The 52,431-nt window shown below is 66.4% G+C and carries 60 protein-coding genes and 1 other RNA gene (2 of these 61 running past the window's edge); 42 read left to right on the top strand and 19 right to left on the bottom strand.

Annotation, left to right across the window (positions count from 1 at the left end; translation table 11 throughout):
- On the top strand, window positions 1–263 hold the end of the coding sequence (locus ACFDR9_RS01885; RefSeq protein WP_017879258.1) for a PilT/PilU family type 4a pilus ATPase. It extends 925 nt beyond the left edge of the window; 263 of the gene's 1,188 nt are visible here — the last part of the coding sequence; its start codon lies off the left edge, out of view; it ends in the stop codon at window positions 261–263.
- A 38-nt stretch (window positions 264–301) separates the two neighbouring features.
- Window positions 302–778, top strand: coding sequence for an adenylyltransferase/cytidyltransferase family protein (locus ACFDR9_RS01880; protein ID WP_017879257.1), 477 nt, complete (start codon window positions 302–304; stop codon window positions 776–778).
- 149 nt (window positions 779–927) lie between these two features.
- Here the strand turns inward: ACFDR9_RS01880 and trmL are convergent, their stop codons facing one another.
- Window positions 928–1,398: a tRNA (uridine(34)/cytosine(34)/5-carboxymethylaminomethyluridine(34)-2'-O)-methyltransferase TrmL gene (gene trmL, locus ACFDR9_RS01875; protein ID WP_026133499.1), complete on the bottom strand. Its 471-nt coding sequence runs from the start codon at window positions 1,396–1,398 to the stop codon at window positions 928–930.
- Between the two features lie 24 nt (window positions 1,399–1,422).
- On the bottom strand, window positions 1,423–2,172 hold the full coding sequence (locus tag ACFDR9_RS01870) for a ComF family protein (protein ID WP_409029865.1): 750 nt from the start codon (window positions 2,170–2,172) through the stop codon (window positions 1,423–1,425).
- Between the two features lie 58 nt (window positions 2,173–2,230).
- On the opposite strand from ACFDR9_RS01870, the gene ACFDR9_RS01865 reads away from it, so the two are divergent.
- The 7 genes from ACFDR9_RS01865 (at window position 2,231) to ACFDR9_RS01835 (ending at window position 8,255) form a co-directional block, all read left to right on the top strand.
- Entirely contained in the window at window positions 2,231–3,142 is a 912-nt protein-coding gene (locus ACFDR9_RS01865; RefSeq protein WP_409029864.1) for a methyltransferase domain-containing protein, read from the top strand.
- Window positions 3,143–3,560: 418 nt separating this feature from the next.
- Window positions 3,561–4,772, top strand: coding sequence for a cytochrome c oxidase subunit II (gene coxB / locus ACFDR9_RS01860; RefSeq protein WP_409029863.1), 1,212 nt, complete (start codon window positions 3,561–3,563; stop codon window positions 4,770–4,772).
- A gap of 13 nt (window positions 4,773–4,785) precedes the next feature.
- Window positions 4,786–6,381: a cytochrome c oxidase subunit I gene (gene ctaD, locus ACFDR9_RS01855; RefSeq protein ID WP_026133496.1), complete on the top strand. Its 1,596-nt coding sequence runs from the start codon at window positions 4,786–4,788 to the stop codon at window positions 6,379–6,381.
- 61 nt (window positions 6,382–6,442) lie between these two features.
- Window positions 6,443–6,550 carry a cytochrome oxidase small assembly protein gene (locus ACFDR9_RS01850; protein ID WP_017879251.1) on the top strand — a complete coding sequence of 36 codons (108 nt, stop codon included), beginning with the start codon at window positions 6,443–6,445 and terminating at the stop codon, window positions 6,548–6,550.
- 1 nt (window position 6,551) lies between these two features.
- Window positions 6,552–7,106 (top strand): cytochrome c oxidase assembly protein, encoded by a 555-nt coding sequence (locus tag ACFDR9_RS01845; RefSeq protein ID WP_017879250.1) that lies wholly within the window; start codon window positions 6,552–6,554, stop codon window positions 7,104–7,106.
- A gap of 22 nt (window positions 7,107–7,128) precedes the next feature.
- Complete coding sequence (locus ACFDR9_RS01840; RefSeq protein ID WP_017879249.1) at window positions 7,129–7,338, top strand: DUF2970 domain-containing protein; 210 nt, start codon at window positions 7,129–7,131, stop codon at window positions 7,336–7,338.
- A 56-nt stretch (window positions 7,339–7,394) separates the two neighbouring features.
- Window positions 7,395–8,255, top strand: coding sequence for a cytochrome c oxidase subunit 3 (locus tag ACFDR9_RS01835; RefSeq protein ID WP_026133495.1), 861 nt, complete (start codon window positions 7,395–7,397; stop codon window positions 8,253–8,255).
- Between the two features lie 183 nt (window positions 8,256–8,438).
- Here the strand turns inward: ACFDR9_RS01835 and ACFDR9_RS01830 are convergent, their stop codons facing one another.
- Window positions 8,439–8,639 carry a twin transmembrane helix small protein gene (locus ACFDR9_RS01830; RefSeq protein WP_409029862.1) on the bottom strand — a complete coding sequence of 67 codons (201 nt, stop codon included), beginning with the start codon at window positions 8,637–8,639 and terminating at the stop codon, window positions 8,439–8,441.
- A gap of 37 nt (window positions 8,640–8,676) precedes the next feature.
- Between ACFDR9_RS01830 and ACFDR9_RS01825 the strand changes: the two genes are divergently transcribed.
- From ACFDR9_RS01825 to ACFDR9_RS01800, 6 genes are read left to right on the top strand one after another with little or no spacing between them, the layout of a single operon-like run.
- A complete protein-coding gene (locus tag ACFDR9_RS01825; protein ID WP_017879246.1) occupies window positions 8,677–9,396 on the top strand; it encodes an SURF1 family protein in 720 nt (239 codons plus the stop codon).
- Window positions 9,397–9,454: 58 nt separating this feature from the next.
- The gene (locus ACFDR9_RS01820; RefSeq protein ID WP_232429825.1) at window positions 9,455–10,000 is read left to right on the top strand and encodes a cytochrome C oxidase subunit I; all 546 of its coding nucleotides are present in this window, start codon (window positions 9,455–9,457) and stop codon (window positions 9,998–10,000) included.
- Between the two features lie 3 nt (window positions 10,001–10,003).
- Window positions 10,004–11,164, top strand: a complete 1,161-nt coding sequence (locus tag ACFDR9_RS01815; protein ID WP_017879244.1) for a heme A synthase — start codon at window positions 10,004–10,006, stop codon at window positions 11,162–11,164.
- Window positions 11,161–12,054, top strand: coding sequence for a heme o synthase (gene cyoE / locus ACFDR9_RS01810; protein ID WP_409029861.1), 894 nt, complete (start codon window positions 11,161–11,163; stop codon window positions 12,052–12,054). Before ACFDR9_RS01815 ends, cyoE begins: the two co-directional genes overlap by 4 nt.
- Before the next feature lie 3 nt (window positions 12,055–12,057).
- The gene (locus tag ACFDR9_RS01805; RefSeq protein ID WP_409029860.1) at window positions 12,058–12,657 is read left to right on the top strand and encodes an SCO family protein; all 600 of its coding nucleotides are present in this window, start codon (window positions 12,058–12,060) and stop codon (window positions 12,655–12,657) included.
- Window positions 12,658–12,707: 50 nt separating this feature from the next.
- On the top strand, window positions 12,708–13,754 hold the full coding sequence (locus ACFDR9_RS01800; protein ID WP_017879241.1) for an AI-2E family transporter: 1,047 nt from the start codon (window positions 12,708–12,710) through the stop codon (window positions 13,752–13,754).
- A gap of 47 nt (window positions 13,755–13,801) precedes the next feature.
- Here the strand turns inward: ACFDR9_RS01800 and ACFDR9_RS01795 are convergent, their stop codons facing one another.
- The 3 genes from ACFDR9_RS01795 to ACFDR9_RS01785 form a co-directional block, all read right to left on the bottom strand.
- Window positions 13,802–14,638: a substrate-binding periplasmic protein gene (locus ACFDR9_RS01795; protein WP_409029859.1), complete on the bottom strand. Its 837-nt coding sequence runs from the start codon at window positions 14,636–14,638 to the stop codon at window positions 13,802–13,804.
- A gap of 78 nt (window positions 14,639–14,716) precedes the next feature.
- Window positions 14,717–16,054, bottom strand: a complete 1,338-nt coding sequence (locus ACFDR9_RS01790) for a hemolysin family protein (protein WP_409029858.1) — start codon at window positions 16,052–16,054, stop codon at window positions 14,717–14,719.
- A 145-nt stretch (window positions 16,055–16,199) separates the two neighbouring features.
- Entirely contained in the window at window positions 16,200–16,646 is a 447-nt protein-coding gene (locus tag ACFDR9_RS01785) for a DUF2147 domain-containing protein (protein ID WP_409029857.1), read from the bottom strand.
- 172 nt (window positions 16,647–16,818) lie between these two features.
- Between ACFDR9_RS01785 and ACFDR9_RS01780 the strand changes: the two genes are divergently transcribed.
- On the top strand, window positions 16,819–17,568 hold the full coding sequence (locus ACFDR9_RS01780; protein WP_409029856.1) for a response regulator: 750 nt from the start codon (window positions 16,819–16,821) through the stop codon (window positions 17,566–17,568).
- Window positions 17,565–18,881 (top strand): ATP-binding protein, encoded by a 1,317-nt coding sequence (locus ACFDR9_RS01775; RefSeq protein WP_409029855.1) that lies wholly within the window; start codon window positions 17,565–17,567, stop codon window positions 18,879–18,881. The genes ACFDR9_RS01780 and ACFDR9_RS01775 overlap by 4 nt, the downstream gene beginning before the upstream one ends.
- Window positions 18,882–19,048: 167 nt before the next feature.
- Here ACFDR9_RS01775 and ACFDR9_RS01770 read toward each other — a convergent pair whose 3' ends face one another.
- Together ACFDR9_RS01770 and ACFDR9_RS01765 are read right to left on the bottom strand one after the other, a co-directional pair.
- The gene (locus ACFDR9_RS01770) at window positions 19,049–19,828 is read right to left on the bottom strand and encodes an ABC transporter substrate-binding protein (RefSeq protein ID WP_157407000.1); all 780 of its coding nucleotides are present in this window, start codon (window positions 19,826–19,828) and stop codon (window positions 19,049–19,051) included.
- A 231-nt stretch (window positions 19,829–20,059) separates the two neighbouring features.
- On the bottom strand, window positions 20,060–21,376 hold the full coding sequence (locus ACFDR9_RS01765) for an MFS transporter (protein ID WP_409029854.1): 1,317 nt from the start codon (window positions 21,374–21,376) through the stop codon (window positions 20,060–20,062).
- A gap of 315 nt (window positions 21,377–21,691) precedes the next feature.
- On the opposite strand from ACFDR9_RS01765, the gene ACFDR9_RS01760 reads away from it, so the two are divergent.
- Window positions 21,692–22,114: a nuclear transport factor 2 family protein gene (locus tag ACFDR9_RS01760; RefSeq protein WP_409029853.1), complete on the top strand. Its 423-nt coding sequence runs from the start codon at window positions 21,692–21,694 to the stop codon at window positions 22,112–22,114.
- A 108-nt stretch (window positions 22,115–22,222) separates the two neighbouring features.
- On the opposite strand, the gene nhaR is transcribed toward ACFDR9_RS01760, so the two are convergent.
- Window positions 22,223–23,140, bottom strand: a complete 918-nt coding sequence (gene nhaR / locus ACFDR9_RS01755; protein ID WP_026133491.1) for a transcriptional activator NhaR — start codon at window positions 23,138–23,140, stop codon at window positions 22,223–22,225.
- 100 nt (window positions 23,141–23,240) lie between these two features.
- Between nhaR and ACFDR9_RS01750 the strand changes: the two genes are divergently transcribed.
- The 6 genes from ACFDR9_RS01750 to ACFDR9_RS01725 all read left to right on the top strand — a co-directional run bounded on the left by ACFDR9_RS01750 (window position 23,241) and on the right by ACFDR9_RS01725 (window position 27,853).
- Entirely contained in the window at window positions 23,241–24,287 is a 1,047-nt protein-coding gene (locus ACFDR9_RS01750; protein WP_409029852.1) for a DUF475 domain-containing protein, read from the top strand.
- A 167-nt stretch (window positions 24,288–24,454) separates the two neighbouring features.
- Window positions 24,455–25,030: a TerD family protein gene (locus ACFDR9_RS01745; protein ID WP_017879230.1), complete on the top strand. Its 576-nt coding sequence runs from the start codon at window positions 24,455–24,457 to the stop codon at window positions 25,028–25,030.
- A gap of 87 nt (window positions 25,031–25,117) precedes the next feature.
- On the top strand, window positions 25,118–25,813 hold the full coding sequence (locus tag ACFDR9_RS01740) for a TIGR00266 family protein (protein WP_026133490.1): 696 nt from the start codon (window positions 25,118–25,120) through the stop codon (window positions 25,811–25,813).
- A 30-nt stretch (window positions 25,814–25,843) separates the two neighbouring features.
- Entirely contained in the window at window positions 25,844–26,425 is a 582-nt protein-coding gene (locus tag ACFDR9_RS01735) for a TerD family protein (protein ID WP_017879228.1), read from the top strand.
- A gap of 55 nt (window positions 26,426–26,480) precedes the next feature.
- Window positions 26,481–26,618 (top strand): hypothetical protein, encoded by a 138-nt coding sequence (locus ACFDR9_RS01730; RefSeq protein ID WP_409029851.1) that lies wholly within the window; start codon window positions 26,481–26,483, stop codon window positions 26,616–26,618.
- Window positions 26,619–26,779: 161 nt separating this feature from the next.
- A complete protein-coding gene (locus ACFDR9_RS01725) occupies window positions 26,780–27,853 on the top strand; it encodes an ABC transporter substrate-binding protein (RefSeq protein ID WP_026133489.1) in 1,074 nt (357 codons plus the stop codon).
- A 24-nt stretch (window positions 27,854–27,877) separates the two neighbouring features.
- Here ACFDR9_RS01725 and ACFDR9_RS01720 read toward each other — a convergent pair whose 3' ends face one another.
- Window positions 27,878–28,801, bottom strand: a complete 924-nt coding sequence (locus ACFDR9_RS01720; RefSeq protein WP_409029850.1) for a sulfurtransferase — start codon at window positions 28,799–28,801, stop codon at window positions 27,878–27,880.
- A gap of 120 nt (window positions 28,802–28,921) precedes the next feature.
- The gene (locus ACFDR9_RS01715; RefSeq protein ID WP_409029849.1) at window positions 28,922–29,617 is read right to left on the bottom strand and encodes an ArsR/SmtB family transcription factor; all 696 of its coding nucleotides are present in this window, start codon (window positions 29,615–29,617) and stop codon (window positions 28,922–28,924) included.
- Window positions 29,618–29,709: 92 nt separating this feature from the next.
- On the opposite strand from ACFDR9_RS01715, the gene ACFDR9_RS01710 reads away from it, so the two are divergent.
- Window positions 29,710–30,888 carry a cytochrome P450 gene (locus ACFDR9_RS01710; RefSeq protein ID WP_409029848.1) on the top strand — a complete coding sequence of 393 codons (1,179 nt, stop codon included), beginning with the start codon at window positions 29,710–29,712 and terminating at the stop codon, window positions 30,886–30,888.
- Window positions 30,889–30,972: 84 nt separating this feature from the next.
- Here the strand turns inward: ACFDR9_RS01710 and ACFDR9_RS01705 are convergent, their stop codons facing one another.
- Window positions 30,973–31,407 (bottom strand): hypothetical protein, encoded by a 435-nt coding sequence (locus tag ACFDR9_RS01705; protein ID WP_026133487.1) that lies wholly within the window; start codon window positions 31,405–31,407, stop codon window positions 30,973–30,975.
- Between the two features lie 153 nt (window positions 31,408–31,560).
- Between ACFDR9_RS01705 and ACFDR9_RS01700 the strand changes: the two genes are divergently transcribed.
- On the top strand, window positions 31,561–31,827 hold the full coding sequence (locus ACFDR9_RS01700) for a hypothetical protein (RefSeq protein WP_409029847.1): 267 nt from the start codon (window positions 31,561–31,563) through the stop codon (window positions 31,825–31,827).
- 93 nt (window positions 31,828–31,920) lie between these two features.
- On the opposite strand, the gene rpoH is transcribed toward ACFDR9_RS01700, so the two are convergent.
- From rpoH to ACFDR9_RS01675, 5 genes are all read right to left on the bottom strand, one after another.
- Window positions 31,921–32,814 carry an RNA polymerase sigma factor RpoH gene (rpoH, locus tag ACFDR9_RS01695; RefSeq protein ID WP_035789056.1) on the bottom strand — a complete coding sequence of 298 codons (894 nt, stop codon included), beginning with the start codon at window positions 32,812–32,814 and terminating at the stop codon, window positions 31,921–31,923.
- A gap of 494 nt (window positions 32,815–33,308) precedes the next feature.
- Window positions 33,309–34,229, bottom strand: coding sequence for a permease-like cell division protein FtsX (gene ftsX, locus ACFDR9_RS01690; RefSeq protein WP_017879218.1), 921 nt, complete (start codon window positions 34,227–34,229; stop codon window positions 33,309–33,311).
- Window positions 34,226–34,888: a cell division ATP-binding protein FtsE gene (locus ACFDR9_RS01685; RefSeq protein WP_409029846.1), complete on the bottom strand. Its 663-nt coding sequence runs from the start codon at window positions 34,886–34,888 to the stop codon at window positions 34,226–34,228. The genes ftsX and ACFDR9_RS01685 overlap by 4 nt, the downstream gene beginning before the upstream one ends.
- A gap of 4 nt (window positions 34,889–34,892) precedes the next feature.
- Complete coding sequence (gene ftsY / locus ACFDR9_RS01680) at window positions 34,893–35,939, bottom strand: signal recognition particle-docking protein FtsY (protein WP_409029845.1); 1,047 nt, start codon at window positions 35,937–35,939, stop codon at window positions 34,893–34,895.
- 120 nt (window positions 35,940–36,059) lie between these two features.
- Window positions 36,060–37,007: a MerR family transcriptional regulator gene (locus ACFDR9_RS01675; RefSeq protein ID WP_409029844.1), complete on the bottom strand. Its 948-nt coding sequence runs from the start codon at window positions 37,005–37,007 to the stop codon at window positions 36,060–36,062.
- Window positions 37,008–37,344: 337 nt separating this feature from the next.
- Between ACFDR9_RS01675 and ACFDR9_RS01670 the strand changes: the two genes are divergently transcribed.
- The 11 genes from ACFDR9_RS01670 to ACFDR9_RS01620 all read left to right on the top strand — a co-directional run bounded on the left by ACFDR9_RS01670 (window position 37,345) and on the right by ACFDR9_RS01620 (window position 46,744).
- Window positions 37,345–38,637 carry an NAD(P)/FAD-dependent oxidoreductase gene (locus ACFDR9_RS01670; RefSeq protein WP_409029843.1) on the top strand — a complete coding sequence of 431 codons (1,293 nt, stop codon included), beginning with the start codon at window positions 37,345–37,347 and terminating at the stop codon, window positions 38,635–38,637.
- Window positions 38,627–39,436: a DUF1365 domain-containing protein gene (locus tag ACFDR9_RS01665; protein ID WP_017879213.1), complete on the top strand. Its 810-nt coding sequence runs from the start codon at window positions 38,627–38,629 to the stop codon at window positions 39,434–39,436. The genes ACFDR9_RS01670 and ACFDR9_RS01665 overlap by 11 nt, the downstream gene beginning before the upstream one ends.
- A complete protein-coding gene (locus tag ACFDR9_RS01660) occupies window positions 39,433–40,692 on the top strand; it encodes a class I SAM-dependent methyltransferase (protein WP_409029842.1) in 1,260 nt (419 codons plus the stop codon). The genes ACFDR9_RS01665 and ACFDR9_RS01660 overlap by 4 nt, the downstream gene beginning before the upstream one ends.
- Window positions 40,689–41,276: a chalcone isomerase family protein gene (locus ACFDR9_RS01655; RefSeq protein ID WP_409029841.1), complete on the top strand. Its 588-nt coding sequence runs from the start codon at window positions 40,689–40,691 to the stop codon at window positions 41,274–41,276. The genes ACFDR9_RS01660 and ACFDR9_RS01655 overlap by 4 nt, the downstream gene beginning before the upstream one ends.
- A complete protein-coding gene (locus tag ACFDR9_RS01650; protein WP_409029840.1) occupies window positions 41,273–42,529 on the top strand; it encodes an MFS transporter in 1,257 nt (418 codons plus the stop codon). The genes ACFDR9_RS01655 and ACFDR9_RS01650 overlap by 4 nt, the downstream gene beginning before the upstream one ends.
- Before the next feature lie 17 nt (window positions 42,530–42,546).
- Complete coding sequence (locus ACFDR9_RS01645; protein WP_409029839.1) at window positions 42,547–43,149, top strand: DUF3833 domain-containing protein; 603 nt, start codon at window positions 42,547–42,549, stop codon at window positions 43,147–43,149.
- Complete coding sequence (locus tag ACFDR9_RS01640; RefSeq protein ID WP_409029838.1) at window positions 43,146–43,913, top strand: SDR family NAD(P)-dependent oxidoreductase; 768 nt, start codon at window positions 43,146–43,148, stop codon at window positions 43,911–43,913. Before ACFDR9_RS01645 ends, ACFDR9_RS01640 begins: the two co-directional genes overlap by 4 nt.
- Complete coding sequence (locus ACFDR9_RS01635) at window positions 43,910–44,353, top strand: nuclear transport factor 2 family protein (protein WP_409029837.1); 444 nt, start codon at window positions 43,910–43,912, stop codon at window positions 44,351–44,353. Before ACFDR9_RS01640 ends, ACFDR9_RS01635 begins: the two co-directional genes overlap by 4 nt.
- A gap of 356 nt (window positions 44,354–44,709) precedes the next feature.
- Window positions 44,710–44,973, top strand: a complete 264-nt coding sequence (locus ACFDR9_RS01630) for a hypothetical protein (RefSeq protein ID WP_157406999.1) — start codon at window positions 44,710–44,712, stop codon at window positions 44,971–44,973.
- The gene (locus tag ACFDR9_RS01625; protein WP_017879206.1) at window positions 44,970–46,040 is read left to right on the top strand and encodes a porin; all 1,071 of its coding nucleotides are present in this window, start codon (window positions 44,970–44,972) and stop codon (window positions 46,038–46,040) included. The genes ACFDR9_RS01630 and ACFDR9_RS01625 overlap by 4 nt, the downstream gene beginning before the upstream one ends.
- A 158-nt stretch (window positions 46,041–46,198) precedes the next feature.
- Window positions 46,199–46,744, top strand: a complete 546-nt coding sequence (locus ACFDR9_RS01620) for a hypothetical protein (RefSeq protein WP_035789054.1) — start codon at window positions 46,199–46,201, stop codon at window positions 46,742–46,744.
- A 55-nt stretch (window positions 46,745–46,799) separates the two neighbouring features.
- Here ACFDR9_RS01620 and ACFDR9_RS01615 read toward each other — a convergent pair whose 3' ends face one another.
- Entirely contained in the window at window positions 46,800–48,503 is a 1,704-nt protein-coding gene (locus tag ACFDR9_RS01615; protein ID WP_017879204.1) for a thiamine pyrophosphate-binding protein, read from the bottom strand.
- Window positions 48,504–48,717: 214 nt separating this feature from the next.
- On the opposite strand from ACFDR9_RS01615, the gene rnpB reads away from it, so the two are divergent.
- Window positions 48,718–49,073, top strand: an RNA gene (rnpB, locus tag ACFDR9_RS01610) — RNase P RNA component class A.
- A 608-nt stretch (window positions 49,074–49,681) separates the two neighbouring features.
- Here the strand turns inward: rnpB and ACFDR9_RS01605 are convergent.
- Window positions 49,682–49,861, bottom strand: coding sequence for a hypothetical protein (locus ACFDR9_RS01605; protein ID WP_157406998.1), 180 nt, complete (start codon window positions 49,859–49,861; stop codon window positions 49,682–49,684).
- 2 nt (window positions 49,862–49,863) lie between these two features.
- On the opposite strand from ACFDR9_RS01605, the gene mraZ reads away from it, so the two are divergent.
- The 4 genes in view from mraZ to ACFDR9_RS01585 are tightly spaced (at most 9 nt apart) and all read left to right on the top strand, a layout consistent with a single transcriptional unit that may run on beyond the window.
- Window positions 49,864–50,292: a division/cell wall cluster transcriptional repressor MraZ gene (gene mraZ, locus ACFDR9_RS01600; RefSeq protein ID WP_026133482.1), complete on the top strand. Its 429-nt coding sequence runs from the start codon at window positions 49,864–49,866 to the stop codon at window positions 50,290–50,292.
- Window positions 50,293–50,301: 9 nt separating this feature from the next.
- The gene (gene rsmH / locus ACFDR9_RS01595) at window positions 50,302–51,261 is read left to right on the top strand and encodes a 16S rRNA (cytosine(1402)-N(4))-methyltransferase RsmH (RefSeq protein ID WP_026133481.1); all 960 of its coding nucleotides are present in this window, start codon (window positions 50,302–50,304) and stop codon (window positions 51,259–51,261) included.
- Window positions 51,258–51,530, top strand: a complete 273-nt coding sequence (gene ftsL / locus ACFDR9_RS01590) for a cell division protein FtsL (protein WP_017879201.1) — start codon at window positions 51,258–51,260, stop codon at window positions 51,528–51,530. Before rsmH ends, ftsL begins: the two co-directional genes overlap by 4 nt.
- On the top strand, window positions 51,530–52,431 hold the 5' portion of the coding sequence (locus ACFDR9_RS01585) for a penicillin-binding protein 2 (RefSeq protein WP_017879200.1). It continues 877 nt past the right edge of the window; only the first 902 of its 1,779 coding nucleotides appear in the window; the start codon lies at window positions 51,530–51,532; its stop codon lies beyond the right edge, outside the window. The genes ftsL and ACFDR9_RS01585 overlap by 1 nt, the downstream gene beginning before the upstream one ends.

Genomic DNA, 52,431 nt, shown 5'->3' with positions numbered 1-52,431 from the left:
ATTTCCAGGCGATCAAGGAAATTATGCATAAATCGCGCGAACTGGGCATGTGCACCTTCGACCAGGCGCTGTATGAACTCTATAATAAGGGCTATATCGGCTACGACGAGGCGATCCGCAACGCCGACTCGGCCAACGGCCTGCGCCTGCAGATCAAGCTGCGCGGCGACCGCAAGGAGCCGGGCGGCGCGGCGGCCGGCGCGGCCGACCAGTTCAGCATGCAGATCGACGCCGAGGACGAGAAGGAAGAACCGGGCCATTAACAAAGCGCCGGCCCCACCCACCCCAACCTAGATGAGCCATGCCCGAATTCGAAACCAAGATTTGCAGCCGTAACGATTTGCGGGAGCGCGTCGCCGCGCTGCCCAAGCCGGTCGTCGTCACCAACGGCGTGTTTGACATATTGCACCGCGGCCACGTGACCTACCTGGCGCAGGCGCGCGCGCTGGGCGCCTCGCTGGTGGTGGCGATCAACACCGACGCCTCGGTTAAGCGCCTGGGCAAGGGCGACGACCGGCCGCTGAACGGCTGCGAGGACCGCATGGCGGTGCTGGCGGCGCTCGAATCGGTCAGTCTGGTGGTGCCGTTTTCCGAGGACAGCGCGCTCGAAGTGGTGCAGGAAACCCGGCCGCAGATCTACGTCAAGGGCGGCGACTACGACATGGCGGCGATCCCCGAAGGGCGGGCGGTGCTGGCCTACGGCGGCCAGGCGGTGGCGATCGACTTCGCGCACGACCGCTCCACCAGCAAGCTGCTTAGCAAGGTGCGCGGCGGCTAGATGCGCCGACAGCTTGTGTAGCTCGGGTTAGCCCAAGGGGCGCAACCCGACTGGCGTCGACGGCGGCCCTGACGTCGGATGACGCTTCGCTGATCCGACCTACCAGGCGCCAATTGGCTCGGCCCCGGCGCTTCGCCGCAAACGCCGCCTTACGCGCCGCCGGCGTAGCCGTTCTGCCGCCACGCCTCGAACACCACCACCGCCACCGTGTTCGACAGGTTCAGGCTGCGGTTGTCCGGGCGCATCGGCAGGCGGATGCGCTGGCCGGGCGGGAACGATGCGCGCAGCGCCGGGTCCAGCCCCTTGGTCTCGGAGCCGAACACGAACACGTCGCCCGGCTGGAACGCGGCCTGGCCGAACGGCGACGAGCCGTGCGTGGTCATGGCGAACATGCGCGCCGGGTCCGGCGACGTGGCGGCGATGAAGGCGTCCCAGTTGGCGTGCACCTTCATGGTGGCGTAGTCGTGGTAGTCGAGGCCGGCGCGCTTCATCTTGGCGTCGTCGAGCGGGAAGCCGAGCGGTTCGATCAGATGCAACTGGGCGCCGGTGTTGGCGCACAGGCGGATGACGTTGCCGGTGTTGGGCGGGATTTCGGGTTCTACCAAGACGACGTGAAACAATTCATTCTCCTTATTAAGTAAACACTAGTGCGGCGGCGTGCGCGCGAAGACCAGGTTGGTCACGCGCGCGGCGCCGTGGCGTTTCAACGTGGCGGCCAGCTCGCCCAGCGTGCGGCCGCTGGTGATGACGTCGTCGACGACGCCGACGTGGCGCCCGCGCAGCAGCGCGGCGGCGTGCGGCGCCAGCGCGAACGCCTGTTGCATATTGAGGCCGCGCTCGTGCGGCGCGACCCGGCTCTGGGCCCGCGTGTCATGGACCCTGGCCGCCAGCGCCGGGTGCAGCGCGACGCCGAGCGCGCGCGCCAGCGGCCGGGCGATTTCCAGCGCCTGGTTGAAGCCGCGCTCGGCCAGCCGGCGCGGCCCCAGCGGTACCGGGCAGAGCAGGGCGGGCAGCGCGACGTCGCCGCGTTCGAGCACGGCGTCGCGCAGCAGTCGCGCAAACAGCGGCGCCAGCGCCAGGCGGCCGCCGAATTTCAGCTGCAGCAGCAACTGGTCGACCGGCGCGGCGTAGTCGGCCGCCACCACGGTGGCGTCGAAGGCCGGCGGGCGCGCCAGGCAGCGCCCGCACGGGCCGCCGTCGGCGCCGCAGTCGTGCGGCAGCGGATTGGCGCATTGCCGGCAGCGCGGCCGGCGCCGGCCCAGGTACTGCGCCTGGCAGGGCGCGCACAGCGCGCCGTCGCAGCGCCCGCCGCACAGCGCGCAGGCGGCCGGCAGCAGCGCGCGCAGCAGGGCCGGCCCCAGCGCGCGCCATTCGAGCGGCGCACGGTCTCGCATCGCTTGGCCTCGTTCCATGTACACTGCCGGCATTATCTCACCTTCATCCGATTCAACTATGACCCCGCCCAAAATGAGCGCGCCGATCGACACGGTGCGCGTGCGTGAACTGTTTTCGCGGCCGGCGCGCGTGCAGCCGTCCGATTTCCTGCGCCGCGAGATCGCCGCGCGCATGCACGAGCGCCTGACGCTGGTGAAGATCGCGCCGCGGCGCGTACTCGACGCCGGCTGCGGGCCGGGCCTGGACCTGGCGCTGCTGCAAAAGGACTTCCCGGCGGCGCAGATCCTCGGCCTGGACGCCGCCGCGGCGATGGTCGGCGCGGCCAAGGCGCCGGCCACCAAGCTGGCGGCGCTGAACCAGTTCCTCAGCAAGATGCTGCCGGCCAAGGCCGGCATCGACCTGCTGTGCGGCGACTTCTCCCAGCTGCCGCTGGGGCCGGCCACGCTCGACCTGGTCTGGTCCAACCTGGCGCTGCACTGGCATCCGCTGCCCGACCGCGTCTTCGCCGAATGGCGCCGCGCGCTGCGCAACGACGGCTTGCTGATGTTCTCCTGCTTCGGCCCGGACACCTTCAAGGAGCTGCGCGCGGCGTTCGCCGCGGCGGGCCTGGCGGCGCCGGCGCTGCCCTTCGTCGACATGCACGACTTCGGCGACATGTTGGTCGAGGTCGGCTTTTCGACGCCGGTGCTGGACATGGAAACCATCACCGTCACCTACCCGAACGCCGCCGCCTTGCTGGCCGACGTGCGCGCCTGGGGCGGCAATCCGCTGGAGACGCGCCGCCGCGGCCTGATGGGCAGGGCGGCCTGGGACCGCATGCTGGCGGCGCTGCGGGCGCTGCGCCGGCCGGACGGCACGCTGGGGCTGAGTTTCGAGATTATTTACGGCCACGCGTTCCGGCCGGCGCCGCGCACGACCCAGGCCGGCGAGGCAATTATCCGCTTCGATTTGCCGCGCAAACCGAAATAAACCGGACTGGGCCGATGCGGCGGCTCTACTATCGTTGCAAAGGGGTGTGAAAGGGGCGAATGCGGTCCCGCAGAGTGGATTATCCCTTGATGAAGTGTGGAATTCTTGATTATAATCGTTGACTAATTTTGTCAGCACTGGACGCGGCCCGAAAGCTCGGGCGGCCGGGGCGACAAACGGGCAAGGGTAAGCCAGCGTTCATGGGTGATATAGGTTCACCGGTGGCGATGTCAAGGTTCCAGCCGGACTTTTCGTGCGATGTGTTTTTTGTCGCGCGGGGCCGGCATGGGGCCTGTAGGTGTTTAGCGCAAGGCGGCAACATGGCCGTGGCGCAGTTAGCGGAGCGACGGCGGTTCGGATGGTCGAATCCCGGCGCCGTTTAAAAAAATATTTTTATTTTTGGGTGGTTGGGGAAAACATGAAACATGCAAAGCGACTTCAATCGTTGATGCTCGGGCTGTCGTTGACAGCGGCCGGCATCCCGGCGTGGGCGGCCGATACCGCCGCGGCGGCGGGCAAGTATGCGGGCACGGGCGGACCAGTTCCGTTTGAAATGAACCTGCAACCACCGGCGACGCAAATCGCGCACGAGATCTACGATCTGCACACCTGGATGATGATCATCTGCCTGGTGATCTTCGTCGCCGTGTTCGGCGTGATGTTTTACTCGATCTTCAAACACCGCAAATCGCTGGGCCACAAGCCGGCCACCTTCCACGAAAGCACCACCGTCGAAATCGCCTGGACCGTGGTGCCGTTCCTGATCGTGATCGGCATGGCCCTGCCGGCGACCCGCACCGTGGTCGGCATGAAGGACACCTCGAACGCCGACATCACCATCAAGGCCACCGGCATGCAGTGGAAATGGGGCTACGACTACCTCAAGGGCGAAGGCGAGGGCATTGCCTTCCTGTCGAACCTGTCGACCCCGCGCGCGCAAGTGGGTTCGCCCGGCGTGCAGCCGAGCGAAAAACGCGGCGACAACTACCTGATCGAAGTCGACAACGAAGTCGTGGTCCCGGTTAACAAGAAAATCCGCATCGTCCTGACCGCCAACGACGTCATCCACGCCTGGTCGGTGCCGGCCTTCGGCGTCAAGCAAGACGCCATTCCGGGCTTCGTGCGCGACACCTGGTTCAAGGCCGACCACGTCGGCAAGTTCCGCGGCAATTGCGCCGAACTGTGCGGCAAGGAACACGCGTTCATGCCCATCGTCGTCAATGTGGTCTCGGCCGAAGACTATAAAGTCTGGGTGGACGGCAAGAAGAAAGAAATGGCCGCGCTGGCCGACGATCCAAGCAAGACCTGGACCATCGACGAGCTGAAAACCAAGGGCGAAAAAGTCTACACCACCAATTGCATCGTTTGCCACCAGGCCAACGGCAAGGGTTTGCCGGGCGCCTTCGCCGCGCTGGACGGCTCGAAAGTGGTGAACGGTCCGAAGGCCGAGCAGATCAAGGTACTGTTGCACGGCCAGAAGAGCGGCGCCTACCCGTCGGAAATGCCAGCATGGAAGCAGTTGTCGGATACGGACATTGCGGCGGTGATCACCTACACCCGCAACAACTGGTCGAACAAGGCCGAAGAAAACATCGTTCAACCAGCCGAAGTTCTGGCTGCACGCAAGTAATTAGGAGCTTCATATGAGCACAAGCACAGTGGATCACGCGCACGACCACGGCCACGATCACGCCCACGATCACCCGCACGGCCTGCAACGCTGGTTGTTCGCAACCAACCATAAAGATATCGGTACCTTGTACCTGTGGTTCTCCTTCGTCATGCTGATGTCGGGCGGCGTTCTCGCCCTGCTGATCCGCAGCGAGTTGTTCCAGCCGGGCCTGCAGTTCTTCCAGCCGGAGTTCTTCAACCAGCTGACCACGATGCACGGCCTGGTGATGGTGTTCGGCGCCATCATGCCGGCCTTCGTCGGCTACGCCAACTGGATGATCCCGCTGCAAGTGGGCGCCTCCGACATGGCGTTCGCGCGCATGAATAACTTCTCGTTCTGGCTGCTGCCGCCGGCGGCGATCCTGCTGGCGACCTCGTTCCTGGTGCCGGGCGGCGCCACCGCCGCCGGCTGGACGCTGTACGCGCCGCTGTCGACGCAAATGGGACCGGGGATGGACATGGCGATTTTCGCCATGCATCTGATGGGCGCCTCGTCGATCATGGGTTCGATCAACATCATCGTCACCATCCTGAACATGCGCTGCCCTGGCATGACCTTGATGAAAATGCCGATGTTCTGCTGGACCTGGCTGATCACCGCCTACCTGCTGATCGCCGTCATGCCGGTACTGGCGGGCGCCATCACCATGACCCTGACCGACCGCCACTTCGGCACCTCGTTCTTCAACGCCGCCGGCGGCGGCGACCCGGTCATGTACCAGCACATTTTCTGGTTCTTCGGCCATCCTGAAGTCTACATCATGATTTTGCCGGCTTTCGGCATCGTCTCGCAGATCCTGCCGGCCTTCGCCCGCAAGGCGCTGTTCGGTTACGCCTCGATGGTCTACGCCACCGCGTCGATCGCCATCCTGTCGTTCATCGTCTGGGCCCACCACATGTTTACCACCGGCATGCCGGTGACCAGCCAGCTGTTCTTCATGTACGCGACGATGTTGATCGCGGTGCCGACCGGCGTCAAAGTGTTCAACTGGATCGCCACGATGTGGCGCGGTTCGATGTCGTTTGAAACCCCGATGCTGTTCGCGGTCGGCTTCATCTTCGTGTTCACCATCGGCGGCTTCACCGGCCTGATCCTGGCGGTGACGCCGATCGACATCCAGCTGCAGGACACCTACTACGTGGTGGCGCACTTCCACTACGTGCTGGTGGCCGGCTCGCTGTTCGCCCTGTTCGCCGGTTTCTACTACTGGTCGCCGAAATGGACCGGCCACATGTACAACGAATTCCGCGGCAAGGTGCACTTCTGGGCTTCGCTGGTGACCTTCAACATCACCTTCTTCCCGATGCACTTCCTGGGCCTGGCCGGCATGCCGCGCCGCTACGCCGACTACCCGGCGCAGTTCACCGACTTCAACATGTGGGCCACCATCGGCGCCTTCGGCTTCGGCCTGTGCCAGGTGTACTTCCTGTTCTTCGTCGTGATCCCGACCATCCGCGGCGGCAAAAAAGCCGAAGCGAAGCCATGGGACGGCGCCGAAGGCCTGGAATGGACCGTGCCTAGCCCGGCCCCGTTCCACACCTTTGAAACCCCGCCGACGGTAAAATAATGGCGTTGACGGGCCGGAGCGTCATCCGGCCCGCACTTGATTGAACGAAAAGCAGACTGCCATGTCAGACCAGAAAAAACCGAACAACCTGAAGACCGGCCTGATCATCGGCTCGATCGCGCTGGTGTTCTTCCTCTCCGTCTTCGTCAAGCACATTTGGCTGAGCTGACGTGAGCGACGACGCGCAAGAAGTCAAAGGCTTGAACCGCAAGATGCTCGGCAAGTTGCTGGTCGTCGCGGTGTTGATGTTTGGCTTCGGCTACGCGCTGATCCCGGTCTACAAACAGATTTGCGAGGTGTTGGGCGTGAACGTGCTGACCCAACCGGACGGCACGGTCGAGTACGACAAGAACACCCAGGTCGACAAGAGCCGCACCGTCACCGTCGATTTCGACGGCAACGCGCAGGGACCCTGGCGCTTCCGCCCGGTGGTCAACAGCATGAAGGTGCACCCGGGCGAACTGGCGACGGTAATGTACGAAGTGGTCAACACCCAGGCGCGCACGGTCAACGCGCAAGCGATACCGAGCTACGCGCCGCAAAGCGCGACGCCGCACTTCAAGAAGGTCGAATGCTTCTGCTTTAAACAGCAGACGTTGAAACCGAACGAGGCGCGCCAGATGCCGGTGGTGTTCTTCATCGACCCGGCGCTGCCGAAGGACGTGAAGACCATCACCCTGTCGTACACGTTTTTTGAAATCGCCGGCCTGAGCCAGGCGCAGTGAGCATGACAACGGGGATGGCGGCATGAGCGAGTTGAAAAACCGGCCGAAGCAGGCGTCCTTCCTGTATTCGCTGAAGGCGGTGGTGTGGTCGTTCACCGGCCTGCGCCGCAAAAGCGATTTCGACGCCGACGCGGCCAAGTTGAACCCGGTCCACATCGTCATCGCCGGCTTGCTGGCGGTGGCCTGCCTGGTCGGCGTCCTGATCGGCATCGTCAAGTTTGTCGTGTTGTAAACATCAGTAAAAAAAATTAGCAGTTCACCGAATACAGATTGATTTAGGAGATGAAGATGAGTTCAACACACGCCGCCGCGCCGTACTACTTCGTGCCAGGCCCATCCAAGTGGCCTATGCTGGCCGGCCTGAGCCTGCTCTTGACGATGATCGGCGCCTCGGCGTGGGTCAACGACGCCGGCTGGGGTCCGTACCTGACGTTCGTCGGCCTGTTCGGCGCCATCGCGGTGCTGTACTTCTGGTTCGGCGACGCCATCGGCGAATCCGAAAAGGGCCTGTACAGCCAGCGCATCGACTACTCCTTCCGCTGGAGCATGAGCTGGTTCATCTTCTCCGAAGTGATGTTCTTCGGCGCCTTCTTCGGCGCGCTGTTCTACGCCCGCAGCATTTCGATGCCGTGGTTGGGCGATCTGGACCATAAATTCATCTGGCCGGACTTCGCCGCCCACTGGGGCAACACCGGCCCGGCCGGCGTGGTGCAGGAATTCACCACCATGGGTCCTTTCCCCATCCCGACCATCAACACCGCCCTGCTGCTGCTGTCCGGCGTTACGCTGACCATCTCGCACCACGCGCTGCGCGAAGGCCAGCGCGCCAAAACCGCGCTGTTCCTCGCCGCCACCGTGCTGCTGGGCGCCGTCTTCATGGGCTTCCAGGTGTACGAATACATGCACGCTTACAGCGAGCTGAACCTGAAAATGACCTCGGGCATCTACGGTTCGACCTTCTTCATGCTGACCGGCTTCCACGGCTTCCACGTGACCCTGGGCGCGATCATGCTGTCGGTGATCCTGTACCGCGTCATGAAGGGCCACTTCACGCCGGAGCAGCATTTCGGCTTCGAAGGCGCGGCCTGGTACTGGCACTTCGTCGACGTCGTCTGGCTCGGCCTGTACGTCGTCGTATATTGGTTATAATCTGCTTGCAATCGGCGGCGGGCGACCGCCTCGTTGAAAAGCCGCACGCTGGGGACCCCGCGTGCGGCTTTTTTCGTGGCGGCTTGTTTGGTTGTTATGGCAACAGTTAACCCAAACAATACCGGGGACAGACCACGATTTCCGGGAAAGTATTTCCCGGAAATCGTGGTCTGTCCCCGGTGTTCAGTGGATGCCGGTGGGGGTGATGTAGCCGAGCTTGTAGCCGAGCAGGATCAGCAGGAACAGCGTGATCGACAAGCCGACGCGCAGGGCCAGCGCGTGCACCGTGCGGTTGCTTTTGCCCTTGTCGCGCATCAGGTAGAACAGCGCCGAGCCGAGGCTGCCGAGGATCAGGATGAAGGCGATGGCGACGACGATTTTCATGGATGGTGGTGGTGGTTTTGATGAGGACTCCATTGTAATGCGTATCCGTTTCCGTTTTAGGTGGATTCCCTTCGTCGCCACGCTGCTGGTGGTGGCGCTGGGCGTGTCGCTGGGCCAGTGGCAGGACCGCCGCGCGGCGCAAAAAACCGCGCTGCAGGCCAGGCTGGCCGCCGGCAACGCCGCCGCGCCGCTGGCGCTGGGGCCGCGGCCGTTGGCGCCGGCGCAGGTCGAGTTCCGCCGCGTCGCCGTCAGCGGCCAGTTCGTGCCGGGCTGGGCGCTGTACCTGGACAACCGGCCCTACCAGGGCCGCGCCGGCTTTTACCTGTTAATGCCGTTTAAAATCGCCGGCTCGGACCAGCACGTGCTGGTGGCGCGCGGCTGGCTGCCGCGCCACAGCGCCGACCGCGCCCGCCTGCCGGTCTACGCGACGCCGGCCGGCGTTGTCAGCATCGAGGGCATCGCCAGGCTCAACGCCGGCCACGTGATGCAACTGGGAACCGCCGCGCCGCTGCGCCCGGACGCCATCGTGCAAAACCTTGACATCGGCGAATTGGTCAAGGCCAGCGGGTTGCGCCTGCAGCCGTTCATCATCGAGCAGAGCGGCGCGGCGGCGGCCGGCGACGCGCTGGTGCGCGACTGGCCGGCGCCTGCGCTGGGCGTCGACAAACACCGCGGCTACGCGTTCCAGTGGTACGCGCTGGCGTTGATGGCCCTTTTATTTTTTGTTTTTACAGGATTTCGCCGTGGACCAAACTAAACCGACTACCCCGCAAGTGGACCAGCAGCAGCAAAACCGCGGCCGCTGGAAGCTGCTGATGGTGCTGGGCGTGTGCGCCTTCCCGCTGATCGCCTCCTACGTCACCTATTACGTGATCAAGCCGAGCGGACGCACCAACTACGGCGCGCTGATCGACCCGCGCGCCTACCCGATCCCGGCGCTGGGCGCGACCACGCTGGAAGGCAAGCCGACCGGCCTGGAAGCCTACAAGGGCAAGTGGATCATGCTGCAAAGCGGCCCGTCCGACTGCCAGCAGGCGTGCAAGAAGCAGTTGTTCGCCATGCGCCAGTTGCGCCTGATGCAGGGCAAGGAAATGGAGCGTCTGGAGCGCGTCTGGCTGGTCACCGACGGGCAGCCGCTCGACACCACCGTCATGCGCGAGTTCGACGGCACCCACATGCTGCGCGTGCAGGCGCCGGCCTTGAAGGCCTGGCTGCCGGTGGAGGCGGGCGGCAACGCGGCCGAACACATGTACCTGATCGACCCGCTCGGCAACCTGATGATGCGCTTCCCGAAGGACGCCGACCCGTCCAAGGTGAAGAAGGACATCGGCAAGCTGCTCAAAGCGTCCGCGATAGGCTAAACCATGCACCTGACCCTGGCCCAACTGGCCGTCACCGGCCTGCTGATCGCGCTGCTGCCGCTGGCGATGGTGTGGACGTCGTCGGACCCCCACAAATACCGCAAGCTGGTGTGGATCGCGGTGTTCCTGACGTTCGACCTGATCATGTTCGGCGCCTTCACGCGCCTGACCGATTCGGGCCTCGGCTGTCCCGACTGGCCCGGCTGCTACGGCCTGGCCAACCCCTTCCTGGCGCACCAGGAGATCCGCGCCGCCGAGGCCTTGATGCCAAGCGGCCCGGTGACGCTGGCCAAGGCCTGGATCGAGATGATCCACCGCTACCTGGCGATGGCGATCGGCGTGCTGATCGTGGCGCTGATGGCGCAGGCCTGGCGCCAGTGGCGCGCCAGCCGGCGCGCCGAATTCTCGCCGTGGCTGCCGACGGCGCTGTTCGTCTTCGTCTGCGTGCAGGGCGCGTTCGGCGCCTGGACCGTGACCTTGAAGCTGCAGCCGCTGATCGTCACCATCCACCTGCTGCTGGGCATGGGCTTGCTGGCGATGCTGGTGTGGCTGGGCGCGCGCCAGGACAGCGCGCTGGCGCCGCCGCCGCCGCGCACCGGGCCGCTGCCGGTGATGCGGCGCGTCCGCGCGCTGGCGCTGTTCTCGGCGCTGCTGCTGCTGGTGCAGATCGCGCTGGGCGGCTGGGTCAGCACCAACTACGCGACGCTGGCCTGCACCGACTTCCCGCTGTGCGCCGGCGCGCTGGTGCCGGCGATGGACTTCGAGCACGGCTTCACGCTGTGGCGCGAGCTGGGCAAGACCGCCGCCGGCCACTACCTGCCGTTTTCGGCGCTGACGGCGATCCACTGGGTGCACCGCAGCTTCGCGCTGCTGCTGCTGCTGGGCGTAGGCTACACCGCCCACCGCGCCTGGGGCCACCCGTCGCTGCACCGGCTGGCGCGCGGTATCGCCGCGGTGTTGGCGCTGCAGGCGTGCAGCGGCATCGCCACCATCTACTTCGACTGGCCGCTGGCCATCGCCGTGCTGCACAACGGCGGCGCCGCGCTGCTGGTGCTGCTGCTGACCATGTTAAACTACCGGGCCAAGCTGCAACTTGAGATTGCGCGCCGAGCCGCCTCCAGCGCCGCACCCACGCAATTTTCGCCTGTGAAACACCACCAATGACGACCCAGACCGCTACCCATAAATCCACCCACCGCATCGCCCAGTACTGGGCGCTGACCAAACCGCGCGTGACCCAGCTGGCGGTGTTTTGCGCCGTCATCGGCATGTTCATGGCCACCGACGAGCTGCCCGCCTGGCGCGTGGTGGTCGCCGCCACCGTCGGCATCTGGCTGCTGGCCGGCGCGGCCTTCGCCGTCAACTGCCTGGCCGAGCGCGAAATCGACGCGCGCATGGCGCGCACCGCGCGTCGGCCGATGGCCATGGGCGACATTTCGGTGACGCAGACGGCGGTGTTCTCGGCCGTCATCGGCGGCGCCGGCATGTGGATCCTGTACGCGCTGGTGAACCCGCTGACGATGTGGTTGACCTTCGTCACCTTCGTCGGCTACGCCGTCATCTACACCATGATACTGAAACCGGCGACGCCGCAAAACATCGTCATCGGCGGCCTGTCGGGCGCCATGCCGCCGGCGCTGGGCTGGGCCGCGGTGGCCAACGACGTGCCGATGCAAGCCTGGCTGCTGGTGCTGATCATCTTCGTCTGGACCCCGCCGCACTTCTGGGCGCTGGCGATGTACCGGCGCGACGACTACGCCAAGTCCGGCCTGCCGATGCTGCCGGTGACGCACGGCCTGCCGTTCACCCAGTTCCACGTCTGGCTGTACTCGATCGCGCTGGCCGCCACCACGCTGCTGCCGTTCGCGGTGCACATGAGCGGCATGATCTACCTGGTCTCGGCGGTGCTGCTGAACGCCGTGTTCCTGCGCCACTCGTGGAAAATCTACCGCCACTACACCGACCTGATCGCCCGCAAGGCGTTCACCTATTCGATCGTCTACCTGTCGCTGCTGTTCGCGGCCCTGCTGGTCGACCACTACATCAAACTCTAAAACATGAAAAAAATCCTCGGCTCGACCCTGCTGGCCCTGGCCATGGCCTTGGCGCTGACCGGTTGCGGCCAGCAGGCGTCGGCGCCCAAGCTGGCATTCAAGAACACCGACCTGACCGGCCTCGATTACGCCAGGGACTTCGCGCTGACCGACCACACCGGCAAGGCGCGCACGCTGGCCGACTTCAAGGGCAAGCTGGTGGTGGTGTTCTTCGGCTACACCCAGTGTCCGGACGTGTGCCCGGCCACGATGGCCGAGATGGCCGCCGTGATGAAGGACCTCGGCCCGCAGGCCGAGCAGGTGCAGGTGGCGTTCGTCACCGTCGACCCGGAGCGCGACACCCAGGCCCTGCTGGCCGAATACGTGCCGGCTTTCGATACACGCTTCCTCGGCCTGTACGGCGACGCCGCCGCCACCGCCAAGGTGGCCAAGGAATTCAAGGTGTTCTACGCCAAGGTGCCCGGCAAGACGCCCGGCAGTTACACCGTCGACCACACCGCCGGCAGCTACGTGTTCGACCGCAACGGCAAGCTGCGCCTGTTCGTGCGCCACGGCCAGGGCGCCGCGCCCATCGTCCACGACCTCAAGCAACTGCTGTCCTGAACGCCGCCGCGCCGGCCGGCCGATTGACTCCACCAGAAGGGTTGTAAGGCATGGAAAAACGTTTCGAGGCGGTGGTGCGCATGGCCGCCATCCTGTTTTTGCTGATCGGCTGCTTCTACGTGCTGCGCCCGTTCCTGGCGGCGATGCTGTTCGCCGCCTGCGTCAGCATCTCCAGCTGGCCGCTGTACCAATTCCTGTTGGCGCGGCTGAAGGGGCGGCGCAATCTGGCCGCCGCCATCATGACGCTGTCGCTGGTGCTGTTGATCATTGTGCCGCTGGCACTGGTGACCTACAACCTGGCCGACAACGTGGCGCGCATCTACGACCAGATCAAGCTTGCGCTCGACTCCGGCTCGCTGGCGGCGCCGGCCTGGCTCAAGCAGGTGCCGCTGGTCGGCGAGACGCTGGACGGGTATGTCAGCCGGCTGATCGGCAGCAAGGCTGAAATGCTGGAGCTGGCCAAGAACCTGCTGGAACCGGCGCGCCGCTTTGTGCTGGCCGGCGGCCTGCTGCTGGGCCGCGGCGTGGCGCAGACCAGTCTGGCGGTATTCGTCAGCTTCTTCCTGTACCGCGACGGCGAGGCGCTGCTGGCGGCGCTGTCGGCCGGCATGCAGCGCATCATCGGCGAGAACGCGGCGCAGGTGTCGCTGACGGTCAGCCGCACCGTGCGCGGCGTCATGTACGGCCTGCTGGGCACGGCGTTGGCGCAATCGCTGGTGGCGGTGCTCGGCTTCCTGATCGCCGGCGTGCCGGCGGTGGCGCTGCTGGGCCTGGGCACCTTCCTGTTTTCGCTGATCCCGGTCGGCCCGCCGCTGCTGTGGGGCGGCGCCGCGGTCTGGCTGTTCAACCACGGCCAGACCGGCTGGGGCATCTTCATGCTGGCCTGGGGCCTGTTCCTCATCAGCGGCGTCGACAACGTGGTCAAACCGATGCTGATCAGCCGCGGCAGCAGCCTGCCGTTCCTGCTGGTGTTGCTCGGCGTGCTGGGCGGCGTGCTGGCGTTCGGCTTCGTCGGCCTGTTCATCGGCCCGACGCTGTTGGCGGTGCTGTACGGCCTGCTGCGCAACTGGACCGGCATCCCGCCGGAGAAACTCTAGCGCGGTTGTAGTAGGTCGGCTTGCGCTGGCCTCGGCGGCCCCGGTGGCTAGTCGTGGGCGTCGGCGTCCGGCTCGTTCGGGTAGTTGAGCATGCCGGCGGCCAGGTCGGCGTCGACGTGGCGTTCGAAGATCGCCCTCAGCGTGCCGTCGGCGCGCATCTCGCGCAGGTGCTTGTCGAACAGTTCGACGGTTTCCAAGGGCACGCTCTGGCGCGACAGCACCAGCGCGCCCACCAAGGTGTCCTTGGGCGCCCAGTCCATGGCGCGGAACGCGTCGCTAAATTCGGGGTTTTTGAAGAGCTGGCCCCAGCTGGTGGCCAGGCTCAGCACCGCCTGCACGCGGCCGATCTTGAGCAGCTTGATCAGGGCGGTATATTCGGCGACGTCGTAGACCCGTCCCTGGGCGCGTAGTTTGTCGAGCCAGGCGTCGTAGGTCGGGCCGTGCTTGAAGCTTTTGACGACGCCGATCTTGTAGCCGGGGTCGGCCAGGAATTCGTCGAGGTTGCGCACTTTCGCCGCCACGCCCTTCGGCAGCAGCAGGTAGTTGCGCGCCGCCAGGTAGGGGACGAACCGCGCGTATTTATGCCGTTCCGGGGTGGCGATGCCCGACACCGTCATGTCCAGCGCGCCGCTTTGCAGCATGGCCCAGATGCGCACGCGCGATTCGGTCAGCGGGAAGAAGCGGCAGCCGCTGCGCCGCGCCAGTTCGTTGACGACGTCCTGGTCGATGCCGGTCCAGCCGCCCTCGGCGCCGCGGTAGTGCAGCGCGCCGTGGTCGTAGAAGCCGACGCTGAGCAGGCCGCAGCCGGGCGCGGCGGGCTCGCGCGCCTGGGAGACGGCGGCGGCGCCCAGCAGGGTGCAGCACAGGAGGAGGCGCTGTAGCACGTCGGTTTTCCCTCAAAGTTGCCACCACTCTAGCAGAAGCGCGGCCGCCTTCCAACAGGTTTAGCCCGGCGCAGCCGTTCAGTCCTGCTCGTCCGGCCCGTGGCGTTCGAGTTTCGGAATCACTTTGATGAGGACGATGCGTGGCCCGTTCATTTTCTTGACGACAATGTCGAAGTCGGCGAAGTCGATGCGCTGGCCCTGTTTGGGAATGTCGCCCAGCTTGACCATGATCAGGCCGCCGACCGACTCGACGTCGTCCAGGCCGAGTTCCTCGTTTTCGATGTCGATGCCGAGGATGCGTTCAAGCGAGAAGATCGGCAGGCTGGCCTTGCCGATCAGGGTGCCGTCGGGCTGGCGCAGCCAATCGTTCTCGTTGAGGCGGAATTCGTCGCGGATTTCGCCGACCATCGCGCCCAGCAGGTTGTCGAGCGTGATGAAGCCGAGCGGGCGCTTGCCCTTTTCGCCGATCAGCGCGAAATGCGGCGCGCCGTCGCGGAAGCGGCGGAACAGCTCCAGCGCCGGGGTGCGCGCCGAAATGATGTCGACCGGACGCAGGAACGGCGTCATCGAGGTGATCGGCTTGCCGGCCTGTTGGGCGAAGAACAGGTCCTTCAGGTGGATCACGCCGAGTACGTCGTCGCCGTTCTGGTCGAAATACGGATAGCGGCTGAAGCGGTTGCGCAGCACCGTCTGCAGGTTCTCTTGGAGCGACTTGGAGGCGTGCAGGGCGATCACCTCGTTGATCGGGCGCATCAGGTCCGCCACCGTCAGCTGCTCGAAGTCGAGCGACTGGGCCAGGATGTTGCGCTCGTCGCGGGTGAATTTTTCGCCCGGCTGGCTGGTGCGCAGGATCAGCTTTAGCTCTTCGGTCGAATAGTGCGAGTCGTGGCCGCCGGTGCCGGACAGGCCGGCCAGGCGCAGCACCGCGTTGGCGCTGGCGTTCAAGACCCAGATGGCCGGGTACATCGACCAGTAGAAGCCGTACAGCGGCAGCGCGCACCACAGGCCGATGGCCTCGGGGTTGCGGATCGCCAGGGTTTTCGGCGCCAGTTCGCCGACGACGATGTGCAGGAAGGAGATGACGCTGAAGGCGAAGGCGATGGAAATGCCGTGGATCAGTTGCTGCGAGGTCACGCCGAGCGCGCCGAACAGCGGTTCAAGCAGGCTGGCGAAGGCCGGTTCGCCGACCCAGCCCAGGCCCAGCGAGGCCAGGGTGATGCCGAGCTGGCAGGCCGACAGGTAGACGTCGAGCTCGCCATGGACCTTGCCCAGGATGCGCCCGCGCAGGCCCTGCGACCTGGCGATGGCGCGGATGCGGGTGCGGCGCAGTTTGACGATGCCGAATTCGGCGGCCACGAAGAAACCGTTGAGGGCGACCAGGAACAGGGCGAGTACGACCAGAAAAACGTTATGCATATGTGCCGTTATGGCTGTTAAAACAAGCATCATAAACGACGACGGCACAACAACGCGGATTTTCAATTCCACAGTTGCGCCGGGGTAAGCCCGGCCCCGGCCGTCGCGTCGGCCGGCGCCGCCGCCGGCCCGCCGCTGGCCGCGGCTACGGCGCCGCCGGCGCGCCGACGCGGCGCCAGAACTGCACCTTCGGCGGCAGCGCCGGCGACACCACGATGTTGACCTGGAGCAGGTCGGGGCCGGCCAGGCCCATCAGGCAATCGTAGCTGGCGTCGCGCTCGCGGTTGTAGATGCGGCCTTGCCACTGGCCGTCGGCGGCCGGGGCGAAGTCTTGCAGGATGCCCAGGCCGAGCAGCGGGCGCGCGTTCGCCGCCGGCGGCGGCGCCATGGCGGCCGCCGCCGGCCCGCTCATCGACCGGTTGGCGATGACCTTGACGACGGTGCCGCACAGGGATTGGCCGCAGGCGGCGATGTCGACTTCGAGGTTGCCGCTTTCGGTCAGCCAGCGCCCGGCCGGCGCCGGGCTTTGCGCGGCGCTCCAGCCGGCGGCGGCCAGGCCGATTGCGGCGGCGATCAAGTGGGTAGCGTTCATGGTGTGTTCCTGGTGGGTTGGGTGGCAAGCGCCAGAACGTATTGGAACGCGGCGGGATTGCTCGCATGTGTCGGCGGGTGGGTTTTTTGTAATCCAGTGTATCCGCGGCGGCGGTGGAAACCTTGTGTTACAAAAAACGCCGACGCGGCGCGAAAATCGGCTATAAAGCGGTATGCAACACATAGATCACATCCTGGTCGTCGACGACGACGCGGAAATCCGCGAACTGCTGGCCGCCTACCTGAGCAGGAACGGCTTCCAGGTGACGACGGCGGCCGGCGGCCGCCACATGCGCGCCGCGCTGGCCGGCGCCGCCGTCGACCTGCTGGTGCTGGACCTGATGCTGCCGGGCGAGGACGGCCTGACCCTGTGCCGCGACCTGCGCGCCGGCGCGGCGGCGGCGCTGCCGATCCTGATGCTGACCGCGCGCAACGAGGAGGCCGACCGCATCGTCGGCCTGGAGATGGGCGCCGACGACTACCTGACCAAGCCGTTCGCGCCGCGCGAGCTGCTGGCGCGCATCCGCGCGGTGCTGCGCCGCACCCGCATGCTGCCGCCGGCGCTGCGCGCGGCCGAGGCGGCGCACGTGCTGGCGTTCGGCGCGTGGCGGCTCGACACCACCGGCCGCCACCTGCTCGACGCCGACGGCACCATGGTTTCGCTGAGCGGCGCCGAATACCGCCTGCTGCGGGTCTTCCTCGACCATCCGCGGCGGGTGCTCAGCCGCGACCAGTTGCTCAACCTGACGCAGGGCCGCGAGGCCGAGCTGTTCGACCGCTCGATCGACATCCTGGTGAGCCGGCTGCGCCAGCGCCTGGGCGACGACTCGCGCGAGGCGCGCTACATCAAGACGGTGCGCAGCGAGGGCTATGTGTTCTCGGCCGCGGTGGAGGCCGGCGCCGCCGGCGCGGGCGACGCGTGAGCGGGGCGCTGCGGCGGCTGTGGCCGGGTTCGCTGTTCGGCCGCCTCAGCGCGATCCTCTGCCTGGGCCTGGCGCTGTCCTACGCGCTGAACCTGCAACTGCTGCGCTACGAGCGCCGCGAAACCGGCAAGAACATGATGGTGTACTACCTGGCGCAGGACTTGGCCGCGTCGGTCGCCATCCTGGAGCGGGTGGCGCCGCTTGAACGCGCCGAGTGGCGGCTGCGCTTCGCCCGCCAGAACTACCGCTATACCGACGCGCCGGCGCAGCCGGGCGCGCCGCTGCACTCGCCGCTGGCGCTGCAGGTCGGCGGCGCGGTCGCGGCGGCGCTGGGGCCGCGCTATCCGCTGGCGCTCAGCGCGCGCGACGGCCGCATGTACCTGCAACTGCGGCTGGCCGACGCCACCCCGCTGACGGTGGAACTGGTGGCGACGGAGATGGCGCTGTCGCCGTGGTCGCGGCTGCTGTCGGCGCTGCAATTGCTGATGCTGACGCTGTTCACCTGGCTGGCGGTGCGCTGGACAACCCGGCCGCTGGCGCAACTGGCGCGCGCGGCCGACGCGCTCGGGCCGGAGCAGCGCGGCGCGCCGCTGCCGGAAGACGGCCCGCTGGAAGTGGCGCGGGCCGCGCGCGCCTTCAACGACATGCAGCGCCGCATCGCCACCCACCTGGCCGAGCGGATGCACATCCTGGCCGCCATCTCGCACGATTTGCAGACGCCGATCACGCGCCTGCGCCTGCGCGCCGACATGCTCGACAGCGCGGCCCTGCGCGACAAGTTCCAGGGCGACCTGGACGCGATGCAGGCGATGGTGGAGGAGGGCATCGCCTACGCGCGCAGCACCGGGGGCGCCAGCGAAAAGCCCTGCCGCACCGACCTCGACGCGCTACTCGACAGCCTGGTGTGCGACTACCGCGACGTCGGCCAGCACGTGACGCTGAGCGGCAGGGTCGGGCGCGCGGCCAGCACCCGGCCGCACGCGCTGCGCCGGGTGGTCGGCAATCTGCTCGACAACGCCATCAAGTTCGGCGGCGCGGCGGCGGTGGAGGTGGCGGTGCGGGCGGCGCCCGGCGGCGGCGTGGAAATCGCCGTGCTCGACCGCGGCCCCGGCATTCCCCCCGGCGAGCTGTACGCCGTGCTGCAACCGTTCTACCGGGTCGAAGGCTCGCGCAACCGCGCCACCGGCGGCACCGGACTGGGGCTGGCGATCGCGCAGCAACTGGCGCTCGCGCTGGGCGGCAGCCTGGCGCTGGCGAACCGCGCCGGCGGCGGCCTGGAGGCGCGCCTGCTATTGCCGTTGGAGGGGGTGTAAGCCGATACCGACGCCAGTCGGCTTATCCTCGTCGCGTCACAGCGGAGGGCTACGCCGACCCGCGACCAGCGCCGGCCGGCAACGCTGACAATCAAGCCGAGGCAGGCAGCCGGGGTCGCGCCTTCAGGCCCGCCCCCTGGGTTACGTCCTTGCTGTTCGGTTTCGGCTCATTTCGCCGCGCTGGGCCGCAGCCCCGGCGCGGTTTCGCCCGGCAGCCACTTGGCGTAGATGGCGCCGAAGCTGCCGTCGCGCTTCATGCCGTCCAGGCCGGCCTGCCACTGCTGCACCAGCGCGTCCGCGGTCTGGCGCGAAAACGCGATGTAGTACTGCGATTCCATGAAGGTGTAGACCAGCTCGGCGTCGCCGGCCTTGGCGCCGACGTTGAGCAGCAGCGCGTCGATGGTCAGGTTGTCGCCGACCATCAGCTCGCGCCGCCCGGCCATCAGCATGCGCACCATGATGTCGGGCCGGGTCACCGGTTGCAGGTTGGTGAAACCGTTTTGCAGCAGCACCTGGTGCGAATAATATTCGCGCGGCACCAGGATCGCGCCCGCCGACTTCGCCTGGGCCAGGCTGGCCACGTGCACGCCGGCGCCGCGCCTGGCGTAAAATCCGGTCTTCACGGTGGCGATCGGGCCGACCCATTTGAACTGGGCTTCGCGCTCGGCGGTGCGCATGGTCGCGAACAGCGCCACGTTCGCCTCCTGCTGCAGGATGGCGTAGGCGCGCGCCCACGGCAGCACTTGCGGCGCGACGGCGCTCTTCAGGCGGCGCTGGATGGCGTTGACGACATCGCTGCCCAGGCCGGCGGCCTTGCCGTTTTCGCTAAACGAGATCGGCGGGTTTTCCTCGGTCAGCACCTGGAGTTCGGCGGCGCCCGCGCCGGGGCCGCCGCCCAGCAGCGCGAGGGCGCATAGCCAGCCGGCGGCGCCGCGTCGTCTTGTCATGCCAGCCATTGCCGTTTCCCTTGCTTGTCCAGTTGCTTCAAAAAATTATACCCGTATTGTTTGTGTCGCGAGCATCAAAGATGCCGTTTTGTAGATCGGGGTAGCCGGAACGGGCCGACCCGACCGGCGTCGGCGGCGGCGCGGCGTCGGATGACGCTGTCGCTCATCGGACCTACGCGACTTTATTCGGCGGCATGAGGCTGCGACCCGGGGTTGCGTCGTTGGTTTGTCTCAAGCCGCCGGCGCCGGCCGCCGCATGCTCCATACCATCAGCGCCGACACCAATGCCGGGATCGCCACGACCAGGAAAATGGTGCTGTTGGGCCAGTTCAGGCGGATCAGTTCGCCGCCCAGCACCGGTCCGATGATCGAGCCGATGCGCCCGATACCCAGGCTCCAGCCGATGCCGGTCGAGCGCAGCGTGGTCGGGTAGTAGCTGGCGGCGAGGGCGTTGACGGCCGGCTGGCCGCCGACGACGCAAAAACCGGCCACGCCGATCGTCGCGAACAGGAACAGCAGCGACACGTCGGGGCGGCCGATCAGCGCAATCGCCACGGCCGCCACCACGAAGCAGGGCAGCAGCACGCGGCGGAAGCTGGAACGGTCGATCAGCTGGCCCATGACGATGGTGCCGACGGTGCCGCCGACTTGCAGCGCGGTGCCGGCGAGCACCGCGTTGGCGGTCGACAGCCCGGCGTCCTTGGCGATGGTGGGCAGCCAGTTCGACAGGAAATACAGGTTCAGCAGGTTCATGAAGTTCATCACCCACAGCAGCACGGTCATCTTGGCGCGGCCCTCGCGGAACAACTGCAACACCGGCGCGCCCTTGTGCTCCTTTTCCTGCACCACGAAGCGGGTAGCGCCGTCGATGACGGCGTCGGGCGCGATGCGTTTCAGCCAGAGCGCCACCTGGTCGAGGTTCTTCTTGCGCAGCACCAGGAATTGCATCGATTCCGGCAGCAGGAAGAACATCAGGATGCCGATGATCAGCGGCGCCACGCCGCCGACGTAAAACACCGACTGCCAGCCGAAAGTGGGAATCAGGGCGGCCGACAGCAGGCCGCCGAGCACCGCGCCGACCGTGAAGCCGCAGGAGACCAGCATCATCAGCGTGACCTTCTTGCGCAGCGGACTGTATTCGCCGGCCAGCGCCATCGCGTTCGGCATCACCGCGCCCAGGCCCAGGCCGGTGACGAAGCGGATCAGCTGCAATTGCTCGATGTTGCCGGCCAGCGGCGTGAGCAGCATGCAGACCGAAAAGAACAGGGTCGAGCCGATCAACACCGGGCGGCGGCCAATCTTGTCGGCGGCCACGCTGAATAGCAGCGAGCCGACCAGCATGCCCAGCAGGCCGGCGCCGAACACCGGCCCCAGGTTGGCTTTGCTGACGTGCCAGTCGGCGATGATGGCCGGGGCGACATAGCCCATCGCCTGGACGTCGAAGCCGTCCATGATCACGCACAGGCCGCACAGGACCAGCATGCCGGTCTGGAAGCGGCCGATTTTGCTGCTGTTGATCAGATCGGGAATATCGATCGTATTGCTCATATTGCTAGACTCCTGGGGTGGATTGCTTGGGCTGGCGGCCGCCATGCCGAATGCGGTGTCCAGTGCTGCATTACAATCGACTTCAATCTATTATTCAAACGGTATTTTGAAATGGATTTATCAGCTTTCCTTGTGAATCGGCGGCGCTCGGACGCGCCGGCGCGGCGCCATGTATGTCGTGGCGAATATAGGGATCATCATTTTCCCGTTGCGTTGGCGCGGGCGGGAGCGGGTAAGCTGCAGGCAGCGCACGAACCGTGCACAGCATTACGCCGGCAGAATCGTCGATTCTGCACCTCACTCCATGGAGAATTGATGAAATTTGCAGTCTTGCACGAACCGACCGACATTAACGCCGAGATCATCCCGCTGGCCCCCGAGGTGGCGGCGGCGCGCGCGCCGATCGACGATTACCTGAACGGCCATATCACCGGCGAGGCCAGCTACATGCGCAAGGCCTTCCATCCGGACGCCCGCATTGTTTCCTTCCGCGACGGCAAGTTGCACGCGCTGACGGTGGACGAATTTTCCGCGCGCTTCCAGGGCCAGCCGGCCGCCGACGAGGCGCAGCGCACCCGCCGCATCGAGTTTTTTGAAGTCACCGGCAACGCCGCGACCGCGAAGGTGGTGCTGGAGTATCCGGAAGTGACGTTCACCGATTACATGGTGTTGCTGGAAATCGACGGCGAGTGGAAGATCACCAACAAGACCTTCAGCGCCGCGCCGGTGCAGCAGTAAGCCAGCCGGCGCGCCGTGACAGCCGCCATACACCAACGCCAAAGAACCGGGGCCGGACTTGACGCCCCGGCCCCGGGGCGACGCCCCGGGCGTTAAGGCGCCAACCCCTCAATCCCGGCTGGCGCTGGCAAACAAGCCGTTGTGCACCGTCGCCAGGATCGCCACGACTGCCGGATGCTCGATCTTGCGCGCGGCCGAGATGGCGTAGAAGTGCTCGCGCAGCTCGGGCACGTCGCCGACCATGTCGGCGTTGAATTGCTCCTTGATGTCGTACTCCAGCGCGGCCGGCGCGAAAAACAGCCCGAAGCCGTTGCGCCCGAAGGTGTTGAGCATCGCGTTGTCCTCGAATTCCCCCACCACGTCCGGACGCACGCCGTGCGTCACCAGCCATTCGTCGATGCGCCCGCGCAGCGCGTTGTTGCGCGTCGGTAGCAGCAGCGGCGCGCCGTTCAGGCTGCCGGGAAAGCCGCCGCGGTAGCGCTGCGCCAATTCCTTCACGCCGAACAGCTTCATCGCGCTTTCGCCCAGCAGGTGGCTGAACACGCGCACCCCGGCGCCGCTCGGCACCGCGCGGTCGGTCAGCACCACGTCGAGCTTGTGCAGCGCCAGGTCGGCCAGCAGCGACTCGAATTCATCCTCATAGCAGGCCAGCTTGACCTGCACCGCCAGGTGCCGGGTCGGCTCCAGGATGCGGTAGGCGATCAGTTTCGGCAGCGAGTCGGAAATGCCGACCGTCAGGCGCATTTTCTCGGTGTCGGACTCGGCCAGCGCGTCCTGCAACTGCTCGCCGAGCAGGAATATCTGGTCGGCGTAACCGAGGGCCAGCCGGCCGGCCTCGGTCGGCACCAGGCGCCGCCCCTGCGGCGCCAGCAGCGACTTGCCGACCGATTGTTCGAGCAGCGCCAACTGGCTGCTGATGGTCTGCACCGCCAGCCCGAGTCGTTCGGCGGCGCGCGTGACGCCCCCTTCTTTCGCGACGACCCAGAAGAAATACAAGTGTCGCAAGTTGAGTCCGGTTGTTTTCATCTTCTGTTTTTCCGATGTAATACTTCGATTATCTCCTATTTTTAAATAATCCGATGTTGGTTACACTGCACTTCGTTGACTTATTTATGAAGGGGTTTCAATGAAACATTTTAGAATTTCATTCCTGGTCACGGCGGTCTGTATGGCCGTGGCCGGCTGGTGGGGTTACAGCCACAACGGCATGTCGGGCATGTGGTCGGCGCTGGGTATCGCCGCCATCCTGGGTATCATGGAAGTGTCGCTGTCGTTCGACAACGCGGTCGTCAACGCCTCGGTGCTGAAGACCTGGGACGATTTCTGGCAGAAGTTGTTCCTCGGCGTAGGTATCATCATCGCGGTGTTCGGTATGCGTTTGCTGTTTCCGCTGGTGATCGTGGCGCAGGCCGCGGACCTGGGCTTGATGGAAGTGTGGCACCTGGCGCTGAACGATCCGATAGCCTATTCGACGCACTTGACCAACCACCACGCGGAAGTGGCGGCCTTCGGCGGTATTTTCCTGCTGCTGGTGTTCCTGAACTTCCTGCTGGACGATGAAAAAGAAATGCATTGGCTGGGCCGCCTGGAAGAAAAGCTGGGCGCGCTGGGCAAGATTTCCTCGGTGTCGGTGATGCTTGCGCTGGGTACCTTGATGGCCAGCCTGTCGATGGTGGAAGAAGGCCAGAAACTGGTGGTGCTGACGGCCGGCCTGTGGGGCGTGCTGACGTATGTCGGCGTCGACGTGGTCAGCGGTTTGCTGGAAAAAGAGGACAGCGGCAGCAATGTCGGCGATCTGGTCAAGCGCGGCGGTATCGGCGGTTTCCTGTACCTGGAAGTGCTGGACGCGTCGTTCTCCTTCGACGGCGTGATCGGCGCGTTCGCGATCACCAAGGACGTGGTGATCATTATGTTGGGCCTGGCTATCGGCGCGATGTTCGTACGGTCGATGACGGTGTTCCTGGTGAAAAAGGGTACCCTTGACGAGTTCGTTTTCCTGGAGCACGGCGCGCACTATGCGATCGGTATCCTGGCGGTGATTATGTTGGCGAGCATGAAATTCCACATTCCGGAAATCTTTACCGGTCTGATTGGTGTAGCCTTCATCCTGGCGTCGCTGTGGTCGTCGGTACGTTACAAACGCAAACAGGGCGGGCTCGAAGTGGCCGCCTAACGAAGCCTTAAGTATCACAGTGCAGTATCAGTGCGGCAATCGATGAACACCGGTTTGCCGCCGGCAGTACCCAGGCGCCAGTGCCGGCTCCGCAAGGCGGAACGGCGGCGGCGCCAGGTGTTCATGAAGCACAGCAACACTTTTTCATCACATAGGAGAAACACATCATGGCAATCAGTCTGCAAAAAGGCGGCAACGTTAATCTGAGCAAAGAAGCGCCGGGCTTGTCGAAAATGGTTCTTGGTCTGGGTTGGGATGCGCGCGCCACCGACGGCGCCGCGTTCGACATCGACGGCTCCGCGTTCCTGCTGAAGGTCGACGGCAAAGTGCGCGCCGACCTCGACATGATTTTCTATAACAACCTGAAGTCGAGCGACGGTTCGGTCACCCACTCGGGCGACAACCGCACCGGCGCCGGCGACGGCGACGACGAAACCGTCTCGGTCGACCTGGCCATGGTGCCGGCCGACGTCGACAAGATTTCGGTCTGCGTGACGATCCACGACGCCGAAGCGCGCAAGCAAAACTTCGGCATGGTACAGAAGGCGTATGTGCGCTGCATCAACGCCAACGGCAACACCGAAATCGCCCGCTTCGACCTGTCCGAGGACGGTTCGGCGGAAACCGCGATGGTCTTCGGCGAGATCTACCGCAACGGCGCCGATTGGAAATTCAAGGCCATCGGCCAAGGCTACAAAGGCGGCCTGGGTCCTCTGGCTGCGTCGTTCGGCGTCGGCGTGTAATACGCGCATGGCCGCGGTCCGCGTGGCGGGCCGTGGCCAGCTTGGATGCATTCGCAGGCCTGCTTTCAGGCGACAAGGAAAGTTCAAATGCCAGTTTTTAGCATCACAGGGGATGTGGACCCATTTCTGCACGTATCGCTTGCGAAGGGCGAAAAAATCTATTGCGAATCGGACGCGATGGTGATGATGGAGTCCAACCTGGACTTGAAGGGCAAGATGACCGGCGGTATCGGCAGCGCCATCATGCGCCGCTTCGCTAACGGCGAGTCGTTTTTCCAGCAGCACATCGAGGCGCTGCGCGGCGACGGCGATTGCCTGCTCTCGCCAACCCTGCCGGGCGCGATGCAGATCGTCGACGTCGGCGCCAACCAGTACATGCTCAGCGACGGCGCCTTCGTGGCCGCCAGCTCGGGTGTGGACTTGAAGGTGCGCACGCAAAGCCTGGGCAACGCGCTGTTCGCGCAGAGCGGCGGTTTTTTCATCACCGAGACGGCCGGCAGCGGCCAGGTCGCGGTGTCCGGTTTCGGCTCGATGTCGCAGCTGGAGGTCACGCCGGGCAAGGACATCGTCATCGACAATTCCCACGTGGTGTGTTGGGACAGCCGGTTGAAGTACGAAATTTCCATTACCACCGGCAGCAGCGGCGGTTTCCTCGGCAACCTGGTCAACAGCCAGACCAGCGGCGAGGGCATGGTGTTGAAGTTTTCGGGCCAGGGCAAGGTCTTGGTGTGTTCGCGCAACCGCGCCGCCTTCCTGAACTGGACCCAGCGCAAGCAGTCGTAATTCATATACATACAACATCTAGGAGCTACTATGTCAGTCAATTTGAGCAAGGGCCAGAAAATCTCTCTGGACAAGGAAGCCGGCGCCACGCTGAGCCGTATCACGATGGGCTTGGGCTGGGATTCGATCAAGACCAAGGGTTTCTTCGGCTTTGGCGCGAAGACCGAGGCGATCGACTTGGACGCGTCGTGCGTGATGTTCGACGAGGGCAACAACAAGTCCGACATCGTCTGGTTCCGCCAGCTGAAAAGCCGTGACGGCAGCGTCGTCCACACCGGCGACAACCGCACCGGCGCCGGCGACGGCGACGACGAACAGATCAACGTCGACCTGAGCCAAGTGCCGGCCAACGTGAAAAGCCTGGTGTTTACCGTCAACAGTTTCACCGGCCAGAATTTTTCGCAGGTGGAAAACGCCTACTGCCGTATCCTGAACGCCAGCAACAACCAGGAAGTGGCGCGCTTCAACCTGTCGGTGCAGGGCGCGCACACCGCGCAGATCATGGCCAAGCTGTACCGCCACAACGGCGAGTGGAAGATGCACGCGATCGGCGAAAACGGCAACGGCCGCACCTTCGACGACCTGATGCCGCAAATCACCCCGCACCTGTAAGGCCACCGCGGCGGCGCCCGCCGCCGCGTCCGTTTTATTCTTATCCGGTCCGCTGATGCTGATCCGCGACTTACGCGCCGGCGAGGAAAACGATCCGGGGGCGCTGTCCTTCGGGGCGGTGCACGCATTGGCGGCCCGGCATTATGCAGCGGCGCGCTGGCTCGGCGGCACCGAAATTGGCTCGCAGGGATAGTATTCTGTTTGCTAAAAAAGCACCATTTCTGTTCTAATTATTCCATACGGCGGGACCGCAACGTTCCGTTCAGATTCTTTGGCGCTGCCGCGATCCGGCCGCGCCGGGCCCGCCCCCGCGTGCGGGCCGCATCCGAATTCACATCTCACATGGAAAAAATTATGCGCAAAGTTGCAGGTATATTGACGCTGGTACTGCTGGCGGGCGCCTTGCCGGCGCGGGCGATGGAGGCGCTGGCGCCGACCGCGATGGAGGAGACGCACGTGTTTACGGTCGAGGTGTTGCAGGTCACCGACATCGAGCCGTTCCAGGAGGCCATGACGGGGTTTCTGACGGGGTTGAAGAACAATGGCATCGTGCCGGGCAAAAATTTGCGCTTGAACCGCGTGAAGATCGATTTCGACGTCGAGAAGGGCGGCTTCTGGAGCCGGATCGGCGTCTTGATGCGCATCCGCGAGGAGGCCACCCGCATCGCCGCCGCCAAGCCCGACCTGGTGCTGACCATCGGCACGCCGGCCACCCGCTACGCCCGCGGCATTCTGGAGGACGCCGGCATTCCGCTGGTGTTTACGGCCGTCGCCGATCCGAAGGAGGCCGGCTGCGTCTCGCTGGTCGACGGCGGCGAGGGCGTCACCGGCGCCACCCTGCACACCGACATGGGCGACACGGTCAAGCTGGTGCAGCAAATTTTCCCGCAGGTGCGGCGCATCGGCATGGTCCACACCGACGATGAAAACGGCGTCGCCAACGTCAACGCCGCCACGTCCAGCGCCGGCCAATTGGGCATCGCCGTGTCGTCCAAACTGGTGGGTAAGAGCGACAGCATCGTGCCGTCGCTGAAGCAGTTGTACGGGCAGGGCGGGGTGCAGATGTTCGCCGTGCCGCTGGACACCTATTACGGCCTGCGCAAGTACGAGCCGGCCACCGACCTGGGCGATTTCGGCGTCGAAAACCAGGTGCCGGTGGTGACGCTGGCGCTGATGCGCCTGCCCGGCGCGGTGCTGTATGTCGGCGCCGATTTCGGTTACGTCGGCGCGCTCTCGGGCAACCAGGCGGCGCGCATATTGCAGCGCCACGTCAAGCCGGACGTGATGCCCATCCTCAAGCAGGAGGAGCCGACGGTGCTGATCGACCCGCGGCGCCTGGCCGCGCTGAACGTCGCGCTGCCGTCGGCGATCATGGCGCGCACCTCGGTCGGCCGCGACGGCTTCTGGCAGATCGGCGCCGCCAAGTAGGCGCTGAAGCTGGCGGCGCGATAGTCAGGGCGGGCCGTCGCGCCGCAGCACCGGGTTGGCCGGGTCGCTGCTCCAGGCGCACCAGCCGCCGTCGTAGACGCTGATGCGCGGCCAGTCCATCAGCCAGGCGTAGTAGAAGGCCAGCGAGGCGCGCCAGCCGGTGCCGCAGTAGAAGGCGGTGTCCTGGCCGGCGTGGATGCCGGCCTCGGCCCAGATGGCGCGGATGGCGGCGGCGTCGCGCATGCTGCCGTCCGGGTGGTGGAACTCGCTCATGCTGTTGACGTCGTCGCCGCTACCGGCGTGGCCCCAGCGCGCGCCGGGAATGTCGCCGCGGGCGTCGATGTAGCTGTAGCCCGAGGTGCGGCCGATGAACTCGTTCCAGGTGCGGATGCTGACCAGCGCGCCGTCCGGCTGCAGCAGCAGTTGCCGCACGCGGCCGGTGTCGATCAGGTAGTCGGGGCGGGCCGGGAAGGGCGCGCCGAACGCGGCCGCGGGCGGGTGGCGCCGCGCCGCGCCCGTCGCCAGCGCGCCGCCGGCGCCGTTCCAGGCCGCCAGGCCGCCGTCGAGCAGGCGCACGTCGGCGACGCCGGCGTACAGCATCAGGTGCGCGGCGCGCGCCGCCGCCAGCGGATGGCGTCCGTACAGTAGCACGGTGCTGTCGTGGCGCACGCCGTGCGCCAGCAGCAGTTGCAGCAGCGCCGGGTCGGGCACCTTGTCCCACAACGGCGCCCGCTCCAGTTGCGCGGTGTCGAGGTAGCCGGCGCCGGGGATGTGGCCGGCGTTAAACAGCGCGGCGTCGCCGCAGCCGACTTCGAACAGGCGCCAGTGCCCGGCCGGCGCGGCGGCCACCGGCGCGCCGGCGATCAGCGCCGCCAGCCACGCCGGCGGCACCAGCTGCCGCCAGCGCACCAGGTCGCCGCGCCAGGCGGTGGGAATGGTTTGCGTCATGGAAGGGGGCATCGGCGCGGCTTGCTGCGGAAAGGGATCAGCCCGTATTTTAACGCCTGCCTGTGCTCCAGCCGCCGGCGCGCCGGTGCGATTTTCGGAGGTCGGGCCCATGCGGCGGCGTCACGCCGGCGCGAACGCGGCCAGCATGCGCCGCTGGCCGGCCGCCGAGACGCTCAGCGCGCGGCTGTCGAGGTCTTGCTCGGCCCAGCCGCGCTTGAGCGCCAGTTGCAGCAGCGCCGCGCCGAGCGCGCCGCCGATGTGCGGGCGGCGCTCGCTCCAGTCCAGGCAGGGGCAGGCGAAACGCCGCCTCAGCTTGCGCAGCGCCGCCAAGTCCAGGCCGAGCCGCTCGAAGCCGGCCGCGCCCTGCGCCGACAGCGTGTAGTCGGCCGCGCCCGGCGCCGCCGCCAGCAACCAGCCCTGCGCGGCGATCTGGTCGTGCAGCGCCACCGCCACCGAGCCGGCCATGTGGTCGTAGCAGGTGCGGGCGTGGCGCAGCCGGCTCGGCGTGTTCGGCGTGAATTCGGGGCGCGGCAAACCGGCCACCACCAGCAGCGCTTCCAAGGCCTTGGCGACGTCGGCGCCGGCCAGTTGGTAGTAGCGGTGCTTGCCCTGCGCCACCATCTGCACCAGGCGTTCGTCGCGCAGGCGGTTCAGGTGCGCGCTGGCGGTCGACGCACTCACCTCGGCCACCACCGACAGTTCGGTGCTGGTGCGGGCGCGGCCGTCGAGCAGGCAGCACAGCATGCGCGCCCGCGCCGGTTCGGCGATGGCGCCGGCGACGGCGGACAGGGAGGTGTCGGCGTTTTTTGCATCCATGCTTCGTTGGTGAGCGAATCGTTGCGGCGGGAATGCCAGGATACTGCACTGTATCCCGACATGCAATGAGAGCAGAGCAGATGACAGAACAGATGACGGCAATTGATGCGCTGGCGGCGCCGACGCGCGCCGATCCCTATCCGTATTACGCCGAACTGGTGGCCGGCCCGGCGCTGGCGTTCGACGCGCGCCTGGGCCTATGGCTGGCGGCCGGCGCCGCCGCCGTCGAGGCGGTGCTGGGCGAGCCGCGCTGCCGCGTGCGCCCGCTCGCCGAGCCGGTGCCGGCGGCGCTGGCGGGGGGCGGCGCCGGCGCCATCTTCGGCGAACTGGTGCGCATGAACGACGGCACCCGCCACCGCCAGCCCAAGCTGGCCTTGCAGCGCGCGCTGGCCGGCGTCGACCCGCTGGCGTTGCGGGCCGGCGCCGCGGCCGTCGCCGCCGCCTCGGCGGCGACGCGCGACCTGCGCCAGCCGGCGCAACTGTCCGACTGGATGGTCGAGGTGCCGCTGTATACCGTTGCCGGCCTGATCGGCTTTCCGCGGTCGCAATGGCCGGCGCTGGCGGCCTGGATGGCCGACTTCGTCGCCTGCCTGTCGCCGCTGAGCAGCGCCGCGCAGATCGCCGGGGCCAACGCCGCCGCGCAGCAACTGTTGCATAGTTTTGAGGCCTTGCTGCGGCAAGCCGCGCCGCAGCCGGGCAGCCTGTTGCAGGCGGTGCTGCGCGAAGCGGCCGAGGTTGGCTGGGACGGGGCCGGCGCCATCCTGGCCAACCTGGTCGGCTTGCTGTCGCAAACCTACGAGGCGACGGCTGGCCTGGTCGGCAACAGCATCGTCGCCTTGCTGAGCCAGCCCGGCCTGGCGCGCGCCGTCGGCGCCGCGCCGGAGCGCGTCGACGCGCTGGTGCACGAGGTCAGCCGCTTCGACCCGCCGGTGCACAACACGCGGCGCTACATGGCCCAGGCCGGCACGCTGTGCGGCGTCGACGTCGCGGCCGGGCAGACCATTCTGGTGCTGCTCGCCGCCGCCAGCCGCGACCCGGCCGCCAACCCGCGGCCGCACGAATTCTTGCTGGAGCGGCCGGCGCGGCGGGTGTTCGGCTTCGGCCACGGGCCGCACGCCTGCCCCGGCCACGCGCTGGCGTGCAGCATCGCGGCGGCGGCCGTGGCCGAGTGGCGCCGCCGGCCGCCGGCGCCGGGGGCGCTGGCGTGGCGCTACCGCCGCTCGGTGAACGCGCGCATTCCGGTTTTCCACCTCGCGCAGGGGCAAGCATGATCGCGGTTATTTTCGAAGTCTGGCCGCATCCCGGGGCCAGGCAGGCCGCGGTGTTCCGCGATTACCGGCTGCGCAGCGCCGGCGTCAGCTGATGGTCACCTTGACGGTGACGCGGTAATGCGGCTCCGGCGCGTGCAGCGCCGGCGGCGCGGCAGGATCGACCGAGACCAGCGTGAACGTGAGTTTTTGCTGGGTCACTTCGGGGCTGCCGCCGGGCATCGAGTCGGACAGCGTGAACGAGGACGCGCCGGTGCCGTCGCTCAGCGTGAAACTGTAGCTGACGTAGCCGGCCCAGACGCACACCGCGCCGGTTTTGCAGCGGCTGTCGTTGACCCGGTCGAGCTTGAGGGTGGCGGTGGGGGTGACGGCCACGCTTTGGCCGACCGCCATCACGTGCGTGACGCTGCCGGCCGGCGGGTTGTCGGCGGCGCTGCTGGCCGCGCCGCAGGCGCCCAGCAGCGCCAGGCAGGCGCACAGGGCGGGCAGGATCAGCCATAAACGCAGAATGTTTCGCTTCATATTCTTCCTTTCGGTGCCGCGGGCCGGGGAGCCGGCCACAGTGGATCGGGGACGAGGATAACAAAATTGCCATTTCGGTGGCGCGCAAACAAAATCGATGGCGCGCCGGATACTGCGTAAAATGGCGTTTTGAAATAAACGAGGACGGAAACAATGAAAAAGACCGGAATGGCGAAGAGCGATGCCAAAAAACTCATGGGGAAAATGGTCGCCCCTGGCGCGGCCGGTTTCGGTAAAGAAGACGTGGCCGTGCTGGACCGCCGCGAGCAGCGCAAGCTGGACCAGGCGCTGGGCCTGGTGCCGTTCGCCGTCAAGCTGAACAGCGACCTGGTGCTGCAGTTGCAAACGCTGGCCAAAGAGCGCGGCGTCGATCTGAACGAGGTGGTCGCCGAGGTGCTGGCCAAGGGCTTGGCCGCGTAAAGGCCGAAGGCCGAAGGCCGGCGCCGGCGCCTGCCGATGGCATGAAAAAAGGCGCCCGTGTGAGCGCCTTTTTTGTGCCTGCCGCGGCGTCGCTTACACGAAGGCAGCCAGGGCGCCCTTCATTTTCTTCAGCGCCGCCGTTTCAATCTGGCGGATGCGCTCGGCCGAGACGCCGAACTCGTTAGCCAGCGTGTGCAGCGTGGCGCCGGAGCCGTCGTCGTTGGCCAGCCAGCGCGCTTCGACGATGCGGCGCGAACGGGCGTCGAGCTTGCCCAGCGCCGTTTCCAGCCCCTCCGATTGCAGGCGCGTCACTTGTTCCGCTTCCAGCACCTTGGTCGGCTCGCTTTGCTCCGACGACAGGTAGGCGATCGGCGAGAACTTGTCGTCCTCGTCGTCGGTCGGCGATTCGAGCGCGATGTCGCGCCCGCTCAGGCGGGTTTCCATCTCGATCACTTCTTCGCGCTTGACGTCCAGCAGCTTCGCCAGCGCGTCGATTTGCGTCGGCGTCATCGCGTCCAGGCCGGTCTTGTGACTGCGCAGGTTGAAGAACAGCTTGCGCTGCGCCTTCGTCGTCGCCACTTTCACCAGGCGCCAGTTTTTCAAGATGTATTCATGCATCTCGGCCTTGATCCAGTGCATCGCGTACGACACCAGGCGCACGCCCTGGTCCGGGTCGAAGCGCTTGACCGCCTTCATCAGGCCGATGTTGCCTTCCTGGATCAGGTCGGCGTGCGGCAGGCCGTAGCCCAGGTAACCGCGGGCGATCGACACCACCAGGCGCAGATGGGACAGCACCAGTTCTTGCGCGGCGGCCAGGTCGTTGCTGGCGCGCAGACGCGTCGCCAGCGATTTTTCCTCGTCGTGCGATAGCATCGGCAGACGGTTGACGGCGGAAATATAGGCATCCAGGTTACCCAGATTGCCGGTAAACCCGAGGCCCAGCGCGTTACTCTTGGTCGTAACCAATGCGGACGGTGCGGACATCATAGTCATATATCTTCCTCGCTCTTGTAGTCTTGCTCTGTTACCAATGTGCCATCGGGGTCCGGGGTCGACACGGACTGTTACGGTTTGTTACCTGTTGCGTCTTGCCGGAGGCGGGAGCGGCGTCATCTTGCTTAAACCGCGTCCCGACCATGATTGTTGCGTATATTAGCACTCTGCCGTGGAGAGTGCCAATCGCGACAACTAATCGCGACGATAGCATAAATACTATGAACCTATCATACGCGATGGTGATGTTTAAAGTCGGAAGCACACTGTCTTTTCAGCAATCCTTGCTCCACGTCAAATAACAGAGGGTCTTTGCCGCACTATCCACTTGAAAACTTAGAGTGGACGCCGCAGGGATAGTTCTTCCGTGCGTCAGCGCGATACAGTATGGGAGAGCTTACTGAAGACTGGCTTAAGAAAGGGCGGGAATGTGCGCAGCGCCGCGGCGCACCGGCGCCGCGGTTTTTTTCAGCGTTGCCGGCGCGCCATTAATTCAGCCGCGCCAGGTGGCGTTGCACCGACAGCACGGCGCCGACCAGCCCCAGGCCGGCGCTGAGCGCCAGCAGGCCGGCCATCGCCAGCGGCTCCAGCGGCGCCAATTGGAATTCCGACGCGTACAGCCGCGCGAATTCGGCGATGGCGACGTTCAACGGCCGCAACGCCAGCGCCACCGCGCCCAGCGCGACGCCGCCGGCGCACAGGCCCAGCAGCGCGCCGGTGTAGTAGAACGGCCGGTGGATGAAGGTGTCGGTGGCGCCAATCAGCTTGGAGACGCTGATCTCGTCGCGCTGCGTCATCACTTGCAGGCGGATGGTGTTGAACACCACGGCGATGACGACCGTGCCCAGCGTCACCGCCAGCAGCAGCAGCGCCAGGCGCAGCACGCCCAGCAGCGCGGCCAGGCGTTTGACCCAGGCCGAATCGACCTGCACCGAATCGACGCCCGGCAGCGCGCGCAGTTGCTCGGCGACGGCGTCGACCCGGCCGGCGTCGGCGGCGTTCTTGAAGGCGTCGAGCTTGAGCACGTAGCTGTCGGGCAGCGGGTTGTCGCCCAGCGTGTCGAGCACGTCGCTCAGGCCGCTCTTGTTCTTCAGCGCGTCGAGCGCCTGCTCGCGCGGCACGAAGACGATTTTCGCCTTGCCGTCGGCCAGCACGCGGCGCAGCGCCGGCGCCATCGCCACGGCCTGCTCGCGCGGCACGCCCGGTTGCAGGAACAGGCTCAATTCCGGGTCGACCGACATCTGCTCCGACATCGGCCGCACGTTGTCGAGCAAGGTCACGCCGGCGAACGGCAGCGCCAGCGCGATGGCGACGACGAAGATGTTGAAGACGAAGCTGCCGGGCGCCTTGCGCAGGTGGATCAGGGCCGAGCCGAGCGCGAAGCCGTGTTGGCGGAACCAGCTTTTCATGCGTCCTCCCCGCTGACGATGTGGCCTAGTTTCAGTTGGATCACGCGCGCCGCCGATTCGATCACCTGTTCGTCGTGGGTCGAGATCAGGCAGGTCACGCCGACCGAATGGAAGGCTTTCAGGGCGTCGAGCACCTTGTCGGCGCTGGCGCGGTCGAGGTTGGCGGTGGGTTCGTCGGCCAGGATGATCTGCGGCCGGTTGACGATGGCGCGGGCGATCGCCACGCGCTGCTGTTCGCCGCCGGACAGCGCCAGCGGCCGCGCCAGCGCGCGTTCCAGCAGGCCGACCTTGTCCAGGGCGGCGCGGGCGCGCTGCTCGGCCTGGACCTTGGAGGCGCCGGTGACCAGCAGCGGCAGCATGACGTTGGCCAGGATGGAGCGGTCGGTCAGCAGGCGTTGCTGCTGGAAGATCAAGCCCAGGTTGCGGCGCAGGAAGGGCACGCCGGCCGGCTTGATCTTGCCGATGTCCTGGCCGTTGACGATGACGCGCCCGGAAGTGGGGCGCTCCATCGCCGCGATCATCTTCAGCAGCGTCGACTTGCCGGCGCCGGACGGGCCGGCCAAAAACACCAGCTCGCCTTTCGCGACCGACAGCGAAATGTCGCTCAGCGCCGTGGCGTCGGGGGAATATTGTTTGTTGACGTGCTCGAATTCGATCATCGGCTTATCCGAGCAGCGCTTCGACGAATTCGGCGGCCACGAAGGGTTGCAAGTCCTCGATCTGCTCGCCGACGCCGATGAAGTACACCGGCACCGGGCGCACCCGGGCGATCGCCGCCAGCACGCCGCCCTTGGCCGTGCCGTCGAGCTTGGTGATGACGATGCCGCTCAGTTGCAGCGCGTCGTCGAAGGCCTTGACCTGGGTCAGCGCGTTCTGGCCGGTGTTGCCGTCGATCACCAGCAGGATTTCGTGCGGCGCGCCCTCCATGCCCTTGCCGATGACGCGCTTGATCTTCTTCAATTCTTCCATCAGGTGCAACTGGGTCGGCAGGCGGCCGGCGGTGTCGACCATGACGACGTCGATTTTCTTCGCCTTGGCCGATTGCACCGCGTCGAAGGCGACGGCGGCCGGGTCGCCCGACTCCTGCGAAATCACGGTGACGTTGTTGCGCGCGCCCCAGACCATCAACTGCTCGCGCGCGGCGGCGCGGAAGGTGTCGCCGGCGGCCAGCAGCACCGACTGGCCGTTGGCCTGCATGTGCTTGGCCAGCTTGCCGATCGAGGTGGTCTTGCCGGCGCCGTTGACGCCGGCGATCATCATCACCAGCGGCTGGTGGCGGCCCAGCTCGAACGGTTTTTGCAGCGGCAGCAACAGCTCGGTCAGCAAGACCTTCAGCGCGGCCTTGACGGCGGCGGCGTCGAGCAGCTTGTCCTCCTTGACGCGTTTTTTCAGCTCACCGAGCAGGAAGGCGGTGGCGTCGATGCCGGCGTCGGACATCAGCAGCGCCGCCTCCAGCTCCTCGTACAGGTCGTCGTCGATCTTGGCGCCGACGAACAGCACGCTCAACGTCGACGAGGTCTTCGACAGGCCGCTCTTCAGGCGCGCCATCCAGCTCAGCTTCTTGACGGCGTCAAGGCTGGCGCTGGCGGCGATCGGCGCGACCACGGCGGGCGTGGGCGCGGCCGGGGCGGCGGCAACGGGCGCGGCGATCTCGGCGGGTTGCGGTGCAACGTGGGTGGGGGCTGGTTTTTTCTTGAAGAAACTAAACATGGGAGTGTGGTTGGGGACGCTTCAAGCGCAGGCCCGGCGGCGCCGGGCGGGTGAATCGACAGCGGCTATTCTACCAGAGCGGGCCGCCGGGCCGCCGCCGCCTTGTTTCATTTGGCAACATTATGCCGGCGCGCCGCGGTGGCGCCGGCGCCAGTCGGCCAGCGCGGCCGCGACCTGCGCCAGATCGAGCACGCGGACGAAGGCGGGCGGGCGCTTTTGCAGGGCCAGGCAACTGCCGCCGGCCCACAGTTCGACGCCCGCCGGCGCCCGGGCGCGCAGTTCGCCGAGGCCGTCGGCGGCCTGGCGCGCGTTCATCGCGCCGGAAAACGACAGCGCGATCACGTCGCTGCGCTGGCTGAGCGAGGCGTCGACGATGTCTTGCAGCGGCGTCTGCACGCCCAGCGAGGTGCAATGCGCGCCCTCGGCAAGGAACAGCGCCTCGGCCATCAGCAGGCCCAGGCCGTGGCGCTCCTGCGGCAGCGTGGTCAGCAGAATGCGCGGCGCGGGCGGGCCGGGCCGGGCCGCCCGCGGCATCGAAAAAATCGCGTGGCGCAACACCCTTTGCAGCAATTCCGTATACAGGTGCTCGCCGAACACGGCCAGTTGGCCGCAGGCCCAGGTGTCGCCGACCAGGGTCGTCAACGGCGCCGCCAGCGCGGTGACGAAGTCGCGCAAACCCATCTCCGGCAGCGCCTGCAGCAGCGCCGCGCCGAGGGCCTCCATATCGTGGCCCTGGCACAGCGCCAGGCAGTGCCGTACGCGCGGGTCGGGCGGCGCGGCGCCGGCGCGCGCGGCGCCGGCGTTCTGTTCGGCCAGCGCCTGCAGTTGCGCGCTGCTGTGGCCGATGATTTTTCCGGGGCGGAAACCCAGGTCGAGCAAGCGCTTCACCAGGCGCAGCTTGTCCACCTGCTCGGCCGGATACACGCGCTCGCCGAAGGGATCGCGCCGCGGCTGCGGGAAAGCGTAGCGGCGTTCCCACACGCGCAGGGTTTCCTTGGCCAGGCCGGTGTCGCGTTCGACATCGCTGATGCTGCTCGCTACGGCTAAGGGTGGAATGTCAGTGTCCATAAGGTGCTGCGGCCGGATCGGCCCGCCGGGGGCGCGCGGCCTGGCCCGGCCTGCTAATAAATACATCCACGCTGGATGGGATTGGCATTTTACCTTTTTCTATACGGCAGGCGCAGGCGGCGCCGGCGTCGCTCTCCGGCACGGCCCTGCGCGCACTCCGCATTTTGTTGCATGGCTGCAAATAGTTGAATCCGACGCTCAGCACTGCCGCGTATATACCGGTGAAGCGCGCTACCACCGACGCCGCCAGACAAAATTGACTTTCATTAACGTTTGCTGGATTATGCGATAGGAAGGCGTTTTGTCCTGGACAAAATAGGTTTTTATGGCGGATATAATGAAAATAGCAGTCGTTGGTGCCGGAATTTCAGGTTTATCGTGTGCCTATCGTTTGGTGCAGGCGGGGCAGGAGGTCACGCTGTTCGAGGCGGGCGCGTATTTTGGCGGGCACAGCCATACGGTCGACCTGCGCCTCGACGGCGTCACCCACGCGGTCGACACCGGCTTCCTGGTGTTCAACCACGCCACCTATCCGAACCTGGTCAAGCTGTTCGAGCAGCTCGACGTCGAGGCGGTCGACAGCCACATGTCGTTCTCGGTCAAGATGCCGGTCGGCGCCGGCGCCGGGGCGCGCGTGCTGGAATGGGCCGGCGGCAGCCTCGACACGGTGTTCGCGCAAAGGAGCAACCTGCTGCGCCCGCGATTTTTGCGCATGTTGCGCGACATCCTGCGCTTCAACCGCCAGGCCGGCGCGCTGGCGCTGGCCGGCGCCGCGCCCGATGTCCCGCTCGGCGCCTTCCTCGACGCCAACGGTTACGGCGCCACCTTCCGCCACTGGTATCTGCTGCCGATGGCCGCCTGCATCTGGTCGTGCCCGGCCGAACAGATGCTGGCGTTCCCGCTGTCGACCTTCATCCGCTTTTGCCACAACCACGGCCTGCTGCGGGTCAGCGACCGGCCGCAGTGGCGCACCGTGCGCGGCGGTTCGCGCGTCTACGTCGAGAAGCTGCTGGCCGGCATTCCCGACCGGCGCCTGGCCAGCCCGGTGCTGTCGGTGCGCCGGCTCGGCGGCGACGGCGCCCGCTCGGTGGCGCTGCGCAGCGCCGCCGGCACCGAGCATTTCGACCACGTGGTGATGGCCTGCCACAGCGACCAGTCGCTGGCGCTGCTGGGCGACGTGCGCGACGACGAGCGCGCGGTGCTGGAGGCGATCCGCTACCAGCCCAACCGGGCCGTGCTGCACACCGACACCGGCTGCCTGCCGGCCAGCCGCAAGGCCTGGTCGGCCTGGAACTACCAGGGCCGCGCCGGCGCCACGCCGCAGGTGTGCGTGCATTACCTGATCAACCTGCTGCAACCGCTGCCGCGGTGCCGCCCGGTGATCGTCTCGCTCAATCCGCTCGACGAGCCCGACCCGGCCCAGGTGCATGGCGAGTTCGCCTATTCGCACCCGGTGTTCGACGCTGCGGCGGTGGCCGCCCAGGCCCGCCTGGCCACGTTCCAGGGCCGCCAGCACACCTGGTTCGCCGGCGCCTGGACCGGCTACGGCTTCCACGAGGACGGCCTGAAGTCCGGCCTGGCGGTGGCGATGGCGCTGGCGCGGACGGCGGCGCTCGACTATGCGGCCTGAACCCGCCCCGGCCGGCGCCAACGCGCCGCAGTTGTGCGTCGGCCAGGTGCGCCACAAGCGCCTGCGCCCGCGCGCGCATTTTTTCAGCTACGGCATCTATTACCTGCGCCTGCCGCTGCGCAGCATGGGCGAGGCCGGCTTCGGCGCGCGCCTGCTGTCGCGCAACCGCTTCAACCTGCTGTCGTTTCGCGACCGCGACCACGGCGACGGCGCCCAGCCGCTGCTGGCCTGGATCGACGCGCTGCTGCGCGGCGAGGGCGTGGCCGACGCCGACGGCGAAATCTGGCTGCAAACCATGCCGCGCGTGCTCGGCTACGTCTTCAACCCGATCAGCTTCTGGTTTTGCCACCGCGCCGACGGCGCCCTGCGCGCCGTGCTGTGCGACGTGCGCAACACCTTCGGCGAACGCCACCTATACCTGCTTGAAACCGGCGCGGCGATCCCCTACGGCGCCGAATTGAGCGCCCGCAAAATCTTCCACGTCTCGCCGTTTTGCCAGGTGCAGGGCGGCTACCGCTTCCGCTTCATGCGCGCGCCGCGGCCGCGCCACGGCGCGCCATGCGAACGGCACCTGGCCTGCGTCGACTACGACGACGACAACGGGGCGCTGCTGCAAACCAGCCTGTCCGGGCGCGACTGCGGCAGCGGCGACCTGGCCGTGGCCGGCGCCTTCCTGGCCTATCCGCTGATGAGCTTTGGCGTCGTCGCCAAGATCCATTGGCAGGCGCTGCGGCTGTGGCTGCGGCGCGTGCCCTTTTTTCCGAAACCCGCCCCACCCGCACACAAGGTATCCCGATGAGCTCCGACTCCCTGCCCACCCAGGCCACCGGCTTGGCCGCCGCCGACGCCCACGTCAAGCTCGACGGCCGCGCAATGCCGGCCGCGAGCCGCCTGATCTTGAAAATGCTGGGCGCGCTCAAGCACGGCGCGCTGCTGCTGAAAACCCCCGACGGCGCCTGCCAGTTGTACGGCGACGGCTCGTTCCCGGTCACGCTGGAACTAAAAAACTGGAACCTGTGCGGCGCGGCGCTGCGCTCCGGCGACATCGGTTTCGCCGAAACCTTCATCGCCGGTGACTGGCGCAGCGACAACCTGGCGGGCCTGATCGAGCTGCTGGCGCGCAACCGCGCCGGGATCGAGGCGCTGGTCTACGGCAGTTGGTGGGGCAGCCTGCTGTACCGCGTCAAGCATCTGCTGAACCGCAATTCCCGCGCCGGCAGCAAGAAGAACATCCACGCCCATTACGACATCGGCAACGCCTTCTACCGGCTCTGGCTGGACCCGTCGATGACGTACTCGAGCGCGCTGTTCGAGCGCGCCGCCGGCGCTGTCCCGGACCTCGACCTGGAACGCGCGCAGATGGCCAAGTACCGCCGCATCGCGCGCCAGTTGCAACTGGCGCCGGACGCGCGCGTGCTGGAAATCGGCTGCGGCTGGGGCGGCTTCGCCGAGACCGCCGCGCGCGAGCACGGCGCCCACGTCACCGGCCTGACGCTGTCGACCGAGCAGCTGGCCTACGCGCAGGCGCGCCTGGCCGACGCCGGCCTGGCCGGGCGCGCCGACCTGAAACTGTGCGACTACCGCGACAGCGCCGGCGAGTACGACGCCGTCGCCTCGATCGAGATGTTCGAGGCGGTCGGCCAGCGCTACTGGCCGAGCTATTTCGCCTGCGTCGCGCGCAACCTGAAGGCCGGCGGGCGCGCCTGCATCCAGACCATCGTCATCGCCGACGAACTGTTCGAGCGCTACAGCAAGGGCACCGACTTCATCCAGCAATACATCTTCCCCGGCGGGATGCTACCGTCGCCGTCCGAGTTCCGCCGCTGCGCCGCCGAGCACGGCCTGCGCGTGGAAGACGAGTTCCGCTTCGGCCCCGACTATGCCGAGACGCTGCGCCAGTGGCGCGCCGGCTTCTGCGCCCGGCGCGCCGCTCTGGAACAGCAGGGTTTTGACGGCCGCTTCGTGCTGACCTGGGAGTTTTACCTGGCTTATTGCGAGGCCGCCTTCTGCGCCGGCAACACCGACGTGATGCAGTTCACGCTGGTGAAGCAATGAGAACGGCCGCGCTGGCTGCACTGGCGTGGCTGCTGGCGGCGCCGCCGGGCGCGTCGGCGGTCGCCGCCGAGGCAGTCTCCGCGCAGCCGGCGCAGTCGGCGCCGGCCGCGCACATCGCGCGCGCGCTGCCGCAAGCGCGGCTGGCCGGGCAGGGCGGCTACAGCTGGTTCGGCCTGAAAATCTACCACGCCCAGTTGTGGGTTGGCGAGCAGGGGTATCGCGGCGGCGCGCCCGAGGCGGCGCCGTTCGTGCTCGACCTGCGCTACCAGCGCGCGCTCGACGGCGCCAGCATCGCCGCCGCCAGCGTCGAGCAGATGCGCAAAATCGGCGCCGGCAGCGCGGCCCAGCGCCAGGCGTGGCTGCAAACCATGGAGCGCATCTTTCCCGACGTGCAAGAGGGCACGCACATCAGCGGCGCCTACCTGCCGGGCGCCGGCGCCCGCTTCTACCTCGACGGCAAAGCGCTCGCGGAGGTGCCCGACGCGGCCTTCGCGCGGGCCTTCTTCGCGATCTGGCTGGACCCCGCCAGCAGCGCCGGCGAGCTGCGCGAGGCGCTGCTGCTGGACGCCGCGCCGCGCCGATGAGCGCGCCGCGGCCGCTGGCGCCGGCGGCGCTGCTCAACTACGGGCTGTTCGGCCTGCCGCTGGCCATGGTGGCGCTGCCGGTGTACGTCTACGCGCCGCAGTTCTACGCCGGCCGCGGCGGCTTGAGCCTGGCCGCCATCGGACTGGCGCTGCTGGCCGTGCGGGTGTTGGCGGCCTTCGTCGACCCGGCGCTGGGCGCCTGGATGGAACGGGCGCGGCGCCCGTACGCGCGCTATGTCGGTCTGGCGCTGGCGCCGCTGCTGCTGGGCTTTGGCGCGCTGTTCCACCCGCCGGCGCTGGGCGGCGCCGGCGCGCTCGGCTGGTTTTTGCTGGCGCTGCTGTTGGTGTACGCGGGCCTCGGGCTGGCCACCATCGCGCACCAGAGCTGGGGCGCGGCGCTGACGCAGGCGGCCGGCGAGCGCGGCCGCGTGACGGCAGTCAGGGAGGGCTGCGGCCTGCTCGGCGTCATCGCCGCGGCCGGCCTGGCCGCCTGGCTCGGCTACGACGGCCTGACGCTGGCGTTCGGCGCCTGCCTGCTGCTGGCCGGGGCGCTGCTGCTGGCGCGCGCGCCGCGCCCGCCCGCGCCGGCGCTGGCGCACGTGGCGACGGCGAGCGCGCCGGGCCGCTCGGCGCTGGCGGCGCCGTTCGGCGGCGCGGCGTTTCGCGCGCTGTTCGCGGTGCTGCTGGTGAACGGCGTCGCGGCGGCGATTCCCGCCACGCTGTTCCTGTTTTTCGCCGAAGACCGGCTGCGCCTCGGGCGCCACGCCGGCCTGTTCCTGATCTTGTACTTCACGGCGGCGGCGGCCTCGATGCCGCTGTGGGTGGCGCTGGCGCGGCGTTTCGGCGAGGCCCGCGCCTGGGTCGGCGGCATGCTGCTGTCGGCGCTGGTGTTCGTCTGGGCCTACGCGCTGGGCGCCGGCGCCGCGCTCGGCTTCGGCGCCATCTGCCTGCTGTCGGGTCTGACGCTGGGCGCCGACCTGGCGCTGCCGCCGGCGCTGCTGGCCGGGGTGATCGCCCGCGCCGGCCACAGCGGGCGGCGCGAGGCGGCCTATTTCGGCTGGTGGAACTGGGGCGTGCAAATGAACCTGGCGCTGGCGGCCGGCATCGCCCTGCCGCTGCTGCAATGGCTCGGCTACCGGCCCGGCCAGGACGGCCCGACGACGGCCCTGGCGGCGGCCTACGCGCTGCTGCCGTGCGCCTTGAAACTGCTGGCGGCGGCGCTGCTGTGGCGCGCGCCGTTGCGCGATTGTTGAATTTACCGGAGACCTGCATGACGCTGAAAACTTCCACCAAACCGGCCGGCACGACGCTGAAAAAACTCGCCGGCGCGCTGCACGCGGCGGCGCTGGCGCTCCTGCTGACGGCCTGCTCGACGCCGGTCGGGCCGGAACACTACGCCGCCGAGGCGCCGCTGCTGGACGTGCAGCGCTACTTCAACGGCACGCTCGACGCGCACGGCATGTTCCAGGACCGCTCCGGCACGCTCGTCAAGCGCTTCACGGTGGTGATGCGCTGCCACTGGGAAGGCGACGTCGGCACCCTCGACGAGGACTTCAGCTACGCCGACGGCAGCAAGCAAAAGCGCGTCTGGACGCTGCGCAAAACGGCGCCGGGGCGCTTTGTCGGCACCGCGCCTGACGTGGTCGGCGAAGCCGTCGGGGTGGTGTCGGGCAACGCGCTGCGTTGGAAATACGTGCTGGCGCTGCCGCTCGACGGCAAGGTCTACAACGTCGATTTCGAGGACTGGATGTTCCTCATCGACGAACGCGTGATGCTGAACCGGGCCGCCATGAGCAAGTTCGGCTTCGGCCTGGGCGCGGTCACGCTGTCGTTCGACAAGCGCCCGCCGGCGCCCGCCGGGACGCCGCCGTGAACCGCAAAATAGACCACTGGGACGGCCGCCACGTGTGGCTGATCGGCGCCTCCAGCGGCATCGGCGCGGCGCTCGCCAGCCTGCTGCTGGAGCAGGGCGCGCACGTGGCCCTGTCGGCGCGCACGCTGGCGCCGCTGGAGGCGGGGTGCGGCGGCCGGGCGCGCGCGTTGGCGCTGGCGCTCGACGTCACCGACCACGCCAGCGTGCTGCGCGCGCGCGACGAGTTGTGCGAGTGCTGGCCGCGGATCGACCTGGTGCTGGTGCTCGCCGGCGGCTACAACGACATGCGCGCCGACAGTTTCGACCTAGCGGCGGCCAACCGGCTGATCGACCTGAACCTGCGCGGCGTCTTCAACTGCCTCGACGCGGTGCTGCCGGTGCTGCTCAAACAGGGCGCCGGCGGCCTTGGCATCGTCGCCTCGGTAGCCGGTTACGGCGGCCTGCCGAAGGCGCTGGTGTACGGGCCGACCAAGGCGGCTTTGATCAACCTGAGCGAGTCGCTGTACCTCGACCTGCAGCCGCGCGGCATCGACGTCTACCAAATCAATCCCGGCTTTGTCGATACGCCGCTGACCGCCGCCAACGACTTCAACATGCCGGCGCTGATGACTGCCGACGCGGCCGCCTGGGAGCTGCTGCGCGGGGTCGAACGCGGCCAGTTCCACATCCATTTTCCTAAGCGTTTCACCAACAGTTTGCGCTTGGCGCGGCTGCTGCCGTATCGTCTGTATTTTTGGCTGGTGCGCAAGGTGACGGGGCTATGAGCGAGGAACGCAACTACGAAGGCGAGCTGGCGCGCCTGGTGCATTTTTACGAGAACCTGAGTTTGCGGACGGTGCCCGAAGTGCGCGCCATCTACGCGCCCGACGCCAGCTTCAAGGACCCGTTCAACGAGGTGCGCGGACACGCCGCCATCGTGCATATATTCGAGCACATGTACGTGCAGGTGTACGAGCCGGGTTTTCGCGTCGTCAGCCAAATCGGGCGCGCGGACGAGGCCTTCCTGACCTGGGAATTCCGCTTCCGCATGAAGCGCCTGGTCAGCGTGCCGCAGTGCGTGCGCGGCGCCACCCACATCCGTTTCGACGCCGACGGCCTGGTGTCGATGCACCGCGATTACTGGGACGCCGCCGAGGAACTGTACGAGAAATTGCCGCTGCTGGGCGGCTTCATGCGCCTGCTGAAAAACGCCGCCAGGCGATAAATTTCCGGGTTTAAGTTTGGCTTAAGTTTCGCGGCGCCGGCGGCTTATTCACCACCGACGGCTTAGCCCAGGGATCCTATCCTCAATAGACCATTTTTCGAACACTGCGGCAACGCGTTTTCCCTATGGGAAATCACATTGCGCGTTCAATTGAAAGCGGTCTCTGCAAGAAATCTCCATGCAGTGTATGCTTCGTCCCGTTTGCGAAGTCACCTACACCCTGGCGCAATTGCAAAAACTGATCACGCGATTGGCCTTTGTTATTGAACCTGATGTCTGTCCGTCGCGGGCGCCACCAGCAATGCGTGCGGTACCGGATACAGTCTTTGCTACAACTCGTAACATCTTTGGACTTGATGGAACCACAATCGGTCGTTTATAGTGCGGCCTCAGGTGCCTATCGCGCCGATCTGGTGCGGCCGTGGTTCGTCTTGCACAGATCTGGTGACGCTGGCGCCGTCGCGCGCCGCGACAAATGTGAGCTTGCATCCGAGAGTGGATGGGGCCGCAGTAAGGCAGGTGGAGACCTTGCCCTCACGCATAAAAGCGCTTTTGAAGCGCAGCACAAGATGCACGGTCAGTATTTATTTTGCTTTAATAATAAAAGGAAACAAAAATGAAAAAATCGATCATCTCCCTGGCAGTTCTGGCAGCCGCCAGCAACGTCGCTTTCGCTCAATCGAACGTCACCATCTACGGTACCGTTGATGCAGGTATCGTCAACGAGCGCGGCGCCGCCGCCGGTTCGGTCACCAAAGTCACCAGCGGCGTGAGCTCGGCTTCGCGTCTGGGTTTCCGCGGTACTGAAGATCTGGGCAGCGGCCTGGCAGCGATCTTCGCTCTGGAAGCCGGCTTCAACGTCGACAAGGGTACCTCGACAGAAGGCGGCCTGTTCGGTCGTCAAGCATACGTTGGCCTGAAAAGCGCCAACCTGGGCACCGTTACCCTGGGTAACCAGTACACTTCGTACTACAAAGCACTGAGCGAAGTCGCTGATCCATTCGGCGCAGGTTACGCTGGCACCGCCACCAACCTGTTCCCAACCTCGCAGCGCGCTCAGAACTCGATCGTCTACGTGTCGCCAGCAGTTGCCGGTTTCACCGGCGAAGTCAACTACAGCGTCGGCGAACAAGCTGGCAGCAACAAATCGGGCCGTCAAGTTGGCGCCGCTGTTGCTTACGCTAACGGCCCGTTGAATGCACGCGTTGTGTACAACCTGACCAACAACGACCAGACCGCAACCGCCCCACGCACCAGCACCACGCTGTCGCGCAACATCCTGGTTGCAGCGAACTACGACTTCACCGTCGCTAAGGCGTTCGTCGCCTACGGCAAAGACGAAGGCGCTAACAGCGCATTCGGCGGCCGCAAGGAACTGGTTGGCGTGAACAACATCGGCCGCGCATCGGACGACAGCCAGCAAGCCTTGGTTGGCTTCACCGTGCCAGTTGGCCCGGCCGGTACCGTGATGGCTTCGTACATCCGCAAGGATGACAAAACCGCCGTCAACGCAGACGCCACGCAGTTCGCGCTGGGCTACTCGTACGCTTTGTCCAAGCGTACCAGCGCTTACACGTCGATCGCTAAGATCAACAACAAGCGCAACGCTGGCTACACCGTCGGTAACGCAACTGAAGCCGGCACCGGCGACAAAGCGTTCAACATCGGTATGCGTCACTCGTTCTAATTCCCGCGTAAGCGACATTGGAATAAGCGCTCAGGGTCCGTTCGCGGACCCGGCGCAACAAAACGCGCTGTCGGGCTTCGGTCCGGCGGCGCGTTTTGCATTTTGCGCCGCGTCGTGTGCGCGGGTTAAAATCAGCCACCACCCAACCGAAGGCTCCCATGAAAAATACCCGTCGATTCGGCCGCCGCACTGTCGCGGCCGTGCTGTTGTTGAGCGCCGTTGGCGTTGCCGCGGCCAAGGCCAGGCCGAAGGCGGCCCAGCAGGGCGTGCCGCGCTACGGCGTGATGGTGTACTCGGACCTGTGCCTGCAGGAGTCGAACGGCGACATCGGCGGCCAGCGCGTCAGCGTGCACCGCTTCGCCGAGGTCGATACCGTTTACTATGAATTCACCGCCGGCGGCCTGAGCTGGCCGCTGGTGGCCAGCGAGGTGGCCATCGACGCCGCCGGCGGCGCGCTGGCGTTCACCGTCGCCGCCGCCGACCAGGAGGAGCGCAAGATCAGCGGCAAGTTCTCCCGCGACGGCCGCACGCTGCTGCTGGACGGCGCCTATTGCGACGGCGACGCCGGCATGCCGATGCGTTTGTCGCGGGTCAGCGATTTCGGCGCGAAGCTAAAGCCCTGCAAGCCCTGTCCGGCAACCAAGGCCGCGCCCGAGCAGGCGTTGCCGGCGCCGGCCGAACCGGTGGAAATGCCGGCCAGCTGAGGTATAGATAAGTAGCGGCGCCCGCGCGGCGCCCCCGGCATTGCCGCCGCGCGCCTTACTTGGCCGCGCGCGCCGCCTCGGCGTTCTGGCGGATCGTCGCCAGCGTGGCGTTCGGCGTGATCAGGTTGCCGTCGTAGCGCAGCTCGATCAGCGCCGGCAGGCGCCGGTCTTTGGCGTGCGCCAGCGCGCGCCGCAGCGCCGGGCCGAACTGCTCGGTGGTGTTGACCACCTCGCCGTACGCGCCGTAAGCCCGCGCCAGCGCCGCGAAATCCGGATTGTGCAGCCCGGTGCCGGAGACCCGGCCGGGATAGTCGCGTTCCTGGTGCATGCGGATGGTGCCGAACATCTGGTTGTTGAAGACGATGACGACGACGCCGGCCTGGTACTGCACGGCGGTGGCCAGCTCCTGGCCGTTCATCATGAACTCGCCGTCGCCGGCGAAGGTGATGACGGTGCGCTCGGGCTGGGTGATCTTGGCGGCGACGCCGGCCGGCAGGCCGTAGCCCATCGCGCCGTTGGTCGGCGCCAGTTGCGTGCGCATGCCGCCGTAGCGGTAGAAGCGGTGCGCCCACGACGCGTAGTTGCCGGCGCCGTTGGTGACGATGGTGTCGGCCGGCGCCTGCGCCATGATTTCCTGGGTCACCTGCCACAGGTCGAGCGGCGCCTTGCCGTCCTGGAAGATGGGCGGGCGCTGCTGGTAGGCGGCCAACTCGGCCTTGGCCTCGGCCACCGTGCCGCGCCAGGCGCCGGCGTCGACCGGCGGCATCGCCGCCAGCATCGCGCACAACTGCGGCATGCCGCTGTTGATCATCAGCTCGGCCTGGTAGACGCTGCCCAGCTCCTCGGCGTCGGTGTGCACGTGGACCAGGCGCTGGCGCGGCAGCGGCGCTTCGATTAGCGTGTAGCCGCCGGTGGTCATTTCACCCAGGCGCGGCCCGAGCGCCAGGATCAGGTCGGCGTCGCGCACGCGCGCGGCCAGCTTCGGATTGATGCCGATGCCGACGTCGCCTATATAGTTGGGGTGGGCGTTGTCGAGCAAATCCTGGAAGCGGAAGGCGCAGGCCACCGGCAGCGCGTTGGCCTCGGCGAAGCGCTGCAGATCGGCGCAGGCGGCGCCGGTCCAGGTGGCGCCGCCCAGCAGCAGCAGCGGCCGCCTGGACTCTGCCAGCATGGCGCGCAGGCGCGCGATCTGGCTGTCCGCCGGCGCCGCCTGCACCGGCTGGTAGCGGCGCGTGTCGGCCACGCTGGCGGTCGAAACGAGCATGTCCTCCGGCAGCGCCAGCACCACCGGGCCGGGGCGCCCGCTGGTGGCGACCTGGAAGGCGCGCGCCACATACTCGGGAATGCGCTCGGCGCGGTCGATCTGCGTGACCCACTTGGCCATCTGGCCGTACATGCGGCGGTAGTCGATCTCCTGGAAGGCCTCGCGGTCCATGAAGTCGTTGCCCACCTGGCCGATGAACAGGATCATCGGGGTCGAGTCCTGGTAGGCGGTGTGCACGCCGATCGAAGCGTTGGTGGCGCCCGGACCGCGGGTGACGAAGCAGATGCCGGGACGCCCGGTCAACTTGCCGTGGGCCTCGGCCATAAAGGCGGCGCCGCCTTCCTGGCGGTTGACGATGAAGCGGATGTCGGAGTCGTGCAGCGCGTCGAGCACGTCAAGGTAGCTTTCGCCGGGTACGCCAAAGCAGGTGTCGACGCCATGGATCTTCAGGGCGTCGACCAGGATCTGGCCGCCGGTACGGGATTGTTGCGTCATGGTCAACTCTTTAAAAAGTAAACGCGAAGGCGAACGGATGATCGCCAGTAGGCCATTCTAAGCGAGCCGATTTTGCCGGGCTTTTGAAATGGCGACACGTAATTATAGTTTTGACCAGTTTAAAAAAACACAATCAAGGTTAAATATTCCAACGTCCGGCGGCTTGTCGGACGGCGCAAGGCGGCGGGTCGTCCGGTAGGGTACAATAGCGGGTGAAGCAGGCCAGACAGTCGCTGGTTGGCGCAGTAATGCGTCGACGGGAGGAAGGTCCGGACTCCATAGAGCGGGGTGACGGTTAACGGCCGTCCGCCGAAAGCCCGTCAGGCGCAAGCCGGGCGGGTATAAGGCGAGGAATAGGGCCACAGAGACGAGCGTATTAAGTTACGGTGAAACGCGGTAACCTCCACCTGGTGCAATTTCAAATAGGCACGCGATGATGCTGCTCGCGGAGCGTGCGGGTAGAAAGCTTGAGCGCCGGAGTAATTCGGCGCCTAGAGGAATGGCTGTCATAGCGCTGAACCGCAAGGGAACGCGCCGTAACAAAATCCGGCCTATCGGCCTGCTTCACTTGAATTCTTCGCCGGCGCCACCACGGCCGCGCCGGTTGGCGCCCGAACACCGCTGCATATACATATATAGGCAGCGGTGTTTTGCCGTGGGCGCCCGCCGCGGCCGCGGCTGCCGCCGCGCCGGCTGGCGATGCGCCGAGCGGCGCCCAACATCGCCTCAAAAAGGCGTATTCCGTTAGCTTTTCCTGTGTCAGGGGCCTCGTTTCCGGGGCCATTTTTTTCCGGCCAAAACAAATATTTTCCATTAAATTGTATATACAACCAGTTCGCGGCGGCTGCTTGGCTTGCCCGGTTAAAAGGTTCGGCGCGCGTCCACGAGGGCGCTCCCGGCTGTCCTGAAAAGCTGTAAAATGGCCGAATCTATCCAAAAACCACTCTTCCCCGACCCGCTTTTCCGGTCCCGGCCGGCGCTGCCGCGGCGCGACCGCATTGTTGTCCCCAGTCAACTATATGTATAAATTTTAATATTTTTCAAGCTGAGCTCTCCGCTGTTTACGGCGGGCAAACACATGTGCACAAGTGAGGTAGCACATTCACTATCCTCCATAAGTATCTAATTTATGGATATATTTTGATGTGGACCTCCTTCAAGGATATCCGCTAAGTCCTTCATTTCATTAATAAAATCACTGTTTCGATAGAAGGAAAGCGCTTGACCACCCTCTTGGCATCCTCTAAAGTGGGCAACTGTGTGAAAAAGTGTGTTTTTGTGGGAATTTTTTGAGAAAAACTTCCCTTCGCCAGCGCCGCGCTCACCCGCTTGTTAATAATTCTGAGGTCAAAGGTCATTCGTGTTTCAAGGCGCGTCCGCAATCAATCTCGATGCAAAGGGCAGGATGTCTATCCCCGCCAAGCACCGTGACGCGCTGTCGATCGAATGCGAGGGCCGCCTGACCCTGACCAAACACCCGGACGGCTGCCTGCTGTTCTTTCCGCGCCCCGTGTGGGAAAACCACCGACAGCAAATCGCCGCCTGGCCGATGGCCGCGCGGGCCTGGCAGCGCATCTTCCTCGGCAACGCCTGCGACGTCGAGCTCGACTCGGCCGGCCGCGTCCTGATCTCGCCCGAGCTGCGCAACGCCGTCGGCCTGGCGCGCGAGGTCATGATGATCGGCATGGGCACGCATTTTGAAATTTGGGACGCGGCCAAGCTGGCCGAAAAAGAGCAGCAGGCGATCGACGCCGGCGCCCCCGATGTCCTATCCAATTTTTCTTTCTAAGGCTCCGCGATGACTACTTTACCGGTGCCGGAATTTCTGCATCGTACGGTGCTGCTGGACGAGGCGGTTGACGCCCTCGATCTGCTCGGCCCGCGCGCCGACGGCATCTATGTCGACGGCACCTTCGGCCGCGGCGGCCACAGCCGCTTGATCCTGTCGCGCCTGGGCGCGCAGGCGCGCCTGGTCGGCTTCGACAAGGACTTGCAGGCGATCGCCACCGCCGAACAGATCGCCGACCCGCGCTTCCAGATCGTCCACGACAGCTTCGCCACCATGCGCGACAGCCTGGCCGCGCGCGGCATCGCCCAGGTCGACGGCATTTTGCTCGACCTGGGTATTTCCTCGCCGCAGGTGGACGACGCCGCGCGCGGCTTCAGCTTCCGCAACGACGGCCCGCTCGACATGCGCATGGACACCACCCGCGGCCAGTCCGCGGCCGAGTGGCTGGCGCTGGAGAACGAACAGGTTTTAGAAAGGGTGATACGTGAATATGGGGAAGAACGGTTTGCTTTTCAGATTGCAAAGGCGATTGTTGCTCGCCGCGCGGTCGAGCCAATTTCAAGCACACGACAGCTTGCCGGCCTCGTGGCGGGCGTTGTCAAAACCCGCGAGAAGGGTAAGGACCCCGCCACCCGCACCTTTCAGGCTATCCGCATTTTCATTAACAAAGAGCTGGAAGACCTCGAAACCGGCTTGAACCAGGCCTACGACTGCCTGGCGCCGGGCGGGCGCATGGCCGTGATCAGCTTCCATTCGCTGGAAGACCGCATGGTCAAGCGCTTCTTCGCCTCCAAGGCCAACGTGGCGCAGCCGGACCGGCGCCTGCCGATCCGCGCGGTCGACCTGCCGCAGCCGGAAATGAAGCTGGTCGCCAAGATGAAACCGTCCGACGCCGAAGTCGGCGCCAACCCGCGCGCGCGCTCGGCCGTGATGCGCGTCGCGCTGCGCCTGCCCTGGAGCGGCCGATGAGCGGCAAGCTGAATCTGCTGCTGACGGCCATCCTGGTCGGCTGCGCGCTGTCGCTGGTGAACGCGCAGTACCAGGCGCGCCACCTGTTCATCGAGTTGGAGCGGGCGCAGGCCTTGTCGCGCCAGCTCGACATCGACTGGTCGCAGCTGCAGCTGGACCAATCGACCTTCGGCAAGCACGAGCGCATCGAGGCGATCGCCCGGCGCGACCTGGACATGACGCCGCTGACGGCGGCGCGCACCCAGTACCTGACCCAGGGCGAGCCGTGATGCGCGGCGGCGGCGCGACTGGCTCGCGCGTGGCGGCTTCCAAAGGGGTGCCGTTCTCGAAGAACCCGATGCTGGCGGTGAGCCTGCCGGTGTGGCGTTCGCGGGTGGTGCTGTTCGTGCTGTTCGCCGCCTTCGCGGCGCTGGGCGGGCGGGCGCTGTGGTTGCAGGGCGTCTCCACGCAGTTCCTGCAAAAGCAGGGCGAGATCCGCTACGCCCGCACCATCGAGCTGCCCGCCACCCGCGGCAAGATCACCGACCGCAACGGCCAGGTGCTGGCCTCGTCGGTGCCGGTCAAGGCGATCTGGGGCATCCCGGACGACGTGCTGGCCTCGCCGCCGGAGAAGATCCGCGCCCTGGCCGGCCTGCTGGAAATGAGCGAGGCCGAGCTGCGCAAAAAACTCGACTCCGACCGCAGTTTCGTCTACCTGAAGCGGCAGGTCGAGATGGACGTGGCCGACAAGATCGCCAAGCTCGACATCGACGGCATCGACGCCCGCAAGGAATACAAGCGCTTCTACCCGCAGGGCGAAGTGATGACCCACGTGGTCGGTTTCACCAACGTCGAGGACGTCGGCCAGGAAAGCATGGAGCTGGCGCAGCAAAAGACGCTGGTCGGCAGCACCGGCAGCCGGCGCGTGATCAAGGACCGCCTCGGCCACATCGTCGAGGACATCGGCTCGATCCACGAACCGCACGACGGCAAGGACCTGGTGCTGTCGGTCGACAGCAAGATCCAGTACATCGCCTTCACGCAGTTGAAGGAGGCGGTCGAGAAGTTCAAGGCCAAGGCCGGCGCCGCCGTGGTGCTGGACGTGCACACCGGCGAAGTGCTGGCGTTGGCGAACTACCCGAGCTACGACCCGAACGACCGGCGCAAGCTGACCGGCCAGCAGTTGCGCAA

Source organism: Janthinobacterium sp. CG_23.3 (assembly GCF_046115965.1).
GTDB lineage: Bacteria > Pseudomonadota > Gammaproteobacteria > Burkholderiales > Burkholderiaceae_D > Janthinobacterium.
Note: the sequence above shows the minus strand (reverse complement) of the source record. Positions and strands in the feature narration are given on the sequence as shown.

Excerpts from the sequence above, each read along its gene's own strand:
- ACFDR9_RS01785 (WP_409029857.1), bottom strand. The coding sequence starts at position 16,646 with ATGAACGCTACCCACTTGATCGCCGCCGCAATCGGCCTGGCCGCCGCC.
- ACFDR9_RS01615 (WP_017879204.1), bottom strand. The coding sequence starts at position 48,503 with ATGACGCAACAATCCCGTACCGGCGGCCAGATCCTGGTCGACGCCCTG.
- ACFDR9_RS01625 (WP_017879206.1), top strand. The coding sequence starts at position 44,970 with ATGAAAAAATCGATCATCTCCCTGGCAGTTCTGGCAGCCGCCAGCAAC.
- ACFDR9_RS01865 (WP_409029864.1), top strand. The coding sequence starts at position 2,231 with ATGACCCCGCCCAAAATGAGCGCGCCGATCGACACGGTGCGCGTGCGT.
- ACFDR9_RS01665 (WP_017879213.1), top strand. The coding sequence starts at position 38,627 with ATGCGGCCTGAACCCGCCCCGGCCGGCGCCAACGCGCCGCAGTTGTGC.
- ACFDR9_RS01705 (WP_026133487.1), bottom strand. The coding sequence starts at position 31,407 with ATGAAGCGAAACATTCTGCGTTTATGGCTGATCCTGCCCGCCCTGTGC.
- ACFDR9_RS01715 (WP_409029849.1), bottom strand. The coding sequence starts at position 29,617 with ATGGATGCAAAAAACGCCGACACCTCCCTGTCCGCCGTCGCCGGCGCC.
- ACFDR9_RS01710 (WP_409029848.1), top strand. The coding sequence starts at position 29,710 with ATGACGGCAATTGATGCGCTGGCGGCGCCGACGCGCGCCGATCCCTAT.
- ACFDR9_RS01830 (WP_409029862.1), bottom strand. The coding sequence starts at position 8,639 with ATGAAAATCGTCGTCGCCATCGCCTTCATCCTGATCCTCGGCAGCCTC.
- ACFDR9_RS01805 (WP_409029860.1), top strand. The coding sequence starts at position 12,058 with ATGAAAAAAATCCTCGGCTCGACCCTGCTGGCCCTGGCCATGGCCTTG.
- ACFDR9_RS01645 (WP_409029839.1), top strand. The coding sequence starts at position 42,547 with ATGACGCTGAAAACTTCCACCAAACCGGCCGGCACGACGCTGAAAAAA.
- ACFDR9_RS01720 (WP_409029850.1), bottom strand. The coding sequence starts at position 28,801 with ATGACGCAAACCATTCCCACCGCCTGGCGCGGCGACCTGGTGCGCTGG.
- ACFDR9_RS01880 (WP_017879257.1), top strand. The coding sequence starts at position 302 with ATGCCCGAATTCGAAACCAAGATTTGCAGCCGTAACGATTTGCGGGAG.
- ACFDR9_RS01760 (WP_409029853.1), top strand. The coding sequence starts at position 21,692 with ATGAAATTTGCAGTCTTGCACGAACCGACCGACATTAACGCCGAGATC.
- ACFDR9_RS01675 (WP_409029844.1), bottom strand. The coding sequence starts at position 37,007 with ATGGACACTGACATTCCACCCTTAGCCGTAGCGAGCAGCATCAGCGAT.
- cyoE (WP_409029861.1), top strand. The coding sequence starts at position 11,161 with ATGACGACCCAGACCGCTACCCATAAATCCACCCACCGCATCGCCCAG.
- ACFDR9_RS01740 (WP_026133490.1), top strand. The coding sequence starts at position 25,118 with ATGCCAGTTTTTAGCATCACAGGGGATGTGGACCCATTTCTGCACGTA.
- ACFDR9_RS01700 (WP_409029847.1), top strand. The coding sequence starts at position 31,561 with ATGAAAAAGACCGGAATGGCGAAGAGCGATGCCAAAAAACTCATGGGG.
- ACFDR9_RS01815 (WP_017879244.1), top strand. The coding sequence starts at position 10,004 with ATGCACCTGACCCTGGCCCAACTGGCCGTCACCGGCCTGCTGATCGCG.
- coxB (WP_409029863.1), top strand. The coding sequence starts at position 3,561 with ATGAAACATGCAAAGCGACTTCAATCGTTGATGCTCGGGCTGTCGTTG.
- ACFDR9_RS01730 (WP_409029851.1), top strand. The coding sequence starts at position 26,481 with ATGCTGATCCGCGACTTACGCGCCGGCGAGGAAAACGATCCGGGGGCG.
- rsmH (WP_026133481.1), top strand. The coding sequence starts at position 50,302 with ATGACTACTTTACCGGTGCCGGAATTTCTGCATCGTACGGTGCTGCTG.
- ACFDR9_RS01655 (WP_409029841.1), top strand. The coding sequence starts at position 40,689 with ATGAGAACGGCCGCGCTGGCTGCACTGGCGTGGCTGCTGGCGGCGCCG.
- ACFDR9_RS01870 (WP_409029865.1), bottom strand. The coding sequence starts at position 2,172 with ATGCGAGACCGTGCGCCGCTCGAATGGCGCGCGCTGGGGCCGGCCCTG.
- ACFDR9_RS01670 (WP_409029843.1), top strand. The coding sequence starts at position 37,345 with ATGAAAATAGCAGTCGTTGGTGCCGGAATTTCAGGTTTATCGTGTGCC.
- ACFDR9_RS01790 (WP_409029858.1), bottom strand. The coding sequence starts at position 16,054 with ATGCATAACGTTTTTCTGGTCGTACTCGCCCTGTTCCTGGTCGCCCTC.
- ACFDR9_RS01650 (WP_409029840.1), top strand. The coding sequence starts at position 41,273 with ATGAGCGCGCCGCGGCCGCTGGCGCCGGCGGCGCTGCTCAACTACGGG.
- ACFDR9_RS01850 (WP_017879251.1), top strand. The coding sequence starts at position 6,443 with ATGTCAGACCAGAAAAAACCGAACAACCTGAAGACCGGCCTGATCATC.
- ACFDR9_RS01635 (WP_409029837.1), top strand. The coding sequence starts at position 43,910 with ATGAGCGAGGAACGCAACTACGAAGGCGAGCTGGCGCGCCTGGTGCAT.
- ACFDR9_RS01800 (WP_017879241.1), top strand. The coding sequence starts at position 12,708 with ATGGAAAAACGTTTCGAGGCGGTGGTGCGCATGGCCGCCATCCTGTTT.
- ACFDR9_RS01685 (WP_409029846.1), bottom strand. The coding sequence starts at position 34,888 with ATGATCGAATTCGAGCACGTCAACAAACAATATTCCCCCGACGCCACG.
- ACFDR9_RS01745 (WP_017879230.1), top strand. The coding sequence starts at position 24,455 with ATGGCAATCAGTCTGCAAAAAGGCGGCAACGTTAATCTGAGCAAAGAA.
- ACFDR9_RS01660 (WP_409029842.1), top strand. The coding sequence starts at position 39,433 with ATGAGCTCCGACTCCCTGCCCACCCAGGCCACCGGCTTGGCCGCCGCC.
- ACFDR9_RS01750 (WP_409029852.1), top strand. The coding sequence starts at position 23,241 with ATGAAACATTTTAGAATTTCATTCCTGGTCACGGCGGTCTGTATGGCC.
- ACFDR9_RS01630 (WP_157406999.1), top strand. The coding sequence starts at position 44,710 with ATGGAACCACAATCGGTCGTTTATAGTGCGGCCTCAGGTGCCTATCGC.
- nhaR (WP_026133491.1), bottom strand. The coding sequence starts at position 23,140 with ATGAAAACAACCGGACTCAACTTGCGACACTTGTATTTCTTCTGGGTC.
- ACFDR9_RS01780 (WP_409029856.1), top strand. The coding sequence starts at position 16,819 with ATGCAACACATAGATCACATCCTGGTCGTCGACGACGACGCGGAAATC.
- ACFDR9_RS01770 (WP_157407000.1), bottom strand. The coding sequence starts at position 19,828 with ATGACAAGACGACGCGGCGCCGCCGGCTGGCTATGCGCCCTCGCGCTG.
- ACFDR9_RS01825 (WP_017879246.1), top strand. The coding sequence starts at position 8,677 with ATGCGTATCCGTTTCCGTTTTAGGTGGATTCCCTTCGTCGCCACGCTG.
- rpoH (WP_035789056.1), bottom strand. The coding sequence starts at position 32,814 with ATGATGTCCGCACCGTCCGCATTGGTTACGACCAAGAGTAACGCGCTG.
- ftsY (WP_409029845.1), bottom strand. The coding sequence starts at position 35,939 with ATGTTTAGTTTCTTCAAGAAAAAACCAGCCCCCACCCACGTTGCACCG.
- ACFDR9_RS01820 (WP_232429825.1), top strand. The coding sequence starts at position 9,455 with ATGGTGCTGGGCGTGTGCGCCTTCCCGCTGATCGCCTCCTACGTCACC.
- ACFDR9_RS01835 (WP_026133495.1), top strand. The coding sequence starts at position 7,395 with ATGAGTTCAACACACGCCGCCGCGCCGTACTACTTCGTGCCAGGCCCA.
- ACFDR9_RS01620 (WP_035789054.1), top strand. The coding sequence starts at position 46,199 with ATGAAAAATACCCGTCGATTCGGCCGCCGCACTGTCGCGGCCGTGCTG.
- ctaD (WP_026133496.1), top strand. The coding sequence starts at position 4,786 with ATGAGCACAAGCACAGTGGATCACGCGCACGACCACGGCCACGATCAC.
- ACFDR9_RS01725 (WP_026133489.1), top strand. The coding sequence starts at position 26,780 with ATGCGCAAAGTTGCAGGTATATTGACGCTGGTACTGCTGGCGGGCGCC.
- ACFDR9_RS01735 (WP_017879228.1), top strand. The coding sequence starts at position 25,844 with ATGTCAGTCAATTTGAGCAAGGGCCAGAAAATCTCTCTGGACAAGGAA.
- ftsX (WP_017879218.1), bottom strand. The coding sequence starts at position 34,229 with ATGAAAAGCTGGTTCCGCCAACACGGCTTCGCGCTCGGCTCGGCCCTG.
- ACFDR9_RS01765 (WP_409029854.1), bottom strand. The coding sequence starts at position 21,376 with ATGAGCAATACGATCGATATTCCCGATCTGATCAACAGCAGCAAAATC.
- ACFDR9_RS01605 (WP_157406998.1), bottom strand. The coding sequence starts at position 49,861 with ATGACCTTTGACCTCAGAATTATTAACAAGCGGGTGAGCGCGGCGCTG.
- ACFDR9_RS01840 (WP_017879249.1), top strand. The coding sequence starts at position 7,129 with ATGAGCGAGTTGAAAAACCGGCCGAAGCAGGCGTCCTTCCTGTATTCG.
- ftsL (WP_017879201.1), top strand. The coding sequence starts at position 51,258 with ATGAGCGGCAAGCTGAATCTGCTGCTGACGGCCATCCTGGTCGGCTGC.